Here is a 57,671-nt window from a genome sequence, read left to right on the forward strand (position 1 = left end):
CACCCGCAGTTACGTCAGTTTGGATTTAAGAAAATGGACATCGACAGAACAGGCGCCCGGTCACGGCAGGCCCCGATCCGCCATCGCAACGCGCTGCTTTTCGCCTGCACGGCACTTGTCACGCTGATACCAGGCTATTCGATTGCCCAGGACGCCACTAGCAGCGCCACGGCGCTGGAGACGCTCACTGTGCAGGCGGGGTCTGGCGCAGGCGTCCTGAACACGGATGACGACTCGCGCTCGATCGTTGCCACGGAAACGACCGGCGCCGGCAAGATGCCGACGGATATTCTGACGGAACCCGCCTCGGTCTCCGTCATCACCTCCAAGGAAATCCAGGAACGCGCCGCCGATACCGTCGAGCAGGTCGTGCAGTACACGGCTGGCGTGACCACCGATTTCTACGGCTCAGACGACCGCTATGACTATTTCGACATTCGCGGCTTCACGCCCTACACCTATCGCGACGGTCTGGCGATCGGCCGGACCTTTGCGGGGGTCCGCGAAGAACCCTACGCCTTCGAACGTATCGAGGTCCTGAAGGGCGCCAGTTCCGCAGGTTTCGGCGCAGCCGAGCCGGGCGGATCGGTGAACTACGTCACGAAAACACCTAAGAATGAGCGTTTCGGCGAAGTCTATGGCACCGGCGGCTCGTTTGCGCACAAAGAGCTGGGCTTCGATTTCGGCGACAATTTTACCGAGGACGATACCTTGTCCTACCGTTTGACCGGCAAGTTTCAGCGGTCGGACGCCGAGTACGATTATTCGCAGGATGACGAGAACTTCATCATGGGCGGCCTGACCTGGCGCCCGACCGACGCGACAAGCCTGACATTCGTCTTCGATCATCTCGACAAGGACGGGGTTCCCGGCAGCGGCGGCCACCCGCTCGGCACAGATTTCGACCGGGACAAATTCTTCGGCGAACCGGATTATTATTTCAGCGAGACGAACCGCAACACGTATAGCGTCCTGTTCGACCACGATTTCGGCAATGGCCTCAGCTTCCATTCCAATGCCCGCTACAGCAATCTGAATGACGGATTCGGCAGTGCCTATATCGGCAGCACGCCGACAGACGGCTCAACCGAAGCTGGCCGTTATTTCTTCGGCAATGATAAATCGACCGAGCAGTTCATCATTGACGCGCATCTGGTCTACGAGACGAATTTCAACGATGTGGAGAGCCGCACCCTTTTCGGAGCCGACTACAACAAATACGAGTCCGACAGCGACAACTTCTATACATCAGCACCGCCGATCAACTGGGAAAACCCGATCTATTCCGGTGGCCCTGGTTCTCTGGTGCCTTATGCCAGCACGAACAACGACCAGAAGACCAACGGGCTTTATCTGCAGCAGGATTTGACCTTCTTCGACAAGCTCACAGTCAGCGTCGGGCTGCGCAACGACTGGCTCGATCTCAGCGAAACAAATCTTATCGCGGGCTCGACGGTTGCCGGTACCCACAGCGAGTTCACGAAGCGGTTCGGTGTCAGCTACAAGCTGACCGAGGAACTGGTTCCCTATATCAGCTACGCCGAATCTGCGGCGCCGCCCGCCTCGGGCGCCGACCCGACGACCGGAAAGCAGTACGAAGCCGGGATCAAATACCGGCCGGAGGGTTTTCCAGCACTGATCACCGCTTCCATCTACGATCTGACCAAGGGCAATATTACCGTCTTTGATCAGGTGACATACCTGCCGCAAACGGTCGATAAGGTCAGGCATCGCGGTTTCGAACTCGAAGCCAAGGCGGAAGTGACCAACAATATCAATGTCATCGCAGCCTATAGCTATATCGACTCCAAAATCGATGAGCCCGGCGGCGACAATGACGGCAACCGCCTCATGCGCGTGCCCAAGCATCTGGCATCGGTCTGGGGCACCTATACATTGGAAGGCCAGGGCGCACGCGGCGACATGACATTCGGGGTCGGGGCCCGCTATACGGACTCCTATTTCACGAATATCAGCAACACGACATCGTCGCAGAGCGCCGTCGTCTTCGATGCGGCCTTCACCTACAAGATCCAGGAAAACACCACATTTCAGCTGAACGTCAACAATGCGTTCGACGAAAAGCATGTGGCCAGCAAAGACAGCGGCGCGGTTTACTACAATCCCGGCCGCTCGGTTCTGGCCACGCTTCGCCAAACCTGGTGAGAGCTCTCTCCCGCCCGCAGACAGCGCTGGCGGGAGATTTCAGCCCTGTTGCAGCTTGCGCCAAGCGGCGGGTGTTTCGCCGGCAATCTGCCGGAACACCCGTGTCAGATGCGCCTGATCGGAAAAGCCGAGCTGTGCTGCAATGGTCGCCACCGGAAGATCGCCTTCTGCAAGCAGTTGTTTTGCCTGATCGATCCGCTTGGAAAGCTGCCATTGCAGCGGCGATTTTCCGGTCGTTTGCTTGAACACGCTGGCAAACCAGCTTTCGGAGAGATCAACCGTTGCAGCCATGTCGGCGATGGTCATCCGGTAGTCGCCACGCTTCTCGATATGGGATTGCAGCTTGTTCATCTGCGCCTGCGTCAACCTGCCGGCGGCTTTCTCGCTGGTCTCTGCGGGAATATCCAGAAGGCCGGCAACAATGCTGCCCACGAGGCTTTCGGCATAGACGGCATGTTTCGACGGGTTTCTGATTTCGTCGGCGAGCAGTTTTGCCAGCGCTTCGATCGCCGAAACATCCTGCAGTTCCACAGGGCGGCGTATCGCTGTCTGCGCTGCCGAACTGCCGACCGAGGGCATAAGATAACGGAGCGCCCGGTCCTTGTGCAAATGCAGATTAAGGTGGCTGAAGCGATGCGCACTCTTGCTGCTGGTCCACATCGGAACCCCGGCCGGCACATAGACGGCCCGCGCCATTGAGCGTGAATTGCGGGCGAAATCGTCGTTCCGGTTGGAAATCCGGACATTCGACGACACGTCATTGAAGAAAAACATGATCCGCGGGTCGTCGGCCAGATAATAGCCGCTGGCACCCGCCTGACTTTCCGCTTCCCACAGGACGCTGACCAGGCCATCCAACTGGCGCCACTGAACCGGAGCTGCGACCTGAATTCCTTCAGTCTTCCAGGACATGGAATGCCAGAAGCTCATTGGTAGATTGCCCGCCCTTCGAAGCTGCCGGTCCTTCATCAGGCCGGCAGTTCAACGCATCGTGACGATCGCTTGCGCGCCGCATTAAGTTGACACGATTTGTCATATTATTAGCAAGCTGGCAAGTGAATACGCAGTGGGACCGAATTCAGGAGGAGCGCCATACCCGTTGGATCGATAGATTTTTACCGGTCGCAAGCGTGCCGAAGATCGTCGGCACGCTGTAAAGTGGTTGTTTTCTTCGCTCAGATGACACCCGGCACCACGAAGACCAGCCAGGCGACGATGGGTCCGATGATGGCGATCAGGGCGCTGTAGATCAGCAGCTGCCGTAGCACCTGCTCGCGCCTGTCATCCGGCGCATTGGCAACGACAAGGGCGCCATTGGTGGAGAAGGGGCTGGTATCGACGATCGTTGTCGAGATGGCGATTGCGGCCACCACGCCGATGGCGCTGACCTGTCCCTGGAGCAGAAACGGTACGGCAAGCGGAATAATGGCACCCAGCAGCGCTGTCGAGGATGCAAAGGCGGAGACGATCGCACCGGTGAAGCAAAGCAGAAGCGCCACAAGCAGCGGCATGCCCAGGCTGGAAATGGCGTTCGCCACATAGTCGACAGTGCCCGCTTTCTCCATGACGCCGACATAGGTGATGATACCGGCGATCAGCAACACGGTGGACCAGCTGACCTTGTCGATCGCGGCCTTCTGCGTCGATGGTGACAGCAATGCGAGCACCACAGCCACGGTCATGGCGACGAGACCGACATTGAACTTGAACACCAGGGCGCCGACGCCGAGCGCCGTCAGGCCGATCAGGGTGACGATCCGCTCGTTGTTCAGGCGCAATGTCGAAGCGGTATCGGCAGCTGTGCCATAAGCATGCTCCCTGATCGGCTTGGCCGGCGTGCCGCCATGGCCTCTGATCGTCTCCGACACGCCCTGCGGATGCAGGTCAGGGAGCGGGCCAGCGGCTGCGGCACCCTGCTTCATCACCTTTGCGCCGCCGAACACGAAAAAGACCAGCACGGCAATCGCCAGATTGAAGAAGAAGCTGGAGAGGAAGAGCGAGGTCGGCGCGAAGGGCAGCCCGGCTTTTTCCACGATCTGGTTGGTGATCCCGCCATAGACGCTGATCGGCGAAAATCCGCCCGCCTGCGCGCCATGGATTACCATCAGACCCATCATGACGGGGTGAATGCGGTACTGCACGGCAAAACTCAATGCGACGGGCGCAAGGATGGCGACCGCCGCCGGCCCAAGCGCGCCGAAACCGGTGATGATGGCGGCGACGAGAAACATCACCCAGGGTATCAAGCCGATGCGTCCGCGCACCATCCGGACAGCGCATTCGACGAGCCAATCGATCGTGCCGTTGATCTGCGCGATGGCAAAAAGATAGGTGACGGCAACAAGCGTCAGGAACAGATCGCTTGGAAAGCCCGCGAAAATATCGCTGGTTTTCATCCCTATGATCAGGGAGCCGAGCACGAAGGCGCCGGCAAATGCCAAGGCCCCCATATTGATCGGCTGGATCGTCGCGACGACGAACATCGCAACGAGCAGCCCTATGGACAGAAGTTCAATACTCATGAGTCCCCTCCCTCCGGCGCCTCCAGCGCCGTAGTTGTTGCAGTCGAGCTAATTTATGGATAGCGCGCACCCTCCTCCCAGAAGGTGCGGTTGTCTTACGTTCGTCTGTAGAGATCGGCGTATTGCTGCCGCAGGATGTTCTTTTGCACCTTGCCCATCGTGTTGCGCGGCAGGTCCTCGGCAAAGATGATGCATTTGGGTTGTTTGTAGCGGGCCAGACGGTCCTGCAGTGCGCCAACAATGGCCTTTTCATCGACATCAGCGCCGGGTTTGCGCACGACGACGGCGGTCACGCCTTCGCCGAAATCAGGATGCGGAACACCAATCACCGCACTCTCGAACACGCCCTCGATCAGATCGATCTCGCCTTCGACCTCTTTCGGATAGATGTTGTAACCACCGGAAATCACCAGGTCTTTTCCGCGGCCGACAATGTGCACGTAACCATCGCCGTCGATTTTGCCGAGATCGCCGCTGATGAAAAACCCGTCGGCGGTGAATTCGGCTGCGGTCTTTTCCGGCATGCGCCAATAACCCTTGAAGACGTTCGGCCCCTTGATCTCGATCATCCCGGTTTCATCCGGACCGAGTTGATCGCCGGTCGCAGGATCGGTCACGCGCACCGTCACGCCCGGCAGCGGAAAACCAACCGTTCCGGCAACCCGTTTGCCGTCATAGGGGTTCGAGGTGTTCATGTTGGTTTCGGTCATGCCGTAGCGCTCAAGGATTGCGTGACCGGTGCGGGCCTCAAATCCGGCATGGGTTTCGGCAAGCAGCGGAGCCGAACCCGAGATGAACAGGCGGATATTGGAGACAGCGTCGCGATCGAGACGCGCGCTTTGCAAGAGGCGAACGTAAAATGTGGGAACACCCATCAGCATCGTTGCCTGCGGCATCAATGAGATCACCTCGTCGGCGTCGAATTTCGACAGGAGGAACATCGAGGCGCCGGCAAGCAATGTGACATTGGTGGCAACGAAGAGGCCATGCGTGTGGAAAATCGGCAAGGCATGGATCAGCCGGTCGGCAGCGGTGACGCGCCAGTAGTCGCGTAGGGTCATGGCGTTTGAAAGCAGATTTCCATGCGTGAGCATCGCTCCCTTGGAGCGTCCGGTGGTGCCCGATGTATAAAGGATGGCAGCCAGATCATCGGCGGAGCGCGAGGCATCGACGAAGTCTGCCGGTTCATCGCGGGCCAGATCCAGCAACGAACCGCTGCCATCGGCGTCGAGCGTTTCGACAATGGCGCCATGCGGCCTGGCGATCGTCTCGATCCCCGCCCGTGCGGATGATGCAACGACCACCAGGCGCGGCTCGGCATCGCCGATAAAATAATCGAGTTCCGCCAGCGTATAAGCGGTGTTCAGCGGCAGGTAGACCGCGCCGCTTCGAAGACAGGCGAGATAGAGGATCAATGCCTCGGCACTTTTTTCCACCTGCACCGCAACCCGGTCGCCGGGACGAATCCCAAGCGTGTCCATGGCACTGGCCATGCGGCCGGACAGAGCGAGCGCCTCATCATAGCTCCATGCGCGCGCGCCACCGGTCCGGATGAACGGCGCATCTGCGGGCGCGGCCGCCCTGATGGCGTCGAATAGATAGTTGCTCACTTTCGCCCTCCTCCAAGCGTCGAATTCATGATCTGCGCGAACGGACCCGTGCCTTGCTGGCCATGACCGCTGCGGCGGCTTTCATCGTTTTGATTGAGACTGGCTTTGACAGCCGCCGAGGCGATCACTTCGCCGCGCTGCGCCATCGCCTCGTGATTGTCAACGATGTCGTCGAGCTTGTAGAGATAGTTGACCATCAATCCGTGCGCCTGCTGCATCGCCTTGGCCGAACGGTCGCCCAAAAAATTCAATCTTTCCAGCCGCGCGCCATTGCCGAGATGGAAGCGGGCGACCGGATCGATCGGGCGGCCCTCCGGCGTCCGCTCGATCAGGAAATAGCGCGCCGCGAGAGGCAAAAGCACCCGCTCCACATCAGCGACGGTACCCGCATCGTCGGCCCAATTGGGGTCGTCGAGCACGGCAAGTGTTTCACGGGCCGTGTCCGTCATAAGCCCGTCGGAGGCAGACGTGCGCGCTTTGGCAAGCCAGCGGGAAAAGCCTGGAACGGGCGACAGGGTGACGAAATTCTTCAGGCCCGGCAGATCCTTGCGAAGATCGTCCACGACCTGCTTGATCAGGAAATTGCCGAACGAAATGCCCCGCAACCCATCCTGACAATTGGAGATCGAATAAAAGACGGCGGTGGTCGCCTCATCGGGATTGATCTGCTCCCTGCCTTCGTCGAGCACATCGGCGATGGCGCTGGGCACCGACCGCGTCAATGCCACTTCGACAAAGACAAGCGGCTCGTCGGCAAGGCGCGGATGGAAAAACGCAAAACACCGCCGGTCTGCCGGCGCCAGGCGGCGGCGAAGCTCGTCCCAGCCGGCGATCTCGTGCACGGCTTCGTATTTGATGATCTTTTCCAGAATATAGGCCGGTGTCGACCAGTCGATGGGGCGCAACGTCAGGAAGCCGCGATTGAACCAGGAGCCGAACAGATGCGTGAAATCGGCGTCGAGCGCATGATATCCTTCCGACCGGCCGCTGGACGCAAGCAGATGCTGACGCATCTGGACCAGCTTGGCGGTGCCATTCGGCGCGTGGTTCAGCCGGCGCAGCAACTCCTGGCGCCGCGGCTCGGCTGCCTGATGGAGAGCGATAACGGCAGCGGAGCGATTGTCGCTGCGGTAATGTTCAATCGCCTGATCAAGCCTTTCTGTATCCGGTCCGAATTTTTCATGAAGCATATTCAGGAAGTCTTGCGCGCCATCACCCTTGAGCGCATCCCAGCGATCGAATATTTCCGCCGCTAGCGCCATGCCCGAGGCCTCGCCGCGGCTCGACAGGAGCATTTCGCAGAGCGTCCGGAGATCCGCCTCCGTGGCGATCTGCTGGGTGCGGGAGCCGGAAAACAGAAGCTGGCGGCCACGATCCGTGATGCTCTGCAGCATGTCGGTAAAGAAAGACGTCTCGGACATACCATTTCCTCCCTTCCGCCTCTTGTCAGCGGTCGCGCCACTTTCCATCGCGCGCCTTCACCGGTAGTATTAAGAATGTCACGCTTCGTACACGAGGTCAACTATCGTGTATACAAGATTTGAATTTGTGTATGTGGAAAGCAAAAATGTCGGAAAATGCCGGCCGATGGCTGCGGGACGAGATTGAAAATTCCATTCTTTCCAACGAGTTCCTGCCGGGGGAAAGGCTCGACGAAACGGTGCTTGCCACCCGTTTCGGTGTCTCCCGCACTCCTGTGCGCGAAGCGCTGATGCAGCTCGACGCTATCGGCCTCATCGAAATCCGGCCACGCCGGGGCGCCGTCGTGATCGATCCGGGGCCGCACCGCGTCTACGAGATGTTCGAGGTCATGGCCGAGTTGGAGGGCCTTGCCGGTTCGCTTGCCGCGCGGCGGCTGGACGAGGGATCGCGCGCAACGATCACGGCCACCCATGGCCGCTGCGAACAGTCGGCCAGCGCCGGTGACAGCGATACCTACTATTACGACAACGAGGAATTCCATAAGGCGATCTACGCCGCAAGCCGAAGCGACTTTCTTCAGGAGCAATGCGCCCAATTGCACCGCCGCCTGCGCCCGTACCGCCGCCTGCAACTGCGCGTCCGCAACCGTCTCTCGACATCCTTCCTGGAACATTGCGCCATCGTCGAAGCAATCTTTGCCGGAGACGGAGACGAAGCCCGCCGTCTCCTGCGCGCACATGTCGGCATCCAGGGCGAACGGTTCAGCGATCTCGTGGCAAACATGGCTGCGCGCTGAAACGGCCGCTCTGCCCGGCGTAACGGCTGTTTGTTTCTGCAAAAGGCTGCGCTTTTAGATGGTGGTACACGTCTGGGCCGGTATTGCGAAAAAGGTGCGCTGGACTTTCGCTAGGCGTAACGCATGATGCATCAGGTCTATACAGTGAAGGTGGAACCCTTGAATTTCATTTTCTTTTCGCCGCATTTTCCCGCCTATGGCCAAGAGTTTTGCCACCATCTGAACCGGAACGGCGTGCGCGTGCTTGGGATCGGCGATGCCCCCTTTGATGAGCTATCGGGCAAGCTCCAAGCATCGCTGACGGAATATTATCGCATTGCCGACATGGAGAATGACGACGAGGTCATACGGGCTGTCGGCTATTTCATTCACCGCTACGGCAAGATCGACCGCTTCGAATCCCTCAATGAGCACTGGCTGGAGCTTGAGGCCCGCATCCGCACCGATTTCAATATCTATGGCACCAAGCTGGATTTTATCGACAATCTGAAGCAGAAATCGAAGATGAAGGATTACTTCGTCCGCAGCGGCGTCAGCACCGTTGCCCACCTGAAAAGTTCCGACAAGACCAGCGCTCTTCAATTTATTGACCAGGTGGGGTTCCCCATCGTGGTCAAGCCGGATCTCGGCTCCGGCGCCAGCATGACCTACAAGATCTCGACACCGCGCGAATTCGACAGTTTCTTCAGCAACAAACCGGCCGATATCCCGTTCATCCTGGAAGAATATATCGACGGCATCATCCTGACCTATGATGGGCTGATTGATCGTTACGGCCATGTGGTCTTTGCCACCAGCCACCGTTTCGAGCAAAGCATCATGGAGGTCGTGAATACCGATTCCCATCTCTACTATTTCTGCCTGCCAGCGATTGATCCGGAGATCGAGGAGGCCGGGCGCAATATTCTCAAGGCAATGGATATTCGCGAGCGCTTCTTCCACATCGAATTGTTTCAACGCCGCCGGGACAACAAGATCATCGCGCTCGAAGTCAACATGCGCCCGCCTGGTGCCTGGATGACCGATGCGATCAATTTTACGCATGACATGGATATCTACGAGGAATGGGCGAACATGGTCGCCCATAATCGCACCGGCGGGCCGTTTCCCGGCAAATATTTCACCGGTTATGCCAGCCGCAAACACCGTCTCGACTACCGGTACAGCCATCAGGACATTGTCGGGACATGGCATGCCGACCTCGTCAAATACCAGGAGGTGGAAACCGTATTCCGGCGTGCTATGGGTGACTTCGCCTATCAGTTCCGCGCCGGTAGCCTCGATCGGGTACGCGAAATCGTGGCCTTCATTCACGAATTGAGAGTCTGACGCATGCACGTTTCCTATCACGCCTGGGAGAGCCGGCACCTTGGCCGCGCCATGGAATACAAGGTCTATGGCGATCGTGGCCGCCCCGTCGTGGTTTTCCCGACATCGAACGGCCGGTTTTACCAGTACGAAGATTCGGGCATGATCGAGGAACTGCAGGGCTTCATCGAAAGCGGACAGGTGCAGATCTTCACCGTTGACGGGATCGACTGGGAGACATTCTTCAGCAAGGACGGTGATTTCAACCACCGCATTGCACGCCACGAGGCCTATTTCCGCTATATAGGCGAGGAGTTCCTGCCGGAGGTTTTCCGGGCAAGCCGCGCGGCAAATGCGGGAACGGAAATCCGCCCGCTGCTGACGGGATGTTCGATGGGCGCGTTTCACGCCGCCAATTTCCTGTTCCGCTTTCCCTGGATGGGCGACGGCCTGATCGCGCTCAGCGGCGTCTATTCGACCAGGCACTTCTTCGGCCCTGCGCTTGACGGCGCCATCTACTTCAACTCACCGATCGATTATCTCCCTGGCATCGAGGATGAACACCTGCTGCGCGACATCCGCCGGCTGCGCCTGATCGTCAGTTGCGGGCAAGGGGCCTGGGAAGACGAAATGCTGGGGGAAACCCGGGCGCTGGAGGGCGTGCTCCGCCACAAATCCATCCCCGCCCTCATCGATTATTGGGGCGATGATGTCAGCCATGACTGGCCGTGGTGGCGCAAGCAGATGTCCTATTTCCTCGGCAAATGGCTGGCCGCCTGACGGTTCGTTCGTACATCCCTAGCCCCGTCCACGGCTCGCCGGATTAGCCAACACGCTCGATATCGGCCGCAGCACCCGTATCATGCAGCCATTGGCGCGCCGCAGCGGTGGCGGCATAGGCCTGCAGCACGATCTCGGGCACCTGGTCTATATCGGGAAGACTGCCGAGCCCGAGCGGCCCCATCACGAACAGCCCCTCGAACGTCTCCGGCCCTGTGACGGCCCGGCCGCACCGATCGACGAGAATGCCGAGTTCCAGTTCATCGCGTTTTGCAAGACCCGCAGAAATCACCGACCGGAACAGCGGCGCGTCGATATCGATCGGCCGGATGCGGCAATCGACCGTCCGGTCTGCCGCAAGCACCTGCAGCCCCGCGGATGTCGAGAGCAATATTCCATTGGTGGCGATCCGCTCCACCTTGCCCTTCGTCATGGTGATGGCGCCGCTGGCGATGGCCTGATGCAGGCGCTGGTAATGCGCCGGTGGCAGGCGGTTGCGATGGCTGTCATAGATCGGCTTCACATGGCGCTTGAACCGGCGGCGCTCCTCGGCGGTCAGCCCCTTCCAAAGCTCGCCCGCGCGCAGGCGAAACCCGTTCATGATGCCCTGCCAACCGGAGCCTTCCAGATCGGCCGTGTTTGCCGCCTCGCGCAGGGAGCGGAATGCGCCGCGCAGCGTGCTGGGCAACGGCTGGTTGGATGCGACCGGGCCGACGGCCGCGTTGGTGTGCGATTGCGGCAGGAAACCCGAGGCGGAGATCAAGGTGATATGCGATGCGGCGTTCGAGGACAGCAGCTTCAGCGCCCGATCGACCGCATAGACACCGCCGCCGATGACGATCACGTTTTGTGGCTGCCCGACGGCCGGTGCCTCCTCGGCGCTTTCACTGACGCCATAACCGCTGGCTAAAAATACCGCGTCGAAATGCGTTTGCTGACCCTCGTCGGAAACGACCAGAAGCCCGCCATGCGAGGCGCGGTGCACGGTACTGACCGCCTCCGGCTGGATACGGACGACGACATCGGTGCGGTCCCGAAGCGCTTCGGAAAACCGCTGATAGACATAGGCGCTGAACGTCTCGCCCGACACGAAGGAATGATCGACGCCCTCGCGGCTCGCCTCCTGCCGCCATTCTTCATCGGCTTCAAGCCAATGCCTGAAATCCATGCGGATGGTGGGATCGACCGAAAGATCGCGGACGCGGCTGTTGAGCACCGTCTTGGCCGAACGGCTGACGCCCTCCCCGCCGTTGATCCTGGGATTTGGGTCAAACATCACCAGATGGAACGGCCGGTTAAAGCCCTTGAGCAACGCAATGGCGTTCATGATTCCGGTAAATCCACGGCCAATGATGGCGATACGGGCAAGAGAGCCGGTAGCATTCGAAGACTTGGGGAACGGCGCAGTCTGCAATGTCATGGGTCGCTTCCTTCCTGCATGTCATCCGGCCTTATCCAGCCACTGAGCGCCCGCCCGCCACCATCGGATCGGCGACCGCTTCATACTCTACAAAAAGAATAGAAAATAGATTCCCGAATGCAAGCGCTTGTTTGCCGGATGCCCATAATTCATCAACTGTCTCAACCTTCCCCCCAAAAAACGGTAGGGTAGGAAGCCTGCACCTCGGCCAATCAGGAGGCCGGTGCCTTTTCCCGGAAGGAGTGGATCGCTTCGATATGTTCCGGGCCGATGCCACAGCAACCACCGACAACGGAGGCGCCATCCGCAAGCCAGCGTTCGATCCATTTCAGGTAGTTTTCGGGACCGAGATCGGCGCGGATTTCCGATATGCCGGCATAGGGCGTGTCTGAAGGTGGTTCCGGCGCGAAAGCATTCGCATAGACCCCGATGGTCACCGGTGCTGAGGTTTCGTCAACAACCCTGCGCGCAGCCCGGACGGCCTGGCTCATCACTTCCGGTTGGCTGCAGTTGAAGAACACGCCGCTTGCCCCGGCCGCAAGTGTCCGGCGCACCGCATCTTCGGCCTGTTCGCCCGAACGCAATTCAGGCGGCCCTTCCCGGCCATTTTCGTCCTTTAGCGTATAGGAAACGTGGACCGGCTTCCCGTCGCCAATAACGGCAGCCAGCGATGTCAGCGCCTCTACGGTCGAACTCTGGGTTTCGATCAGCCACAGATCGACATGGGGCCGCAGGCCTTCGACGAGGTTTTTTAGGATGCGTGGCGCTTCCCCAGCCTGGAACCGCTCGGGCCGGTAGCTTTCGAACAGAGGTGGTAGCGAGCCGGCGACCAGCACACGGCGGCCGGCACGATCGGCAACCGCACGTGCGAGGCGTCCCGCCCGGTCCGCCAGCGCCTGGCCATCCGCCTTGAAACGATCGTCGCCCAACATATGCGGCACAAGCCCGTAGGAGTTGGTGGTGATGATGTCGGTTCCACTTTCCACATAGGCCTGATGGGCGCGCGTGACATAGTCGGGCGCTTCAATCAGGGACAGGGCCGACCATTCCGGCAGGCGGAAGGGTGCGCCGAGCCTTTCGAGCAGGCGTCCCATACCGCCGTCGAGAATGGTGAATGCTGGTTCGCTCGTCATGATAATCCTCCCTGCCGGTCTGCGGCGAAGCCGCGGCCGAAACGCCTTTCTAGGCGGTTTTGTATAAGTTCGAGCCCGATCGACAAGAGCCAATAGATTGCTGCCGCCGTCAGCAGCATTTCCATATAATGATAGGTGGAGCGTCCATAGGACTGGGCGAGAAAATTCAATTCCCATAATCCCATGACCGAAACCAGGGACGAATCCTTCAACATCGAAATGAAATTGCTGCCAGCCGGCGGAATGATGATGCGCATGGCTTGAGGTGCGATGATCTTGAAGGCGATGACGCCACGCCCGAGCCCCAGCGCCTTTGCGGCCTCCGCCTGTCCGCGCGGCACAGACAATATCCCCGCCCGGATCGTCTCGGCAAGATAGGCGCCGTAATTCAGCGACAGTGCCAGAATGCCCGACGCGAAGCCTGAGAGCACGATCCCGAATTGCGGTAACGCGAGATAGATGATCAGCACCTGGACCAAAAGCGGCGTACCGCGAAAAAAGGATGCATAAAATGTCGTCAGTCCGAAGGACAACGCATTGGAGGATAACCGCCCCAGCGCCGTCAGCACCGCAACCACAAGAGACACGACCATGGAAATCATGGTGATTAGCAGTGTCAGTGCGACACCCTGGACAAAGCCATCCGGCGATAGGCGCAATCCCAGCATGAACGGAAGCTTCTGCCCGATCAGGCCGAAATCAAGACCGAGATTGTAAAAAAGACCCAGAAGCAGCGTCAGCAGCGCCAGCCAGACCAGCTGAACGCGCAGCCGGAAGCCCGCGGGCCCGGCCACGGAAAACCGCGACCGGACCGCAATCGGATGTTCAATTTTCGGCAGAGCGATATCAGAATGCATATTTGGTGATATCGACCTTGAACCACTTTTCAGAGATCTTGGCGAGTGTGCCGTCATCCTTCAATTCCGAGATGACCCGCTTGATCTCGGCATCCCATTCCGGATCACCCTTGTCGGTGACCACGGCATTGGGCTCTGCAAACAGCGTCTCGCCTGCGAGCTTCAGCTTGCCTGTGGCATTGATCTGACCTTGCGCCGTGCCCAAGGATGCGACGATGGCGTCGAGACGCACGCCGGCACCCAGAGCAAGGTTCTGGAAATTCACGGTTTCGTCGTTGGGCACGACCTGCACCTCGCCAAACGGAAACGGGATCGCGGCCTGACCGGGGATCGTAAACTTGCGGCTGATATAGGCCTCGTAGGACGAACCCGTGCCGACGCCGACCCGTTTGCCGGTGATATCCGCCACCGACTTGATCGCCTGCTCATCCTTGGCGACCACCAGAACGGCCGGAACACTGTAGTAATTCACGGGGAAATTGACGACCTTGGCCCGTTCCTCGGTCGGTGTCGAGGAGGTAATCGCCACATCCCAACGGCCAGCCCAGCGTCCGCCGATGATCGTTTCCCAACCGGGTGTTTCAAGCTTCAGCTTCACGCCGAGCTTATCGGCAAAAGCCTTGGCGACATCGACATCGAAGCCATCGAGTTCGTTCTTGTCGTTGATATAGGCAAAAGGCGGATAGTCGTTGACGAGAGCGTTCACGACTTCGCCCTTCTGCTTGACGCGGTCAAGCACCTCGCCCGCCAGTGCCGTCGTAGCAAATGCGGACAGTGCTGCAATAGCAGCGAAAGCGATCTTGATTGGTTTCGACATGAAGGCCTCCAGCGATGTCAGGATGAACGCACATTAGCGCAGCAGCAGCGGCCAAAGTAGATTATTAATTCTATAATTTTCATATATTTTAACATTGCGTGCGATTTGCGGGATGTTTCCGGATAAACTCATCTTGCCGCAGCTGCAATGCGCGGTCGACTGGGCAATCTTTGAAAGCTCAAACCATCGGGCCATTCACCGAGACACCAGCCGCTAGCCACAAGATATCTATCTGCAACCTGCAGCTCTTAGGCGCCGGGATTATCTTTCCGCATATATTCCATAAATTAAATAGGCATTTCTCGCTCCCAATTGGGAACTGGTTATTTTTGAGGGTAATTATCCCTCTCGGTTCGTTGAAATGTCCTTACGCAAAATCGTTCTCGGCACCATTCTCTATCCCAGCGGCCACCATGTCGCGGCGTGGCGGCATCCGGCTACGCAGGTGGATGCCAATATCGATGTCAACCATTACATTCGGGCAGCGCGCGATGCCGAAGCGGCGGGGTTCGAGATTGCCTTCATTTCCGATCGTCTCGGCGTGCCGAAAAGCCGGCCGGAGGCTTTGCGCCGTATCGACGAGTGGTCGCATGGTTTCGAGGCGCTGACGCTGGCAGCGGCGGTCGCAACGGCGACACGCACAATCGGGATCGTGGCCACGGCATCGACGACGTTCAACGAGCCTTACAATCTTGCCCGCCAGCTTGCTTCGCTCGACCTGATCAGCAATGGCCGTATCGGCTGGAATATCGTCACCTCGTCGCTGCAGCAGGAAAGCGGCAATTTCAATCCGGGGCCGGATTTCGACCATGCCGCGCGCTATGCCCGCGCCGATGAATTCGTCGATGCCGTCCTGTCTCTCTGGCAAAGCTGGAATCCGGACGGCTTCGTGCGTGACAAGGAGAGCGGCGTCTTCTTTGATGAGGGCACCGTTGAAAGCATTGATTTTGACGGCCAGTATTTCCGCAGCAAGGGGCCGCTCAACGTCATTCCGTCCAGGCAAGGCCGTCCGCTGCTTGTGCAGGCGGGCTCCTCGGATGCCGGCAAGGCGCTGGCTGCCAAGACCGCCGACGTCGTTTTCACGGCGCAAACGGATATCATTTCCGCGCGCGGCTTCTATCAGGACATCAAGAAGCGCCGCGCAGCCTCCGGGAAAAGCCCCGACGACGTGCTGATCCTGCCTGGTATTTTCCCTGTCATCGGCAGCACGCAATCCGAGGCCGAGGACAAGTATGCGCAGCTGCAAGATCTGATCCAGCCAGACGTCGCGCTATCCCTGCTCGAAACCTATCTCGGCGATGTCGATCTTTCAGGGATCGATATCGACGGCCCGCTGCCGGAGCTGCCGGTATCGAACTCCATTCGCAGCCGCCAGGCGCTGTTGCTGGATCTCGCCCGCAAGGAGGGGCTCTCCGTGGGCGCGCTGGCGCGGCGCATCGCCGGTGCCCGCGGCCACTGGCAGATCATCGGAACGGCTGAAGAGGTCGCCGGGCAGATCGAGGACTGGACCGCAAATGGTGCAGCGGATGGCTTCATGCTGCTGCCGCCGACCTTCCCGCAGGGGCAGGACGATTTCATCGCTGATGTCGTGCCGTTGCTGCGCCAGCGCGGCCTGCTCGGCGACGGTGATGAAACCGGCACGTTGCGCCAGCGGCTCGGCCTTCCCGATCTCCCCAGCCGCCATACTTCCCGCGCCAGAAACCGCGCCTGAAAATTCAAGCTTTCACTCCAACCCACACGGACATAACCATGAAATCCCCGATCAAAATACTTCTTTCGGCCTCGGCCGCTCTCGCCTTCCTCTGGCCAGCCCTTGCCCAGGCAAACCCGATCACCATCGCCGATCCCGGCTATGCGACGGCGCAGGGCACGGCCTATGTGGTGAAAGCCCTTCTCGAAGACCAGCTCGGCAAGGAAGTCGAGGCCGTCAAGGCCGCGTCCGTTCCGGTCATCTGGGAAGCGCTGAACCGCAATGCCGGCGAGATCGACATCTGGACGGATGTCTGGCTGCCCAACCAGAAGGCACTGGTCGAGCAATATGCCGGGGATACTGGCAAGGTGAAGCTCGCCGCCAAGTCCTATGCCGGCACGCAAGGCTATTGCACCACCAAGGTGACGGCGGAAAAGCACGATATCCGCTCCGTCTTCGATCTCTCGGACCCGGCCAAGGCCGCCGTCTTTTCCGCCGATGGCAAAGGCAAGGGCAAGATCTGGATCGGTGCAGCCGGCTGGCTATCGACGAATATCGAGACCGTTCGCGCCCGCGACTATGGCTTTGCGGATTTCTTCGAGCTGCAGACAACGGACGAAGCTGTTGCGACCGCAGACCTCGACGCTGCCGTGAAGGCAGGAACCGGCTGGGTGGGCTATTGCTACGGCCCGCATCAGAATTTTGCCCGCTACGAACTCCAGGTGCTCGAAGAGCCGGCCAATGACGCGGCAAACTGGACGTTTGTCGAGCCATCCGACCCGAACTGGTTGCAAAAATCTTCGATCAAGTCGGCCTACAAGGATGCCGAGATCCACATCGCCTATTCCAAATCGCTGGCAGACAGCGCGCCGGAAGTGGCGGCGATCCTTGAAAAGGTTACCTTCTCCACCGATGCCGTCAGCAAACTCGCCTACGCTATCGCTGTCGAAGGCAAGACACCGGATGCAGCCGCCAAGGAATGGCTCGCCGCCAATCCGGATGTCGTCGCCGGCTGGCTTGGGAACTGATCCATGATCGAGCTTGAGGATGTCTGGAAAGTGTTCGGAACGGATGAGCGGGCGGTTCTCAATGAGGCCCGCCGCCCCGCCCCGGACGAGGCCGTCCTCAAGCGCCTTCGCGCCGTCACCGGTGTCGGCGGCGCGAGCTTCAAGGTCGAAAAAGGCGAGCTCGTCTGTCTCATGGGCCTATCTGGCAGCGGAAAATCGACGCTGCTCCGGCTGATCAACCGGTTGCTGGAGCCGAGCGCCGGCCAGGTCCGTATCGACGGCGGCGATATCCTGTCGCTGGGGCGCAAGGCGCTTCGCGAATTGCGCTCCCAACGGATCGGCATGGTCTTTCAGTCCCACGCCCTTGTCGCGCATCTCTCCATCCGCGACAATGTCGCCCTGCCGCTGGAAATTCGCGGGCTTGCGCGCACCCAGCGCGAGGACCGCGCCGATGAGCTTCTGGCGCGGGTCGGGCTGGAAGGCTTGGGCGACCGGCGCGTCAGCGCCCTGTCCGGCGGCATGCAGCAGCGCGTCGGCCTGGCCCGCGCACTCGCGGCAGACCCGGATATTCTTCTGATGGACGAACCGTTCAGCGCGCTCGATCCGCTGATACGCTATGACCTGCAAACCCAGTTCATGGCGCTGTCGCGCGAACTCGGCAAGACCACGGTCTTCGTAACCCATGATGTCGACGAAGCCTTCCGCATCGCCGATCGCGTGGTGCTGATGCGGGGCGGACGCATCATTCAGGTGGGAACGGCGGACACACTGGTGAACGAACCGGCCGATGATTATGTCCGCCGCTTTGTCCGCAATGCCCGCCTGCCTGAAAGGCTCGACCAGCAGCCGTCCAAAACCAGGGCCTTCGCATGAGCGACCATACAGCCCGCGACGAGGCCATCGCACGCTTTGCCGGCGTCAACACCCCCTATTACCAGCGCGCCTTCCGCCAGATCGGCGAACGGCGTGGCTATGTGCCATCCTTCAATATCGCAGCGGCGCTGCTCGGTCCCATCTGGCTCGGCGGGCGGCGTCTGTGGTCGACATTCTGGCCTTTTCTGATCGCGGACCTGCTCGCGGTGGTGCTCATTGCCTTTGCGCTGGCGGGTGGCACCGGCACGGAGCAAAGCGCGCGGGCCGACCGGCTCGAAGCTCTTGCCGTGACGCGGCTGTCGGAGGCGCAGGTTGCAAACGATAAGGATCCCAACTCGTCCATCGCCAGGTCGTTGACGCGTTCGTCTGAGGCCCTGGAACAGGCCGCCAAAGATGTGCGTGCGGTGGCCGAAGACGCCAAGAACGGCGCCTCTCTGATCGCGATCCTCGGCTTTGGCCTCCTGGCTTTGGGGCGCATCATCACCGGTGGATTGGCCAATCATCTGGCCGAACGGCGGTTTCGCCGATGGCGGCTGGAGGGCGGCGCCGCCAAGGGTGGGTTCAGCCTGCTTCATGCTGGCGCCGCCGCCATCCTGCTTGCGATCTTCATTCCAATCGTCATCCTGCACTTCAAAGACGCCACGCTTTTTAGCGCCTTTCCCAGCGATCCCAGCTGGAATTCCGGTGTGGCGGCCTGGCTGGATGCCGTGATTGGCTCAATCAGCAGCGCGGTGGCGCCCGCTGCCGGCGTCTTGACGGCAACAATCAACGGCATGCTCAGCCTGCTGGAAGGCGTTCTGACCAAGACGCCCTGGCCGGTGGTGATGATCCTGATCGTTGCGATTGCCTGGCAGCTCGCCGGTTTTCGGGTCTTCCTGTTAACGTCGGTCGCAGTCAGCTATCTCGCGATCCTCGGCTACTGGGAAAAAAGCATGCAGACCGTCGCGCTGCTGGGCACGGCGGCGTTGATTTCCATTGCCATCGGCATCCCGCTCGGCATCCTCTGCGGCTATAACCGGAAGGTCGCCGCCATCGTTCGCCCGCTGCTCGATTTCATGCAGACCATGCCGGCTTTCGTGTACCTGATCCCGGTCATCGCCCTTTTCGGCATCGGCAAACCGTCCGGTATTATCGCGACCGTGATCTTCGGCATCCCGCCCGTGGTCCGCCTGACGGCGCTCGGCATTGCCTCCGTGCCGCCGTCGGTGCGTGAGGCTGCCATTGCCTTTGGCGCGTCGCGCACCTTCATCCTCTTCAGGGTGGATTTGCCGACGGCGGCCCCGTCGATCATGGCCGGTGTCAGCCAGACCATCCTCATGTGCCTCTCCATGGTGGTGATCGCTGCGCTTATCGGCGCCAAGGGGCTTGGCGAGGACGTGCTGCACGCCTTGCAATATGCGGCCCAGGGCCAAGGCCTGCTCGCCGGCGTCGCCATCCTTCTCTGCGCAATCGTTCTCGACCGCGTCGTGCAGGGACGGCGGGCCGATGCCGGGCGTTGAGCCGGCCATCCATTCCACAGGATCTGTGGGTTAGGGACTTTCCCAGCAGGTCTGCATCGATCTGCGGCTTGAAGCCTGCCTGAAAAGATCGCAGTACAGAGAGATATCGGACCAGAAGCCGGGAAGCCTATGAGTACCCAAGAGACGCGGCCTGTTCAGGCCAATCCGCTGATCTTTGCGATTGCGCTGGGGACCGGTGGCCTTTTGAGCCTGATGGTGCATTTGAACGGCGAGCTTGCCCGCGCCGGAACGCCGCTTTTTGCCTCCTGGGCCGCGCATGGGACCGGAACCGTTGCGGCCCTTGTTCTTCTTGCCCTGTTTTACCGGTTTGCAGGCAAAACCGGGAGGAAAGCCCCGGCGCCCTTCTGGGCTTATCTGGGTGGCATATCCGGAGCTGCGACGGTTATTCTGTCCTCGTTTGCCGTCAACTCCCCGGTCGGTCTTCCCGGCACCATGGCGCTCGGTCTTGCCGGGCAGCTGGCCTTCAGCGCCTCTGCGGATACATGGGGGTTGTTCGGCTTGCAAAAACGCAGCCTGACCGCGCGGGATTTCGCGGCGCTCGCGCTTGTGCTCACGGGCAGCACCCTCATCATTCTTTCGGGTTCACAATGACAATATTCGTGCTTTGCGCCTGTCTGGCCGGAATTCTGGTGTCCCTCAGCCGTCAGCTCAACGGCCGCCTGAGCTTTGCAACGTCGCCGCTGATTGCGTCCTTCTGGAACCACCTGGTCGGCTTCGGGCTGCTGACGGCCGTCGGGCTTGCCATCGGCGGGCTTATCCCCGCCGGTGCATTGGACGCCGCCTGGTACGCCTATCTCGGCGGCCCTGTGGGCGTTGTCTTCGTTGCCGCCGGCAGCTGGGTGATCACCCGGATCGGCGCCATGAATACCGCGCTCATGATCATCGGTGGGCAGATGACCGGCAGCGTGGCGATCAACCTCCTGAAATCGGCGGAATCGACGTTCTGGATGGCAAGCCTCGGCGTCGTGCTGATCATCGCTGGCATGATCGTCTCGCAACGCCGGACCCGGGATTGACGAGCGGCAACGCATCCTCAGTCCACTGCATCGAACTGTCTAGCCTTCGCGCTGCTCCGGCGGCAGCAGATCCGCATGATGGGCGCGGGCGACGTCGGGATGGGAGCGCAGGCGGCTTTTCAGGTGGTTTTGCCCGACTTCGCGGAAGATCGGGTTGAGGGGATCGACGGTGATGCCACGCTCCGATCCACGCAGGTCTTCCGGCAAATCGATGACCGGGATGGTGGCATCGTAACGGGCGCCGAGGAAGAAGGCGACCGAGAAACGCTCGGTACCGGCCGGAGGGGCAACCACATCATGGACGTCGGCCCGCACGAACCCGTTTGTGGCCAGCTCAAGCAGCTCGCCGGTATTGATGATGAACGTGCCGGGGACAGGCGGCGCCTCGATCCATACGCCATCCTCGGTTCGAACCCGGAGCCCTGGCGTTACATCCTGCAGCAGGACCGTAACGAAACCACCATCCTTGTGCGCGCCAACCCCCTGATCGGTCTCCGCCACGTCGCGGCCGGGATAGCGGATGATTTTCAAAAGCTGCGATGGCTGTGGCTCGTAGATCGGCGCGAAGACATCCGCCGGCTGGCCAAGTGCGATCGCTATGGCCTTCAGAACATCGATACCGATGCGCGTGACCTCCGCCTGATAGGCAAGCAGCAACGGCTTCAATTCGGGAAGGGCTGTGGGCCACTGGTTCGGGCCTAAAAGGCGATGCCAGGCCGGTGTTTCCGGGCCGATGACCACGGCCTTGCCCTCGGTATTGACGTCGAGCTGCTCGCGCCAATCCTGTTCTCCCCGGGTCCGCTCAAGCCCGGCCCGGTTGTAACCGCGAAAATGCGGCGACTTCACCATCTCGATCTCGATCTTCTGCTCCAATGGAAGCGCAAAGAAGCGCTTTGCCACCGCGACAACATCGGCGATCAGCTTGGGATCGACCCCATGCCCCGTGAGATAGAAGAAACCGTGGTCATGCAATGTCTGGCGCAGATCGCCGGTGAAGGCATCCCGCTCGGATTGCGAGCCGTGAAAACGGGAAAAATCGAGAGTGGGAAGCTGGGCCGGGTGGGCGGATAAGGACATCTGTCAGTCTCATCAGTTCGAGGAACGGATTTGAATGTCTATGATTTTTATAGAATATTCAATACCGCCCGATGGCGCGATCAAAACCTTCTTTTTTAAACACTGATTGCAGGCGATTGCGACGTACACGATCCCGCACTTTGCGTCTCTCACCCTTCCACACGGGTATAATTGTTTCCCGAATACGGCATCTATGAAACGAAATTACTCTACAAAGTTTGTGGACACCATCAAACTGGCGGCACGCAATCGATACTTGGACGGATCAAAGATGTGAAGGCAGCTACCCCCGCCGCGCTTGTATTGCCCCTGTCCCGGCGACGCGAACGGTCTGTGTTCCCAAGCTCACCGCTGGATCGTAAGCCGGGCCGGAACTCCCATGAAAGCTTCGCCTCCTCAGCCTTGTGCTCCAAGCACAGACTTTCATTCGAAAGATAAGGTCCATGCCAACCCGCCAGCTTCATCTCGGTGCTTTCATGCGGCCGGTCAGTCTTCATACAGCGGCCTGGCGCTATCCCGGCGCCTATCCGGACGCAAACTTCAATTTCCGGCATCTGAAGACCTTTGCCGAAACGGTTGAACGGGCCAAGTTCGACGCCTTTTTCATGGCCGATCACCTGGCCGTGCTCAATATGCCCATCGAGGCGCTGTGGCGCAGCCATACGGTTACGTCTTTCGAACCCTTCACCCTGCTATCGGCCTTGGCGACCGCAACCAGCCGCCTCGGGCTCGTGGCGACGGCCTCCACCACGTTCGACGAGCCCTATCATATCGCGCGCCGCTTTGCTTCGCTCGACCATATCAGCGAGGGCCGCGCCGGCTGGAACATCGTCACGACGTCAAACCCGGATGCCGCCTTGAATTTCGGGCTGGAAGACCATGTCGATCATGCGGAACGCTACCGCCGCGCCCGCGAATTCTACGATGTCGTCACCGGCCTGTGGGACAGTTTTGCCGATGACGCCTTCATCCGCGATGCGGCTTCCGGTCTTTATTTCGACCCCGCAAAACTGCATGTCCTCGATCACAAGGGCGATTATCTGTCAGTGCGGGGTCCGCTCAACATCGCGCGGCCGCCGCAGGGGTGGCCCGTCATCGTCCAGGCCGGAGCATCCGAGCCGGGGCGCCAGCTGGCGGCCGAGACGGCGGAGGTGATCTTCGGCTCATCTCCGGATCTCGAATCCGGCAAGAGTTTCTATGCCGATGTCAAAAGCCGCATGGAAAAGATCGGGCGCAACCGCGATCATCTGAAAGTGCTGCCGGGCGCCTTCGTTGTCGTCGGCGATACCGTTGACGAGGCCAAGGCGAAACGCGCCCATCTCGACAGTCTGGTCTATTACGAGAGCGCCATCGCTTCGCTGTCCATAGCGCTCGGGCATGATGCATCCGGGTTCGATCCCGACGCCCCTCTGCCGCGCGATATTCCCGATACCAATGCCAGCAAGACCGGACGCGCGCAGGTTCTGCGGCTGGCGGAGCAAGAAGGCCTGACGGTGCGGCAGCTCGCGCAGCGCTACGGCGGCTATTCGGGCCTGTCCTTCGTCGGCACGCCCGCCACGATCGCTGACGAAATGGAGACCTGGCTTTTCGAATATGGCTCGGATGGCTTCAACATCGCGTTCCCGTTCCTTCCACAGGGACTGACCGACGTCGCCGAAAAGCTGGTGCCGGAACTGCAGCGGCGTGGCCTGTTCAGACGCGACTATGAGGGCACGACGTTGCGCGACCATCTCGGACTGCCCCGGCCGGCAAACCGTTTTTTCGATGAGAGCAATGCCGCGCAGCGCAGGACTTAAGTTTCCGCCAACCAACCGATCGGATAGGCGCACGCGCCCTCAGGGAAGGACCTTTTACAGATGGCCAAGCAGCCAACCAATCTGACGGTGCTGAAGACCGATACTGCGCCCTGGCCGGCCGTCCACCGGTTGTGGGAGGCCCTCTGCGAGGAAGCAACGGCAGCGGCAAAGAAGGATCCGGCGCTGGTGCGGCCGATGAACTCGGCCATTCTTTATCATTCCAGCTTTGCCTATGCATTGGCCCACCGCCTGGCGCTCAAGCTTGCCAATCACGACCTCGACCAGGAAGAGCTGCTGGCGTTGATCAATCAGTCTTTCCTGTCCGATCCGGAACTGCTGAACGCGGCTGCCGCTGATCTCGAGGCCGTGAAGGATCGCGATCCCAGCAATACCGAGATCCTGACGCCGTTTCTCTATTTCAAGGGATTTCTGGCTTTGCAGGCGCATCGCGTCGCCCACGGGCTTTGGCTGGGAGACCGGCCGCATCTCGCCCGCCATATGCAAAGCCGCATCTCGGAAGTTTTTGGCATCGATATTCATCCCGCCGCCAGGATGGGCAAGGGCATCATGCTCGACCACGGGAACGGCCTGGTGATTGGCGAAACGGCGGTGGTCGAGGACGATGTTTCCATCCTCCAGAACGTGACGCTGGGCGGAACAGGCAAGGAAACCGGAGACCGCCACCCGAAGATCCGGCGCGGCGCGCTGATCGGGGCTGGTGCCAATATCCTTGGCAATATCGAGATCGGCATCGGCGCCAAGGTCGGAGCCGGCAGCGTCGTCGTCTCCCCGGTCCTGCCCTATACGTCCGTCGTCGGCGTGCCCGCCCGCCCGATCGGGCACCGTCACTCGGTACTCCCCGGCGTTACGATGGATCAGGCCCTGCCGGAACCGGAATACATCATCTGAGCGGGCGAACGCGGCGAGATGCGGACACGGCTCAGGGGTAATCAGCCCTTTAGATGCGCCGAGATCAACGACGCCACGTCGCGTGCCTGCACACGGATATCTGGAACCGCCGTGATCTCCCAGAACCGTCCGGCCGTCAGCGCTCCCACTGCATAAAGCCCAACCTGTACATTGCCGTTGCAATCGACGACCTGCGATTTTCCGTCAACGTTGATACCAAGTCCCAATTCGTCTGCGGCGATAAGACCGTCCCTGCGCATCTGCCGAAGCAGCGGCGAATGGGCGATCCCTGCCCGTTCCATGCCGGTGCAGTTGACCACCCAGTCGGCTTCGATCCGACTTATTCCTTTTCCGCCGCGCGGCTGAAAGGAGAGATGCAGACGGTTTTCGGTCTCCGTGACAGTCCGCAGACAGCCTTTGTGGACGGTCACGGTGCCATCGCCAATGAGCGCCTCAAGCTGGCTGGCGACATCCGGCGCCAGGCGATGGCGATGGATGTTCCACCAGGCAAGAGCGTGGCGCAGAAAGCGGCTTCGCTGTGCCTTCGACAGGTCCTGCCAGAGGCCCTGCGTCATAGGGCGCAATCCATCCATGACGCCGCGCCATGGCGCGCCCGCCCGGACCTGTCTGCGCAGCGCACGCAGAAGGAGGCTGATATCGCGCGCGTCAGGAAGTTCAGGCACTACCGGCGAAACCTTCCCGGCCGCATGGGCGTGCGAAACACGCCCGCGGCGCGACAGGACATGGATCGGGCCGCGATGCCCGTGCGCCCGAAGCGCCAGCACCTGATCGACCATGGTGAGGCCCGACCCTAAAATGCACACCGTCTGGGAGGGCTCGACATGCGACAGCCAGCCGAGCCGCCAGGGGTTGGCAACGATACGCTCCCGCGCCGACCCTTTCACGCCGGACAGATCGGCCGGCACGTCGGCATTGCCAACGCCAAGGCACAGCACGACATTGCTGGCCTGAAGGATCGACCCATTGTCCAGCTGGAAGACAACCCTGCCCGGACTGCACTGGTCGCAGGCCGTGGCCTTTGCCTTGATGAAATGCAAAGCCGGCCGGTTGTCGCGATTGCGCAGAAGCGATGCGAGCCGGTCGCGGAGATAGCGGCCGAAATCATCGCGGGATGCAAAGCCGTCCTGCGGCACGCCGCGCTTCTGGTCGCGCAGCCAGTCGACGAAATTATCGGGCGCGTCGGCGAATATGCTCATGCGGCCGGCCGGAACATTGAGACGATGGACGTGGAGTTCAGTCCGGTAGGCCGTGCCCCGTCCAAATCCCGGATCATCGCCAACGACGGCGATCGATGCCGAAGGCGGCAGGAGCCGCAACAGATTGGCGGTTTCGGCAATCGCCGAAAACCCGGACCCAACGACTGCGACGTCATACACCATATCATGTCCTCGCCTGCCCGCCACAGGAGTTTTGCTCCAACGCGGCAGTCTCTGCAACCGTAGCATATAGTGGGCGGTGGCGGATTCGTGAGGGGATTCCTGGGAAACTCGCGCAATTTTCAGCGCTGCGCGGTGCACAGGCGGGCTATGGGCTAGCCTTGTCCCACCAGTCCAGCACGCGAAGCGCCTGCAGGGTAATCCAGCGCGACGGCTGGCCATCGCCGTCACCGATCTCGAACCAGACCCGTCCGCGCGGGGACCAATCCTGCACCCAGCGGCCGTCGGGCAATTGCCGGCTTCGCACATAGCCGATGGCTTCGGCAAGACGTGGGTCCGGGCTTGTCCCGTCAAATGCCGAGGCATCCCGGAAATAATTAAGCGCACGCAGGACGTCGTAGCGCCAGCGATTGGGATAGGACAGCTTCAAAAACGCTTCGTCCGCCACCTCGCCCGTGCTCAGGCGGCGAAACAGGTTGCGGCGCAGCAGATAATCCTCGCCGCTGCGGCGTGCGTCTTGTGTTTGCGGGGTTGCGCCACCATGCCGCTCATATTCCAATAGTCCTTCGAGAACGTTGATCGTCGTATGGAAGGAGGAAACCTCGGACCCATTGGCCCGCTCGCAGTTCCAGCCGCCGTCTTCCTGACGTTCGCCAAGGAGCCGCTCGACGATGGGGGATACATCGACCCCGAAGTAGGCACCATCGGCGACCGTGCGGCCATTGATGCATTCTTCGACCTCGCCGTCCCAGTAGCGTTGGCCGGCATGATCCCAGCGCGAATTGTCCCCGATCAACCGGACGGTGCGCCGCGCGCAGGCGCATTCCGGGGGAAGGCCGAACTGGCGCAATTGGGCAAGCGTCCAGCAGGTGGATGTCCAGGCCTGCCCCTCCTCGCGCCATTTCTGCTCGGTAAAATCCGCAGGCACGAATGCACCACCTGCCCATTGCCCGTCCTCATCCTGGACGGAAAACAGCTTTGCGCCCCAACCTTCAGCCTCGATCTTCGCCCGTTCCTTTTGCCACTCGGCTTCAGGAGCGTTCAGAAGATCCCGCATCACCTGCCAGCGAATGGCGGGGTCGGAATCCAGCAGCCATTCGGTCACGCCGTTGCGCACGTCAGTCTCCAGCAACCATGATCAGTTCACTGCCTAAATTAGTCGATTACGTGCGCCTGTGAAGCGTCAAGTGCATCTGCCCGCCTCGGCAAGGCCCTTTTCCGCGCCAGAATTACGCCGCAACGAAGACATGCGCACTGGCGGGATCGAAGCCGAGCGTGACCGCATCGCCTCGGCTGATGCGGGAAGCGGCCTCGTGGCCGAACGGCAGGCGCACGGAGAGCGCTTCGCCGGTCTCTGCAGCAGCGGCTATATGGATGTTGCTGCCAAGGAAGGTGATATCGGTGACGGTGGCGGCGAGATTGGCGCCACCCAAACCACCTTGTCCGCGCGTCAGGGAAAGGCGTTCCGGCCGCAGCATCAGCGCCGCAGCTCCCCCAGCCTTGCCCGGCCCATGCATCGGCACGCCTTGGATGGCGCTGGAGCCGATGGCAATATCGGCGCGCCCACCCGCTGCCTCAAGAATCCGGCATTTGACGAAATCGCTGTCGCCGACAAATTCGGCAACGAACCGTGTGGCCGGATTTGCATAGAGTTCCGGCCCCGTTCCAATCTGATCAATGACGCCCTTGGAGAAAACCGCGATCCGGTCGGAGAGCCTGAGTGCCTCCTCCTGGTCGTGCGTGACATAGAGGATGGTGACTTCGGTTTCCTGGTGAATGCGGCGGATCTCGTGCTGGATCTCCTCGCGCAGCTTCTTGTCCAGCGCCGACAAAGGCTCGTCCATCAAAAGCACCGGCGGATCGTAGGCCAGCGCCCTGGCAAGCGCCACGCGTTGCTGCTGACCACCCGACATTTGTGCGGGCTTGCGATCCTCGAACCCTTCCAGCCGCACGAGCTTCAGCATTCTTGCGACCTTCGCATCGATTTCCGCCTTGCCGAGCCGGCGGACCTTCAGCGGAAAGGCGATATTTTCACCGACCGACAGATGCGGAAACAGCGTGTAGCGCTGGAAGACCATGCCGATATTGCGCTTGTGCGAGGGGGTCGAGATCAGGCTTTGACCGTCGAGCAGGATATCCCCGGCCGTCGGGTTTTCGAAGCCTGCAAGAATGTAGAGCGTCGTGCTCTTGCCGGACCCGGACGGTCCAAGGAATGTCATGAACTCGCCGCGCTCGACAGTCAGATTGACCTCCTGAACGGCGGTGACGATGCCATAGTCCTTTCGCAAGGCCTGGATCTGCAGGAAGGGTTGGCTCATGATTTCAGTCCTTTGCGCAGCAATGCGACCAGCAGCATCAGGGCGATGGTGACGACGATGAGAAGGGTGGAGGCAGCGGCGATAACAGGCGTCAGGTCCTGGCGCAGCGTCGCCCAGATCTTGACCGGCAGCGTCTGCAGCGTCGGGCTGGCCATGAAGATGGCCAGGACAACCTCGTCCCAGGAAGTCAGAAACGAAAAGACCGCCGCCGAAAAAAGTCCGTGGCTGATCGACGGCAAGGTGACGCGGATTTTGGCTTCGAGCGGCGAGGCGCCACACAGCACCGCCGCATCCTCGATCGATTTGTCGAACCCTTCCAGCGCATTGGTGACCGACAGGATCGAAAATGGCAGCGCCACGACCAGATGGGCGATGACGAAGCCGGTCATCGTGCCGTTCAGCCCGACGCGCAAAAAGAAGGCGTAGAGCGCCACGGCCAGCACCACCACCGGCAGGATCATCGGCGTCAAAAACAGCGCGCGAAGACCCTCCTTGCCGATGAAGCGGCCGCGCACCAGTCCGAAGGAGGCGACAAGGCCGATCAGGACCGACAGTATGGTGACGATAACCGCGATGTAAAAGCTGGTGCCGGCGGCCTCCAGCCAGCGCGGATCGGCAAAGAACATCGCGTACCATTTCAGCGTCCAGCCGGGCGGCGGGAAGATCAGCCATTGCGACGAGCCGAACGACAGGGCCGCGATGAAGAAGATCGGCAGGATGAGAAAGGCTGATGTCAGCGCCGTGATGCCAAGAAGCACCCATTTCCAGCCGCCGAGACGATCGAAATTCAACAGCATCTCAGCGTCCCTCCATCCGGGCCGTGCCGAACAGCCGGAGTTGCACGGCATAGAGCGTCAGCGTGACGACCAGGAGAACCAGTGCCGCCGCGCCGCCCATGCCCCAGTTCACCAGCGACTGCACGAACTGCGCGATCAGCTCGGCGAGCATCATGTTGGCGGTGCCACCAAGCAGCGACGGCGTGACGAAATAGCCGAGCGACATCACGAACACCATCAAGGCGCCGGACACCATGCCGGGCGTGGCAAGCGGAATGAGAACGCGGGTCAGGGCCTGCCAGCGCGTCGCGCCGCACAGGGCTGCGGCCTGGAGGATGGCGGGGTCGATCTTGCGGATGACGCCGTAGAGCGGCAGGATGATGAAGGGCAGCATGATATAGGTCATACCGATCGTCACGCCGGTCAGGTTGTTGACAAGCGGCAACGGTTCGCTGATCAATCCCATTCCCATCAAAGCCTTGTTGATCACGCCGGTGCGCTGCAACAGCACCATCCACGCATAGGTCCGCGTCAGCAGATTGGTCCACATCGACAAAAGCAGGATTGCAAAGACGATCGACGACAGGCGCGACGGCATGATGGCCAGCGCCCAGGCGACGGGAAAACCGATCGCCAGCGTCACCGCCGTGACCAGCGCCGACACGACGAACGTGTTGAGGAAGATCTTCAGATAGGTCGTGGAACCGAGCAGAGCCGCGTAGTTGCCAAGCCCCGGCTCCGGTTCCAGCACGCTGCGCAGCAACAGCGACAGCACCGGCAGAATGAAAAAGACCACCAGCAACAACAGCGCCGGCAGGGTCAGGGCAAAGTTCATAGGCCGCAGACCCCGTGGCTTTGCCGCCAATGGTGGATTGTCTTGCGCAGTCAGCAAGGCCATGCCGAAAACCCTTCCGCCGTTCCGTTGAGACATGCGGGCACGGCGATGCCGTACCCGCGACGATGTTATTTTGCCTGCCAGGCGTACCAGCGCTCGCCGATCGCATCGCGATTTTCGGCCCAGTAGTTCATGTCGGCATTGACCTGTCCTGCCGTCTGCTGGTCGGGCAGGGTCTTGGCGACTTCCGGATCCATCAGCTTGGGCGAATCCAGATTGACGGGCGCGTAACCGGTGCCTTTTGCCATGTCAGCCTGTGCTTGCGCAGAGGTCGCCAGCGCGATGAATTTCATCGCCGCATCCTTGTTCTTGGCGCCTTTGGGAACCACGAGGGCGTCGGCCGCCGTGATGTTCTGGTCCCAGGACGTTTCAACGGTCACACCGGTCGCAGCCAGCGCCGTCAGACGGCCGTTCCAGAACGAGCCGAAAGGTGCCTCGGCAGATGCGAGAAGCTGTTGCGACTGCGCGCCACCCGTCCACCAGATGATATCGGCCTTGATCGTATCGAGCTTCTTGAAGGCGCGGTCGAGGTCGAGCGGATAGAGCTTATCCGGCGCCACGCCATCGGCAAGCAGTGCCGCCTCGACGACACCCGGAGCCGACCATTTGTAGAAGGCGCGCTTACCGGGGAATTTTGCGGTGTCGAACACATCGGCCCAGCTTTTCGGGCAAGCCGGGACAGCGTCCTTGTTGCAGCCGATCACGAAGGAATAATAGAAGCTGCCGACCGAGTAATCGGTGACGAAGCGCGGATCGAGCTTGCTTTTGTCGATGACGGAAAAATCGAGCTTTTCCAACAGCCCGGCCTTGCCAGCCTGGACGGCATAGTCACCTTCGACATCGACAACGTCCCAGGTCACGCCGGCCGCCTCGACCATGGCTTTGATCTTGCCGTAATCGGTGGGGCCGTCCTGCAGGACGGTGACGCCGGATGTTTCCGTGAACTTGTCGGCCCAGGCGGCCTTCTGCACGTCCTGCGTGGTGCCGCCCCAGCTGGTGAAGACCATGTCTTCGGCCCGCACCTGCGTGGAAAGGCTCAGTGTTGCAGCGATCGCCGCGATGATCAGTCTGTTTTTCATGTTCCCTTGCTCCGTTTGTTTGGACTGTTTTTCTTGGCTTTTGGACAGCCGGCAGCTGCCCGTCCGGGGTTTTCCTGGAAGGTGGCAAATCCCGAAATTCGTGTCTATCGAGCCCGTGGCTCTCCGCCGGAGGTCAGACCGGCCGTGTTCCTCCCACCGGTGAAAAGGCTGCAGGTTTCAAAATCTTGTTTTCAGCGACTTCGATCAGGTCGCGGATTTTCGGCAAGAATGCCTGCCAGGCCGGATCCGCCATCAGCGAAGTGCGTCGGGTTTCCCGGTCATCAAGGCTGGAGAAACCCCAGATGTGAACGATCTCGTTGATGACGCCGATTTCCGAGAAGAAATAGCCGACGAGGTCGCCCAGGTGCCGCTTCTGGATGGCGATACCCTCGTCCTCCACCACCTTGAGATAGGCGGGGATGGCTCCATTCTTCAACCGGTAGGTTCGCATCTCATAGACCATGGCCATCACCGCATCACAAAGGGGTCGGGGATCGGATCATCGGACGTGCGCAACCATATGGTCTTGGTGCGGGTATAGCCGAGTGCCGCCGCCATTCCGCCTTCGCGTCCGTCACCGGAAAGACCGGAACCGCCGAACGGGGCGATCGGCGATACCGCGCGATAGGTGTTGACCCAGACGATGCCGGCACGGATTGACTTCATCAGCCGATGCGCCCGCGTCAGATTTTGCGTAAAAATGCCGGACGCCAATCCGTAGGGCGTGCTGTTGGCCAACGCGACCGCCTCGGCTTCCGTCTCGAAGGACATGACCGAGAGGACCGGACCAAAGAATTCTTGTTCCAGCGATGGCGAGCGCGTTCCGTCGCAATCGAGAATGGTCGGCAGGTAGAAATAGCCCTCCCCTTCAGGGGCCGATCCGCCGGTGACAAGCCTTGCTCCGCTGTCCAGCGAAGCTGCGACCAGCGTTTCGATGTGGCGGCGCTGCCGCCCGGTGGCAAGCGGGCCGACCTCGGTCTCCATCGACAGCGGCGAGCCGATGCGGATGGCATCCGCTTTCGTCTTCAAGATGTCGAGAAACCTGTCCTTGACACTGCGCTCGACAATCAGCCGGGAAGCTGCAACGCAGCTTTGACCGGTTGCCGCGAAAATACCTGCGACTTGCGCATTCGCAGCACTGTGCAGATCGGCGTCAGCGAAAACCAGCAGCGGGGACTTGCCGCCCAATTCCAGGGATGTCGATGCAAGGTTCTCCGCCGAACTGCGCACGATATGGCGCGCGGTCTCGGCGCCGCCGGTAAAGGCGATATGGGCGACTTTCGGATGCGCTGTCAGCGCCGCGCCGCAGGTGGCGCCAAAACCGGTGATCACGTTGACGACACCCGGCGGGAACCCTGCTTCGTCCACGAGGCGGGCAAATTCCAGCAGCGGCGCCGGGCCATCTTCGGATGCCTTGACAACGATCGTGCATCCTGCCGCAAGGGCCGGACCGATCTTGACCGCAGCCAGAAACAGCTGGCTGTTCCACGGGACGATGGCAGCCACGACCCCAACCGGCTCTCGCCGCAGCCAGACATCCATGTCCGCCTTGTCGATCGGCAGCGAGGAACCTTCGATCTTGTCGGCAAGCCCGGCATAATAGCGATAATAGTCTGCGACATAAGCAATCTGCGAGGAGGTTTCGCGGATAATCTTGCCGGTATCGCGGGTTTCGAGCTCCGCCAGTCTCGGCACGCTCGCGGCAATCAGATCGGCAAGCCGGTAGAGGAGCTTGCCGCGCTGTGTCGCCGTCATGCGCGCCCAGCGTCCGCCGCCATAGAGAGCCTGATGCGCCGCCTCGACGGCCTGATCGACATCGGCCTGCCTGCTTTCGGGCATTTCCGCCCAGGCAGCGCCCGTTGCCGGATCGATGCTTTCAAAGCGCGCCTCGCCATTGCCGAACCGACCATCAATGTAGCATTGGAACTGCTGCATCATCTTACTCCGCAAATGCCGGCATGACATCGGCGATGAAACGCTCGAGCGATGCCTTCTTGCGCTCGAAGCTCATGCCCGTGTCGATCCAGAAGGAATATTCATCATAGCCCATGGCCTCATAGGCCTTCAGCCTTGCAATGACATGTTCGGCATTGCCGATCACATTGTTGCGCCGCATGACGTCGCCCGAAAGCATGGCATTTGCGGCGATGTCCTCGGCCGAAATACGCTCGATCAGGCCCTGATGGATCGGCCTCTCATTCTTGAACCAGGCAAAGAAATAATTGTAATAAACGCTCATTTCATGAGCGGCCTGCGCGATATCGGGCTCATCCGACCCCACATAGGTGTGCCGCAGCAGCATGATTTTCGGCCGTTCGACTGAAGCGTTCTTGCCGCACGCTTCGTTGAAGCGCGCCATCAAAGTCTCGACCTCATCATCTCCCTGCCAGAGCGGCGTCACCTGCACGTTGCAGCCGTTGGCAACCGCGAATTCGTGCGAGTTCGGATCACGCGCCGCGACCCAGATCGGCGGGTGTTGCTGAACCGGTTTCGGCGCCGATGTGGTGGATGGAAACTGATAGAACTCGCCATCATGGGCATAGTCCGCCTCCCACAGTTTCTTGACGGCAGGAATGAGTTCGCGCATCCTCTGGCCGGCACCCCAGGCGTCGAGCCCCGGCAGCAGGCGCTCGTATTCGAAGGAGTAGGCGCCGCGCGCGATGCCGATATCCAGCCGCCCATCGCAGATGAGATCGGTCATCGCCGCTTCGCCTGCGAGCTTGATCGGGTGCCAGAACGGCGCGATCACCGTGCCCGTGCCGAGCCTGACATTGGTGGTGCGGCGCGCCAGATCGGCGATCGTGATGAACGGGTTGGGCGCGATGGTGAAATCCATCCCATGATGCTCGCCCGTCCAAATCGCATGCATGCCGCCCTTGTCGGCAATCTCGCAAAGCGCCACGAATTCCTCATAGAGGGTTTTGTGGTCCTGCTCAGCGTCAAGCCGTTCCATATGAACGAAGAGGGAGAATTTCATCGCGCTCAGGCCTTCCTTGAAACCGGGTGAACTTTGCCGGCTATCTCATTGCCGAAATAAACGCCGAAATTCCCGATCGAGTTTTCGAGATCAAACCGCCGGACGATATCCGCTGTCGCGGTGCTGTCGAATTTTTCCTGCAGCGCAGCGGCGGGCGCCATGAATTGGCCGGCAGCAGGTTCGCCGGCGCTTGCCGTTGCACGGTAGACAATGTGCTGGCGGTTGTCGGTGCGGCTCTCGTAGACGGAGTAGAGAAATCCGATCGAAATGTTCAGCCCCGTCAGCCGTTCAAGATGAGCGCGCAAGGTCTGGACGGGCTCGCCGCTTTCCATCGCGCAGGCCGGGAGGCTGAGTGTGCCGTTGCTCAGGAAAAGAAGATCACCGTCGCGTTCAATCACCGCGCTCAGCTGTGCCTCCCCCTCCGCTGCTGCGGATACGGCCTTGCCGGCCAATGCGGGGGTGAAATAACTGCCGCGTGCATAGCCAAGACCGTTCTTACCGCTGTTGTCGAAAGCTCCGACCCGGCCGGTCATGATGACGTGATCGCCCGCGTCCAGAACCTGCTCCGTTAAACAATCGAACCAGGCCGCGACATCGGCAAAGATCGGCGATCCCTCTGGCCCGGGTTTCCATTCGACGGCAGCAAAACGATCTTCGACCGGACGTGCAAACGTGTTGGAAACGTCCTTCTGGGTTTCCGACAGGATGTTCACGGCGAATTTTCCCGCCTTCGTCATCGTCTCGAAATTCCGCGACGTTTTTGCCAGACAGACAAGCAGCAGCGGCGGATCGAGAGAAACGGAGGTAAAGGAATTGGCGGTAAAGCCGACCGGCTGGCCCGACGCATCATGCGTGGTCACCACCGTCACGCCGGTTGGAAAAGCGCCGAACGCGTCACGCAGCGCGCGTGCATCGAAACTCGTCTCGCTCATCGTGTTTCCTCCGGTTTCGCCAGCCAGTTCGCAAGGATCGTGTTGACCTCACCGGGTGCGGTCAGATTGACCATATGCCTGTGGCCCGCAATCAGCACAGCGTAACCATGAGGCGCTGCATCCGCCATTGCCTGCGCCATCGCCGGCGTCGAGTTGGGGTCGTCTGCGCCCGTCAGAAACAGCGCCGGGCAACGCACCTTTTGCCAGCCATCCGCATAGGTGGCATCTCCACCGGCGAAGGCTGCATAGGCTGTGGCATAGGCGGCGCGATCAACGGAGGACAGCCAGCGGCGGGTCAACCGGTAGACCTCGCTCCCTTGAGCGTCTGCGCCGAACCAGCGCAGCAATGGCCCATCGATATCAACCTCTCCATCGTGGATTTTCCCGGCTCTTTCCATGACTGCGGTGCGCGCCAGCGGATCCCGGCGAAAGACCGCGTTCAAAAGCGCGACACGGGAGATCCTGTTTCCGAATGTCGCCGCAGCGCCGCCGGCAATCAGCGCGCCCATCGAATGTCCTGCGACATTGGCACGATCAAGCGCGAGGTCGTCGAGGAAAAGGCCAAGCCAGTCGACAAACGTTTGGAGGCCCGACCCTTCCGGCAAGGCCCGGCTTTCGCCATGGCCCGGCATATCGACTGAAATCACCCGGTTCGATCTGCTGAGCGTAGCCATCTGCGGCGCCCAGGCTTCCAGCCGCATGCCAACCCCATGGATCAGCACCAGCGGCTCGCCGGAACCCTGCTCCACGTAAGCCGTGCGGTTTTTCGTATGGGATCGCGGGGCCGTGTCCATATCAGACAGCTGCCGGATTGGTGGCGTCGTTGCCGAGATCCTTCAGATCCTGGTAGCGGTCGCCGATACGATGATGCGGGCGGCCACCGACCGACGCGCCAAGGGCCACGAGAATTTCATTGGCTGCCGGCGCATCGCCGACCGACGTCTGGATGGTGAGATAATGCGAGCGCCGCCCTTCGTCGTTCTTGTCCATCAGCGGGATCATGACCGGCGCATTGGCAGGGCCGCGCGTGTTGCAGAAGGCGAGATAGGATTTCGCGCCGACGGCGCTGCGGTAGTGATTGCCGAAACGCAGGGTATGAATGAGGGCGGAGGCATGTTCGAGCTCGCCATCAAGCCCCACGACCGCAGCCTTGCCATAGGCTTCGACGTTATCGCCCGAGCCGACAGCATCAATGATCATCCGCGTCAGGAGTTCGCCGAGCACCGGCGCCGTTCTATGAATCTCCGGCTTCAGGTCCTCCACAAAGCCTTTGCCCGCCCAGGGGTTCTTCACCACTGCAATGGCCGTATAGAGCTTGAGCGGCGTTGCGGCGGCCTTGCCTCCCTCGATCAGCACGGTTTCAACCTGTAACAGGGTCTTGCGAATTTCGATGGTCAAGGCCGTTTTCCTTCAATGCGTCGATATATCATATGATGGTATACCATAAGACGACGTGTCAAGTCTTGTTCTGAATCATTTCAGCGGCTATGAAGGAAAGCATGAGCCAGAACCTGTTTGCCCAAGCCGCCGCCCCTGCCCCAAACTTGGAATCGTTGCGGATCGACACGCCGCCGGTCACCCTGCGGGAAATGGCGCTCGAGCGGTTGCGCAACGCCATCATCGCCGGGCTTTTCAGCCCAGGGCAGCGCCTCGTCGAGCGCACCTTGTGCGATCAGCTCGGCGTATCGCGCTCGGTCATCCGGGAGGTGCTGCGCCATCTCGAAACCGAGGGCCTCATCGAAACGGCGCCGAAACAGGGACCCATTGTCGCCCTCATCGATTGGCATCAGGCCCGGCAGATCTATGATGTCCGTATTGCACTGGAGACGACCGCCGTTGCCGACTGCGCCCGCAACGCGACATCCGCCACCAAGGAAAAGCTGAAAGCGGTGCTGAAAGATCTCGACCGCAACTCCCGCAAGAACGACCCTTTGACGATCCTCGCTGCGACCACGCAGTTCTATGAGAAGATCTTCCTGTCAGGGGGCCACGAAATCGCATGGGATATCGTCAAGCGCCTCAACAGCCGGATTTCCCGGCTGCGCGTGATGACGCTGGCCACGACAAACCGCACCGTATCGGGTCCTGCGCGCATGCGGGAAATCTTTAATGCAATCGAACGAAACGATCCCAACGCCGCCGATGCCGCCTGCCGCGCGCATATTTCCGAGGCCGCGGAGATAGCGCGAACTTTGCTGGAATCGGAAAGACGGCATGACGGCGGACGGTAATGCCGCGCAAGGGGGTACATAGTCCGGTGAAGGCCGGCGCAATCAGCGATTACAGGTCCGCCCCAATTTCACCGTCTCAGGCTCCGTGCTGCTGGATGCTCAGGCCGCCATCGATGGTCAGGCAGGTCGCATTCATGAACGGGCATTCGTCGGAAATCATGAACACGGCGGCAAGCGCAATTTCCTCCGGTGACGCGATACGGCCGCCGGGGTGCAGTTTCATCGTCTGCGCCTTCGCCGCGACCGGGTCAGGAAAGCTGTTCCAGTAATCGATGACCTTCTGCGTGGAAACATAACCCGGTGCCAGCGCGTTCACGCGCACGCCCTTACCGGCATATTCGAGACCGAGCGACCGGGTCATGCCGAGCAGCGCGTGCTTGGCAAGCGGATAGGGGAACGTGTGCGGGATGATGGTGAAGGCATGGGTGGACGCGATGTTGAGCACCACACCGCCGCCGGCCGCAATGATACCGGGCAGCACCGCCTTGGTACAATTCCAGGCGCCCTTGAGGTTGACGTCGAAACAGCGCTGCCATTCCGCGTCGCTGGTTTCCAGCGGTTCATGAAACACGTTGACGCCGGCATTGTTGATCAGCGCGTTGACCGGGCCGATCTCTGCGGCTGCACGCTCGACGGCATCGCCGATCGCGGCAGCATCGGTAATGCTTGCGCCGGCAAAGCCAAGAACAGCACCCGTGGAATTCAGCGCGGACGCTTCCTTCCCGAGGAGGTCTTCATCCATATCGATCAGGAACAGGCGCGCCCCTTCGGCCGCGCACGCCTTGGCGATGGCAAGGCCGATGCCCTGCGCAGCACCGGTGATCATGATCCGCTTGCCCTTGAGACGGTCCGTCATGGTCAAGTCTCCTGTTTCACCATTCTGCAAAACTGCCGTCTTCATGACGCCAGATCGGGTTGCGCCAGCGGTGGCCTTCCTTGGCGCGTTCGATCACGTAGGCCTCGTCGACCTCGATACCAAGCCCTGGCCCCTGCGGAATGCTGACGAAACCGTCGGCGTACTGGAAGACGTCCTTGTTGGAGATGTAATCGAGGATATCGTTGCTCTTGTTGTAGTGGATGCCGAGGCTCTGCTCCTGAATGAAGGCGTTGTAGCTGACGGCGTCGATCTGCAGGCAGGCGGCAAGGGCGATTGGGCCCAGGGGGCAATGAGGGGCGAGTGCCACGTCATAGGCTTCCGCCATGGCCGCGATCTTGCGGCATTCGGTAATGCCGCCGGCATGGGAAAGATCGGGCTGGATGATATCGACAAAGCCGTCGGAAAGGACCTGCTTGAAATCCCAGCGCGAATAGAGCCGCTCACCGAGCGCGATCGGTGTTCCCGTATGATTGACGATGTCGCGAAGCGCTTCCTTGTTTTCCGACAGAACCGGCTCTTCGATGAACATCAGCTTGTAGGGATCGAGTTCCTTGGCGAGCACCTTGGCCATCGGCTTGTGCACACGGCCGTGAAAATCGACACCTATGCCAATGTAGGGACCGACCGCCTCGCGGATGGTGGCGATGGTCTGGACTGCCTTATCGACCTTCTCCCAGCTATCGACGATCTGCATTTCCTCGCAGCCGTTGAGCTTGATCGCCTTGAAACCGCGAGCGACGACATCGCGGGCATTGTTGGCGACGTCGGCGGGACGATCGCCGCCGATCCAGGAATAGACCTTGATCCTGTCGCGCACCTGCCCGCCCAGCAACGAATGGATGGGTGCCCCGAGCGCCTTGCCCTTGATGTCCCAGAGCGCCTGGTCGATGCCGGAAATGGCGCTCATATGGATGGCGCCGCCGCGATAGAACCCACCGCGATACAGGACGTTCCAGTGATCCTCGATCAGGAACGGATCTTTCCCGATCAGGTAGTCTTCCAGTTCGTGGACGGCTGCCTGCACTGTCAGCGCCCTGCCCTCGACCACCGGTTCGCCCCAGCCGGAAACACCTTCATCCGTCTCGATCTTCAGGAACAACCAGCGTGGCGGAACGATGTAGGTGGTGAGCTTGGTGATTTTCATCGGGTCATGCCTTCTTGCTGAACGCAAACGGGATTGAGATGAAGCGGGGACCGGACATTCAGGAGGCCTACGCAAGAATGAGATCGGCGGCCTTTGCGGCAGCGCCGAGAACGGCGGCATTGGTGTTGCCGCTGACGATGGTGGGCATGATCGAGGCATCGATGACGCGCAGCCGATCAACGCCACGGACTTTCAGGTCCGGTGTCAAAACGGCTTGCGGATCCCGGTCGTGTCCCATTCTGCAGGTGCCGACGGGATGGTAACCGGTCTTGACCGTGCGGCGGCAATGATCGGCGATCGCCTCGTCACTCGTCACGTCGATGCCGGGGAAGATTTCCTTGTCGATCAGTTCCCGCATCGGCGAAGCCGCAAGAACCGTGCGGGCAAACCGGAAGCTGGCGATCGTCAGACGCAGATCGTCCGGATGCGTGAAGATTTGCGTATCGACGATGGGATTGGCAAACGGGTCAGTGGAGGCAAGCGTGACGCTGCCGCGCGCCTTGGGTCTCAAGAGCAGCGAATTGATGGTAACGCCATCCCCGGGATCGGTGCCCATCACATCCCGGTCGAGATAGACGGTCGGCACGCAGAACATCTGGATCGTCGGTTCCGCATTGTTGCCGTCGGGATCGTAAAAGGCGCATGTTTCCACGCCGGTCGTGGTCGCAGGGCCGGATTTGAACAGCAGATATTGAAGCCCGGCCTTGATCATCGGCCAGCCACGATCCGCCCCATAGTAGCCGAACGAACCCTTGGTCGTCGCGACCACCGGGCACTCGTAGTGATCCTGCAGGTTGCGGCCGACGCCGGAGAGCGAAACTGCCGTCTGAATGCCGTGACGGGAAAGCTCATCTTCCGGGCCGATGCCGGCGAGCATGAGGATTTTCGGCGTCTGATAGGCTCCTGCCGCCAGAATGACTTCGACGCCGGCGGTAGCGGTCTTCTTCGAGCCGTTCTGCATGTAATCGACGCCGGCAGCTCTGCCATTTTCCAGAACAAGGCGCGTGACGGTCGCCCCGGTTTCGATCGTCAGCAGCGGATCGTTCATCACGGGAGCGAGAAACGCATCGACCGCGCTGCAGCGGCGGCGGGTATGCCAGTCGATCGTATGCTGCATGAAGCCGACGCCGAACTGTCCGGCGCCGTTGAAATCCGGATTATACGGAATGCCCATGCCCTGCAGGGTTTTGACATAGGTGCGCGTCATCGGGCTGGTATGGCCAAGATCGGAAATCTTCAGCGGTCCGCCAACCCCATGGAATTCGCCGCCGAGATGATCGTTGTCTTCCTGCGCCTTGAAATAGGGCAGGATATCCCGGTACGACCAGGCGCCATCATTGTTTGTCCCCGGCTCGGTCACCGCCTCGTTCCAGCGATCATAATCGGCCGCCTGCCCACGCATGTAGACCATGGCGTTGACCGTGCTGCCCCCACCCAGGACCTTGCCCTGCGGCACGATCGGACCCCGGCCGTTCAGCTGTTCCTGCGGCTTGGTCTGATGCATCGACAGATAGGTGTCCTTGGCGAGAAACTTCATGTAGCCCGCCGGAAAATGCATGATCGGATTGGCCTTGCGGGGGCCCCGCTCCAGCATCAGAACGCGCGCCTTGCCATCGCGCACGAGACGCGCGGCAACGACGCAGGCCGAACTGCCACCGCCCACGATGATATAGTCGTATGCCGTCCCCTGGGACATGTCCTGTTCTCCAACCGCGCTGGCGGTAAATGCTACTGTTCTGCCCAGGCAGACGGCTTCATGTGGATGCTGCCCGTAAGTGTTTCTCCGGGTTCAAGCACTCTCAGATCGCCGAGACCCGTCATGTTGTGGCCGTCTGCCAGATGCGACATCGGTTCGAAACAGAAATAGTCCCGCTGAAAAGCCGGATCGAAGCTGGTGTCGGACACGAAGACGAAAGCGTGGCGAAACAACGGATCCGCCGTCAGGGAAAGCCGCGCCTGCCGCTCCGGCCAGACAATCTGCGCCTCGCCGCACCAATCCTCAAAGCCATTGTTGACCCAGCGATGGGGCAGACTGCGCGGATCGCTGAAATCGACATCTAACGGAATGTCCGTCGCCTCGCCCGGCAGCCAGCCGTCTACTTCCGTCCAGTATTTTCGCGCCGGCGCAAGCAGCGTCGTCTTTGGCGTCATTGGAAAATAAGGGTGCCAGCCGAGCCCGAAAGGAAGCGCGTCTTCCCCCGTATTGGTGACCGATAGGGTCAGCCTGAAGCCGCCCTCCTGCAGCACGAAACGCTGGGATGCCGCATAGCTATACGGTGTTATCTCGTCGGCCGCATGATGAAACAAAAGATCGAGCGAACCGGCCGTCTCTTGCGCGACAGTCCACTCCGCCTGCCAGCCTTCGCCATGCAGATAATGCCTGTCCCAATCGGTATTGGCCTGGAAACGATAGTCGCGGCCGCGAAAGCTGAACCGGTTGTCCCGGACACGATTGCCAAACGGCACCAGCGGATAGCAGCCGGACGCTAAGGCATCGGCGTCGTCACCGGGCGCTTCGCGCAAAAGCGGCAACCGGACCCTATCGCGCTCCCACCAGAAGCCGAGCACGATGCCACCCTTGGTGGATATGCGGGCCGAAAGATTTCCATTGCTGAGATGAACGGCAGTCACGGCCTACCCCTTGCTGCGGGCCGCGCCGCGCTTGATCGCCTGGATATTGGCAAGAACCGCGATAACGATGATCAGGCCGCGCACCACCTGCTGGAAGAACGGATTGATCCCGAGAAGCACGAGGCCGTTGCCGATGAGGGTGATGACCAGCACGCCGAGCAAGGTGCCGAGCATGGAACCGCGCCCACCCGAAAGAGCCGTACCACCAACAACGACCGCGGCAATGACGTCAAATTCCAGGCCGCTTGCAGCCGTCGCATTGCCGGAGCCCAGCCGCGAGAGAAGAAGGATGCCGGACACGGCCGCCATGGCACCGGCGATGGCAAAGAGGGCGACGCGAATGCGCGAAACATTGATGCCAGAGAGAAAGGCCGCGTGCGGGTTGCCGCCAATGGCAAAGACGGAGCGTCCGAAAGCCGTCTTGCGGCTGACGAAGGCAAAGACGGCAAACAGCACCAGCATGATGATGGCAGCGGGAGGAACCCCCAGCACCGGACGGTCGAGCATATCGACGATATCGTTGCGTCCGATCGAGACCGGCAGCGCATCGGTGACGAACAGTGCCGTGCCGCGCAGCGCGCTCCACAGGCCAAGCGTGCCGACAAAGGACGGCACATCGAAATAGGCACGCAAGATGCCGGCGATGGATGCAAGTGCAGCGCCTATGGCGATCGCGAACACGAAGGCGACCGGTGTGGGAACGCCCCATTGCAGGAGATAGGCCAGCGCCACGGAAATGAAGGCCACCATCGGGCCGACGCTGACGTCGATTTCACCGGAAATGATGATCAGCGTCGCCGCCCAGGCGGCAATGCCGATCGTTGCCGCATCGCGCAGGATGTTGATCTGGTTGTTGAACGTCATGAAGCCGCCGGCGGTGGCGGTAAAGACGATGTAAAGCACGGCGATCGCAACGAAGAGGCTGATTTCGTTCATGTGCTGCGAGAACCCACCGCGCCGGCGCTCAGCGGATGCGGGCGTCTTGGCTGCCTGTTCCAGGGACATTTGCGTATTCTCCGTCAGTGACCGGCGATGCAGGCTGCCATGACGGCATCCTGATCGATATCGGGGGATGTGAATTCTTCCTTCAGCGTGCCTTCGCGCAGGACCACGACGCGGTCGCAGACAAGCGGCAGCTCCTCGATCTCGCTGGAGACGAAGATGATGCTGCGGCCTTCGGCGGCAAGCTGGCGGATGATGGCATAGATCTGGGCCTTCGCCTCGACATCGACGCCGCGCGTCGGCTCGTCAAGCAGAAGGATGCGGCTGTCGGCATGCACCCAGCGGCCGATGACGACCTTTTGCTGGTTGCCGCCCGATAAGGTTCCGATCGGCGTATCGGTCTCAGCAGTTTTGACATGAAGCCGCTCGATGACCCTGCGCGTCGCCTGCGCCATCCGGCGCGCCGACAGGACACCGTAGGAACTGACACTCGCAAAATCGGTCGAGACCGTATTTTCATCGACACCGAGAAGCGGCACGATGCCCTCTTCCTTGCGGCTTTCCGGCGTGTAGCCAAAACCGGCATCCAGCATGCGCCGGTATTTTGGCCGGCCGGCGGTTTTTCCATCAACCGAGACCGTGCCGCGATCAAAGGCACGAACACCCATGATCGACTGCAGCAACTCCGTGCGGCCGGAGCCCAGAAGGCCGGCAATGCCAAGCACCTCGCCCTGGCGCAGCTTGAAGGAGATCGAGGAGAGTTTCGGCTCCAGCGCCAGACCGGTCACTTCCAAAACGACTTTTTCGCGCGATTTCGTTTCGAGCACGGCGGCCTGCGCCGCCTCCGAGCCGAGCATCAACCGGACGATGTCGCGCGTATCGGCGCCGGCCACGTCAACCGTGTCAATGATCCTGCCATCGCGCATGACGGTTGCCGATTGCGAAATCCGGCGGATCTCGTTCATCCGGTGGCTGACATAGATGACGGCAATACCTTCGCTGGCGATGCGCTTGACGGCGGTCATCACCTTTTCGGCTTCTGCTGCGGCAAGCGAGCTGGTCGGCTCGTCGAGGATCACCAGTTTCGGCTTGCCGAGCAGCACCCGGGCGATTTCAAGCAGCTGGCGCTCGGCGGGGCTGAGACCGGCCACCAGCCGGGACGGCGGCAGGTCGAGGCCAAGGCGTGCCATCGCCTCCTGCGCCTGCGCTTCCATATCGGAATAGCTGAGAATGCCGGCCTTGCGCGGCCAGCGGCCGAGAAAGAGATTTTCCGCCAGCGTCATGCCGGGTACGAGCGAGAGTTCCTGATAAACGACGCGCACGCCCTTGGCGAAGGCTTCCTGCGCCCGGGCCGAGCCGGATTGGGTCAATTCCTCGCCATCGATACGCACCGTTCCGGTGTCGGGCACTTCAGCGCCAGTAAGCATGCGGATCAGCGTGGATTTTCCAGCACCATTCTTGCCAAGCAGCGCGCGCACTTCGCCCACAGCCACATCGAATGTGGCGTTGTCGAGTGCCAAAACGCCGGGATAGCGTTTGGTACAACCTTCGATCGATGCGATGACAGTCCGGTCAGGGCTCGGGCTAGGGGCAGAATGGATCATGACGAAGCCTGTTTCGGAGTTGATGCGCCATCAAGGCGTGGTCCGGCAGGGCAAACTGAGAATGTTCGCCCTGCCGGTCGGGTCAAGTGCGCCGCCCAAGGGCTGGCGGCAGCCTGGGAGATCACGGAATGCCGTCGGAATGGGCTTCGAGCCAGGCCTTGGCCGATTCCGTCGAGTTATACAGGTCGATATCGTAGGGCACCTTGATGTCTGCAGGTGCCTGACCATCGATCGACTTGATCGCCTGCGCCAGGGCCAGCTTGCCCAGGCCCTGACCGGAAATATCGACAACGGCCTTGATGACAGTGAAATCGACCAGTTCCTGGGCGATTTCCGTGGTCATGTCGCCGCCGAACACCACGGTCTTGCCGACACGGCCCTGGCTTTTGACGGCACGGGCAGCCCCGAGCGTCGCACCACCCGCCTCACCGAAGAAGGCGTCGAGATCCGGATTGGAGGACAGCATGGTCGCAGCGACGGAAACAGCCTTGTCGAGCGTGGCACCTTCCTGGTTGGCAACGATCTGGGCACCCGGCACCTTGGCCAGAAGCGCTTCTTCAAAACCCTTGCGGCGCGTGACGCAGACTTCGACGAATTCACAATTGAGAACGGCGATCTTCGGCGCATCCTTCTTTTCGGCGATGAAATAGTCGGCCGCAGCATCCCCCAGCTTAAAACCGAAATCATGGGGATCGCCGATGGCATAGGCCGACACGAATTCCTTCATGTCCTTGTCGCCGAGGCAGGTGTTGTAGCAGACGACCGGGATACCGGCGTCATGGGCACGCTGAATGGCGCGGTAGGACCCATCGGCAGACACGGGCGAAACGATGATCGCCTGGACGCCGGCGGAGATCAGCGAATCGATGAAGGACGATTCCTTGCTGACATCGCCCTGCGCGTTGGTTTCAATGATGTCGAGTTTGCGGCCGGCATCGGCGGCTCCGGTCTGGATACCCTTGCGGACACCGGCATAAAAACCCTGCGCATCCATATAGATCGCGCCGACCTTCAAATCCTTGTCCTGCGCCGAAGATGGACCGGCGGCAGCGCCAACGGCCAGCATCGTCATCGCCGTCAAAGCGGCTGTTTTCATGAGCTTCATGTTGCTCCTCCCAAATGAAATCGAATTTCGTGATGCGCGACCGACCGGCTGCGATCCCGCACCTCCGGCGGAACGGTTCCAAAATAATGTTCATCATATCATTGTCAATATAAATAGGATTTATTTTTTGAGAACCGTTGTCTCTCTCAGGCTACGATCATTGCCTCAACGCGTCGTCATTTTCACAATCCTATATATATCAGAGGCTTGACCACAAAATAGCACATAGATTTTATCAGCGGTGGCTATACCAGCCTCCTTGATATAAATAGTATTTATTCTATGCTGGTTGGCAATCGAGATGAATCGCGATGCGTATCCGACCGTTCGAAGCGGGCGGATCACCATCTTCGTGACCGTAAGGACAATGCAGGGAGGATAGACATTGACTGTTGGCAGGACGAGGGGAATGACGACCGCCGAAGGTCTCCCGATCGCCGAAAGCGGCAAGCGCAGCGTTCGCGAAGCGCTTCTCCAGCAGCTGATCGATAAAATCATCTCCGGCGAAATGGCCGAGGGATCGACGCTTCCCAATGAGGCCGAGCTGACGGACCGGTTCGGCGTCAGCCGCACGACACTGCGCGAAGCCATGCAACATCTGTCGGCACTGGGGATGATCCGCTCGCGCACGCGGGCCGGCACGACCATCCTGCCGCGGGAGAACTGGAACTATCTCGACCCGCTGGTGCTCGATGCCACCTTGAAATTCGGCACGGATGATCGTTTCTATACATCGCTGATCGATGCCCGCCTGCTCCTGGAGCCGGCCGCCGCCGCACAGGCAGCCTCCAATGCAACCGCACGGCAGCTGTTTCAGATTTCCAAGTCCTTTGAGGACATGGTCGAGGCCAATGCGCGCGACACCGAAGCCTGGAGCCGTGCGGATCTCGAATTTCACACTGCCATCATCAATGCCAGCGGCAATTGGGTCTACCGCCAGTTCGCCACCGCAATCCGGGCCGCATTGCTTGCCAGTTTCCGGCTGACCAACCGCGCCAGCCAGTCGCACGAGCAGGCAATCCTGAAACATCAGGAAGTTCTGGAAGCCATCCGGATGCGTCAGCCGGACGTGGCGCGCCACGCAATGGAAAAGCTCATCGGCGTTGCGCGCAGCGAGATTGCGGAGGCCCTGCGCAACCGTTCCTGATCACGTGGAGCGAAAGCCAGCAGCCGCCTTCATATAACCCCGCATCACGGATGCGCCGATCACTTCGGGTGATAGGCCGATCATCACGATTGTGAGCCGGGCCTGAATATGCGACCATCCGTCCGGGAGGATGGCTTGATGGTATCGACGCTGTCGCACATACGAGAGATCGAGCGCGTCGGCATGGGCGCCGTCAGCCCACGCGATACGCCGGTCATCCAGTCCTGGCTGCGCTGCCTCAACGATTACAAGCTGGATCCGACGATCGCGCAGGAAGCCTATATCGTGCCGGAGTTCAAGCTGCGCGAACATCGCGAGCAGGCAGAAGAGCTGATCCGCATCGGCCGTTCCGGCCTTGAAGCCCTGTTCACGCAGATCGCCGGGCAGAATTACGTGTTGCTCCTGTCGGATGCGCGCGGCGTCACCGTCGATTTCATGGGCGATCCGACCTTTGACAATCAGTTGCGCAAGGCAGGCCTCTATCTCGGCTCGGAATGGTCGGAGAACCGCGCCGGTACATGTGCGGTTGGCGCCTGTATCGTCTCCGGAGAACCCGTCATCATTCATCAGGACGACCATTTCGATACCAGCCATATCGGGCTCACCTGCACGGCCGCCCCCGTCTACGATACGCTGGGGGACCTGACCGCCGTGCTCGATATTTCGCAATTGCGCTCGCCGACGGCAAAGGCCAGCCAGCAATTGGCGCTGCATCTGGTCGCCTCGACTGCACGGCGTATCGAGCTTGCCAACCTGATGACCCGCACGCGCAATGACTGGGTTCTGCGTCTGGCCCGCTCGCCGGAATTCCTCGATGTCGATCCCGATGCGGCGATTGCGCTCGATGGTAGCGGCCGCATTACCGGCCTGACGCATGGAGGCTTCGGGGCGCTCGCCCGCTCCATGAACATGCGCGGCCTTGCAACACGTGATTTCCTTGGCCAGCCAATCTCGGAGGTCTTCGATATCGATATCGACGATCTGCCGAGGTTCATGCGCGGCCGGCCGAATGGCGAACGGCTGCTGCGGGCGCGCAGCGGGCTCGTCCTGTTTGCCAGCGCGATTGCCCCTGCCGTCAACATCCGCGCGCCGAAAGTGCCCGAGCCGCGCCTGCCGCGGGCGTTGCGGGATCTCAGCAATGGTGACGCCGCCATGGAACGGCTGCAGATCCGCGCCGCCAAGCTGGCAGCGCGCGACATCCCCATTCACATCCAGGGCGAGACTGGCAGCGGCAAGGAATATCTGGCGCGGGCCATCCACGACAGCTGTGGCGGCAACGGCAATTTCGTCGCCGTCAACTGCGCGGCAATTCCCGAACACCTGATTGAGTCGGAACTGTTCGGATATGCATCCGGCGCGTTTACCGGGGCCAGCCAGAAAGGCAAGCGTGGCCTCATCGAAGAGGCGAGCGGCGGCACGCTGTTTCTCGACGAGATCGGCGACATGCCGCTTGGCCTGCAGAGCCGGCTGTTGCGCGTCTTGTCGGAAAACGAAATACAGCCGGTTGGCGCCTTGAAGTCAAAGCCGGTCCGCCTTCGGGTCCTGTCGGCCTCCCACCGCGACCTCACCGATCTGGTCAAGGAGGGCCGGTTCCGCCAAGACCTCTATTACCGCCTGAACGCAGCCACCGTATCCCTGCCGGCATTGCGCGAACGCGAAGACCTCGGCTGGCTGATCGACCAAATGCTTAGGCGCATCGAGAAGGAAAACGGCGCGTCCTACCGGATCGACACGGCAGCGCAGGCGGCCTTGCTTGCGCATGACTGGCCGGGAAACCTGCGCGAGCTCTCCAACGTGCTGCGCGTGGCAGCCGCGCTCTCGGAGGATGGCGTTCTCGATCTCGCTTGCCTGCCCGATCACCTCTTTGCAGGGGATGCGACGGCGGCGTCCGGCGTAGACGACGACCTGCGCCAGGCGCTGCGCGAGTGCGGCGACAACGTCTCGGCGCTGGCACGAAAACTCGGCGTCAACCGCTCCACCATCCACCGGCGCCTCAACCGGCTCAACTGACGCAACGGCTGCAACACCTGTTGCGTCCGGCGCAACGCCCGTTGCGCTGCCCTGTTGCGTCCGCTTGGATTTAGTCAGGGTGGAGTTATCATAACCATCTGAAATACCTGAAAAAATTCCTTGTAATCCGATCTGGCACGCCGCTTGCTGACCTTCCTGTTCAAGAACAATAGGAGGACATGAAATGAAGGCACTGCGCTTTCACGCCGCCAAGGATCTGCGTATCGAAGACGTGAACAATCCCCCCGAGCCCGGCCCGGGCGAGGTGCTCGTCGACAACAGATTCTGCGGCATCTGCGGCACGGATCTGCACGAATATGCCTATGGTCCCATCTTCGTGCCGAAGGAACCGCACCCGTTTACCGGGGCGCATGGGCCGCAAATTCTCGGCCATGAATTCGGCGGCATCGTCAAGGCTGTCGGCGAGGGCGTCGATCATGTGAAGCCCGGCGACCGGGTGTCCATCCAGCCGCTGATCATGCCCCGCCAGGGCGATTATTATGCCGACCGCGGCCTCTTTCATTTGAGTGCCAATCTGGCACTCGCGGGTCTCTCCTGGCATTCCGGAGGGATGGCGCAGGCGGCCCTTCTCAACGGCTACAATGTCCAGCCCATTCCCGATGCGCTCTCGGACCAGGAAGCCGCCCTCATCGAACCGACCGCCGTTGCGGTCTATGCCTGCGACCGTGGCGGGGTGACGGCTGGCAACAGCGTGCTTGTCACCGGTGCCGGACCGATCGGCATTCTGGTTGCCATGGCCGCACGGGCCGCCGGTGCGTCGCAGATCTTCTTGTCCGATCTCAACGACACGCGATTGTCGCTGGCGCGGGAAGCACTTGGCGAGATTCGCACGATCAATCCGAAGAGCGAGACCGTGGGAGATGTCATCCGCGCCGAGACCGAAGGCAATGCCGGTTGCGATGTCGCCATCGAATGTGTCGGCAACGAACACGCGCTGAAAAACTGCGCGGATGCCGTGCGCAAGCAAGGCGTCGTCGTCCAGACCGGGCTTCATCCTGGCGAAAACCCGCTGAACTGGTTCGATGTCACCTTCAAGGACATCGATATCCGTGGCTCCTGGGCGTACCCCACCCACTATTGGCCGCGCGTCGCGCGGCTGATCGCTAGCGGCCAGATCCCGGCAAGCCGGATCGTCACCAAATATGTCTCGCTGAGCGAGGCGGTCACGGAAGGTTTCGACCAGTTGCTCGATCCCGCCGGCAAACACCTGAAAATCCTGATCGACCTGTCGCGATAGGCCGATCCGTCTTGCGGGGCGGTTGAGGAGCCGTCCCGTTTTTAAACTCAGCAGGAGGAGATACAAGAATGCTCGACAAGACACCCACCACCCGCCTTCAGGCGCTTCTCGACACCTTCGGGGCAGCGCTGGAATCCGGGCGGATCGACGACGCCATCAGCCTGTTTGCCGAAGACTGCTACTGGCGCGATCTCGTCGCCTTCACCTGGAATTTGAAAACTGTCGAAGGCCGCGACCAGGTGCGCGACATGCTGCAGGCGCAGCTTGCGACCGCCAAACCCTCGAACTGGCGCGTCGCCACTGGCGAGCAGGCCACGGAAGCCGACGGCGTGCTCGAAAGCTGGATCACGTTTGAAACGGCAACCGGACGCGGCTACGGCTTGGTGCGTTTCAAGAACGGCCAGATCTGGACGCTGCTGACGGCGCTGTCCGAGCTGAAGGGCCATGAGGAAAAATCCGGCTTTACCCGGCCGCTTGGGGCCAAGCACGGCAAGGAGCTCGGCGCCAAGACCTGGAAGGAGGAGCGCGAGGAGGAAGCCAGCACGCTCGGCTACGAAAAGCAGCCCTATACCGTCATCATCGGCGGCGGCCAGGGCGGCATTGCGCTCGGTGCACGGCTGCGCCAGCTCGGCGTGCCGACGATCATTCTGGAAAAGAACGATCGGGCTGGAGACAGCTGGCGCAAGCGCTACAAGTCACTCTGCCTGCACGACCCCGTCTGGTATGATCACCTGCCCTATATCGATTTCCCAAAGAATTGGCCGGTCTTTGCGCCGAAAGACAAGATCGGCGACTGGCTCGAATTCTACACCAAGGTCATGGAGCTGAACTACTGGACCCGCTCGACCGCCAAATCGGCAAAATGGGATGAAGCGGCGAAGGAATGGACGATCATCGTCGATCGCGATGGCGAGGAGGTCGTGCTCCGGCCCAAGCAGCTGGTATTTGCGACGGGCATGTCCGGCAAGGCGAATATTCCCGACTTTAACGGCCGGGACCGTTTTCTGGGCGAGCAGCATCATTCCTCGCAACATCCGGGACCAGATGGCTACACGGGCAAAAAAGTCGTTGTCATCGGCTCGAACAATTCGGCCCATGACATCTGCGCCGCCCTCTACGAGGCGGGCGTCGACGTCACCATGATCCAGCGTTCGACGACCCATATCGTCAAGTCCGACACGCTGATGGATATCGGGCTGGGATCGCTCTATTCCGAACAGGCGCTGGCAAACGGCGTGACGACAGCGAAGGCCGATCTGATCTTTGCTTCGCTGCCTTACCGGATCATGCACGAGTTCCAGATCCCGCTCTACGACAAGATGCGCGAGCGCGATGCGGACTTCTATGCGGCTTTGGAAAAAGCGGGCTTCCAGCTGGACTGGGGTACGGACGGCTCCGGTCTATTCATGAAATATCTGCGCCGCGGCTCCGGCTATTATATCGACATCGGCGCCTCGCAGCTCATCATCGACGGCAAGGTCAAGCTTGCGGCCGGCCAGGTAGAGGAGATCACGGAGAATTCCATCAAGCTTTCGGATGGCACGGAAATTCCTGCCGACGTCATCGTCTATGCCACCGGCTACGGGTCGATGAACGGCTGGGTGGCCGATCTCATCGATCAGGAGACCGCAGACAAAGTGGGCAAGGTCTGGGGCCTCGGTTCGGACACGCCAAAAGATCCGGGACCCTGGGAGGGCGAGCAGCGCAACATGTGGAAACCGACGCAACAGGAGGCATTGTGGTTCCATGGTGGAAACCTGCACCAGTCGCGCCACTATTCGCAATATCTGGCACTGCAGCTGAAAGCACGAATGGAAGGGCTGCCTGTGCCTGTCTACGCGCTTCAGCCCGTCCACCACAGGCGCTGAGCGTAAAAGGTTCAAGCCGCCTTGTTGGCCCGAAATACAAGGCGGAGGCAGTGGGGAGCGGCGCAGTTCGCTCCTCACTGCTGCCTTTTGTGCACGCTGTGACACAGGCGGCCTTGGGCTCTCCGGTTCTCCAAGCGGCCGCTGATGTGAAGACAACCGGAACTCTGTCGTGACAAGGCAATTGCCGCCGGCGCTGCATTGCACCATATAGGGGCGAGCAATTCACAGCGCCCTGAGGCGCCGGAGCACTTTATGACAGCGCCCATCGCCGCCGAGACTTCCCAGAAGCCCGATACCCGTAAGTTTCTCGTCCTGCTTCTGGGCTCGATCGGCGTCGTCTACGGCGATATTGGCACGAGCCCTCTCTACGCGTTTCGCGAGGCGCTTCGTCCTTTTTCCCACGATGGCGTGAGCGAACAGGAAGTCGTCGGCCTGATCTCGCTGATGGTCTGGACACTGACGATCATCGTCACCTTCAAATATGTCCTGTTCCTGCTTCGAGCGGACAATGACGGCGAAGGCGGCACGCTGTCGCTATTGGCTCTGCTGATGAAGAAGACCGGCAGCTACATGCCTGTGCTGTTCTTTGCCGGCATCATCGGCGCCGCACTCTTCATCGGTGACGCCATGATCACGCCCGCCCTTTCGGTCATGTCGGCGCTTGAGGGACTGAAATTAGTGACACCAGCCCTTTCCGGCTACGTCCTGCCGATGTCGGCGGCGATCATGGCCGGGCTGTTCCTGGTCCAGTCGAAGGGAACGGCTGCCGTATCGAATTTTTTCGGCCCGATCACCGTGGTCTGGTTTCTCGTCATGGCCTGGGGCGGCCTGCTCCATATCGGCGATGATGCGACGATCCTGCAGGCGCTCAATCCGGTCAACGCGGTCTGGTTCATCACCCATGCGGGTTTTGTCGGCCTCATCGTGCTGGGCGCCGTGTTTTTGACCGTTACGGGGGCCGAGGCGCTCTATGCCGATCTCGGCCATTTCGGCCGTAAGCCGATCCAGACCGCATGGTTCATCCTGGTCTTTCCAGCACTCGCGCTCAACTATCTTGGACAGGGCGCATTCGTCCTTGCCAACCCGGCGGCCGCCGATAATCCGTTCTATCTGATGTATCCCGAATGGGCGCTGCTGCCCGTCGTCATCCTGGCAACCATGGCCACCATCATTGCCAGCCAGGCCGTCATCACCGGAGCCTTTTCCCTTGCCCGCCAGGCGGTTCACCTCGGCTTCCTGCCGCGCCTGCAGATCACCTTCACCTCCGAGACGAATACGGGCCAGATCTACGTTCCGGCCGTGAACATGCTGCTGTTTGTCGGCGTCATCGTCCTGATCTTCGCCTTCGGCGATTCCGAATCGCTCGCCACCGCCTACGGTATCTCCGTCACCGGCGCGATGGTGGTGACGACCCTGATGTCCTTCCAGTTCCTGCGCTCCGTCTGGGGTTGGTCTGCCCTCTCCGCCGCAGCCATCCTCGTGCCGCTTCTCCTGCTTGAAACGATCTTCCTTGGCGCGAACCTTCTGAAGATTCACGATGGCGGCTGGGTTCCCGTGGCGCTTGCGCTCGGGATCATGGTTGTCATGTGGACCTGGACCAAGGGCTCGCGCCTGCTGCGTGAAAAAACCGCCCATCACGATATCCCGCTGGAAAAATTCATCCAGTCGATAACGACGTCGAAACATGCTCCGGCTACGGTTCCAGGAACCGCCGTTTTCCTCACCAGCGTTGGCGACAAGACACCGGCAGTCCTTCTGCACAACATCAAGCACAACCACGTCCTGCATGAAAAGAACGTTATCCTGACCGTCCGGACCTCCGAAAAGCCCTATGTCTCAGACGACGAACGCGCGGTCATAACTCCCATCAACGACAGGTTTGCACGGCTGGAACTCTGTTTCGGGTTCATGGACGAGCCGAATGTGTCCAAGGCGCTCGCCGTTTGCAAGAAGAAGGCGGGCTTCAAGTTCGAGATCATGCAGACCTCGTTCTATCTCGGCCGGCGCACGCTGATCGGCGATCCGAATTCCGGACTGCCCCGCTGGCAGGACAGTCTCTACATCTCGCTCGCCGGGCTCGGGATCGATCCGTCAGCCTATTTCAAGCTTCCGGCAAACCGCGTTGTCGAGATCGGCGAGCAGGTGACGATTTAGAGGATATCACCTCTGGTCGATACAGCGACTCAGCAATTGTGTTCCGAGCTCAATCTCCTCCTCGTTTGACGCGGCAAAACCGATGAGAAGCGCCTTTCGGGGCGATGACCGGTTGGCATAGTAATAAGACAGTTGCTCAACACCGAGATTATGCTCGCGGCATCGGATCAGCACCGCGTCCTCGTCGATCGACTGATCCCTGTAATAGCAAAGAATATAGAACCCAGCCGTGAAATCGGGCGGTTCGAAAATATCGGCGAAATCGGTACGGATGATCTGCAAGAGCCGGGTCTGACGTTTCGCGTAAATGCGGCGCATGCGATGAAGATGACGGCTATAGTGCCCATCCTCGATGAGGCGGGCAACGATCTGCTCGGTAAACTGCGGCAATGCCCGGTAACGGACCTGGATCAAACGGCGGCATTTGGCGGCAAGCGCCCTTGGCATGATCATGTAGCCGACGCGCAAGGATTGCAGCAAGGACATGCTGAAGGCGCCGACATAAATGACCTGGCCGGCCTGATCCAGAGACTTCAACGGCGGGATGGGCCCACCTTGATAGCGGAATTCGCTGCCCAGATCGTCCTCGATGATCAACGTGCCACGGTCGGCAGCCCAATGCAGCATTTCCAGCTTCCGTTTCATCGGCATGGCAATCGTCATCGGCTGCTGCTTTGCGGCCGTCACGAAGGCCAGCTTGACGTCGCGGCGATCGATCGTCTGCGGATTGGGACCGGAGGCGTCGACATGCATCGGCTCGATCCGGCAGCCATAGGACTGGAAAATCGATCGGATTGCCGCCATGCCCGGCTCCTCGAAGGCGATCGTATCTCCGGGATCAAGGAGCAGCTCGGCGAGAAGATTGACGGCGTGATGGGCGCCGAGCGTGGTCACCACGTCCTCGGGATCGCACCGGATGCCGCGGCTGATGGCAATATGCTGGGCAATCTGCTGTTCCAGCAGCGACGGCGTGAGGATTTCGCGATAATTGACGATACGAAAATCGCACTCGGTAAAAACCTCTTTTGTCAGCTTTGACCATATTTGCACGGGAAACAGCCGGTGATCGGGCGTCGCCATGTGCAGATATTGCGATCCGTCATTGAGGGTGAGCGAGCTGCGCCATGACAGCGTCTTTGCGCGGCGCGAAATCAACGCGTCGAACTGGTCAGTGACCGGCTCGTCCCGCTGCATGGCCACACTGGACGTGATGGGGCTGCGCTTGGGGACGGTTTCGACATAGGTGCCGCTGCCCCGCGCGGAATTCAGATATCCTTCTGCGATCAGCTGATCGAGCGCCGTCACGGCGGTGAAACGGGAAATTCCCAGGCTCTCTGATAAAACGCGGGACGAGGGTATGCGGGTGCCACCCGGAATGGCCCCGGACAGGATCATCTGCCGCAGCCCATCATAAAGTTGCAGGTAAAGCGGCAGCGCACTCTTTGCATCGAGTATCAGCCCGTCCAAACTGGACCCGTCGATCACGCGCGCGATAAGTCATCTCCATCGGGTGTTTCAAGGCCATGACAAGTGGACTGGCCGTTTTTCCGTTTTCTGGATATGTATCCAGCATTCTTTCCGGTCAATATCCACACACGATTTTCAAAAGGGCATCGCTGAACGGGCCGTGGCCCGGCAGATTTTGTCCGTAACGGGGGACTATCGATGGATGAATTGACCTACCTTTCAAACCTCGTTGCAAAGAGCCGGCTGTCGCGCCGGGATTTTCTCGGGCGCAGTGCTGCCCTGGGTGTGAGTGTCGCGATGGCCGGATCGCTCTTGTCCACGGCTGTGCGCGCCGAAGGACCTGTACGCGGAGGTACGTTCAAGGTCGGCATGCAGGGCGGCGCATCGACCGACAGTCTCGATCCGGGTCTCGCCACCAACCAGGTCTCCGCGATGGTCAACCATCTCTGGGGCGAAACGCTTGTCTGGCTGGCGCCGGACGGTTCACCCATTCCAGTGCTGGCCGAAGAATGGGTTGCCGCCCCCGACGCCAAGACCTGGACCTTCAAGATTCGCAAGGGCGTGCAGTTCCACGACGGCAGGACATTGACCCCGCAAGACGTCGCCGCGACGATCGAACGGCATACGGATGCAAAGTCGAAATCCGGCGCGCTCGGCATCCTCAAGGACATCGACACCATCAAGGTGGATGGCGATACGGTTGTCTTTACGCTCAAGGAAAGCAATGCCGACATGCCGTTCCTGATGACCGATTATCATCTGGTCATTCAGCCAGATGGCGGAGCCGGCGCACCGGAAGCGGCGATTGGCACAGGGCCCTACAAGCTTGCCAGCAGCGAAGCCGGAGTGCGCTACAACGCGACCCGTTTCGAAAATTACTGGGAAACCGGCAAGGTCGGCTTTGCAGAACAGGTGGAAATCGTCGTTATCAACGACGCTACGGCACGCATCGCGGCCCTTCAGAGCGGCCAGGTACACATGATCAACCGCATCGAGCCAAAGACCGTCCCCCTGCTCAAGAACATGCGCAAGGTCACCATCAAGAACGTCGCAGGCCGCGGCTTCTATCCCTTCAACATGTTCTGCGATACCGCTCCTTTCGACAACAAGGACCTGCGTCTCGCCCTGAAATTCGCGATGGATCGCGAAACGATGCTCAAGCGCATTCTCTTCGGCTATGGCTCGGTCGGCAACGATACGCCGATCAACAAGGCCTATCCGCTTTTCGAAGACATCGAACAGCGCAATTATGACCCTGACAAAGCCGCCTTCCACTTCAAGAAATCCGGCCACACAGGCAGCATCCTTCTGCGCACGTCCGAGGTTGCCTTCCCCGGTGCCGTGGATGCAGCCGTCCTCTACCAGGAAAGCGCCAAGAAAGGCGGCATCGACATTGAGGTCAAACGCGAGCCGGGTGACGGATATTGGTCGAACGTCTGGAATACCCAGCCCTTTGCGACCTCCTATTGGGGCGGGCGGCCGACCCAGGATCAGATGTATTCGACAGGCTACCTCTCGACAGCCGACTGGAACGATACCCGGTTCAAGAATGTGAGCTTCGACACGATGTTGATCACAGCGCGCGGAGAACTGGACGAGGCCAAGCGGCGGGGAATGTATCAGGACATGGCGGTGATGATGCGGGACGAAGGCGGATTGATCGTGCCGATGTTCAACGACTTCATCGACGGCATCAGCGAAAACGTCGCGGGCTGGGTGGACAATCCGGCCGGGGAACTGATGAATGGAGACGCGCCGCTGCGCTGCTGGCTCAACGCCTGAAACATTGTCAGCAACACGACCCGCCGCGCCACCTTTGAGAAAGGGCGGCGTATCCGGCCAGCACAGGTAATCGAACAGCACCATGCCTCTTCGCAACAAACTTCTTCTTATCATTCTCGACGGCCAGCCGTGGCGCACCGCGCGGCGGCTCATGGGCAATCTCGAGGGTTGGGTCCAGGCCGGCGAGGCGCAGGTGTGGAAGATGCGCTCCGTGCTGCCATCCACCTCGGCATCCTGCTATGCCTCGATCCATACCGGCGTGCCGCCCCAGATCCACGGCGTCCTGTCCAACGAGACGCTGTTTCGCGTCGAGCAGCCCGACATCTTCTCCGAAGTTTCAAAGGCCGGCGGCAAGACG

The 57,671-nt window shown here is 60.6% G+C and carries 49 protein-coding genes (1 of these 49 only partly in view); 20 read left to right on the plus strand and 29 right to left on the minus strand.

What is annotated here, in order from left to right; genetic code table 11:
- The first annotated feature begins 33 nt into the window (after window positions 1–33).
- Window positions 34–2,166, plus strand: a complete 2,133-nt coding sequence (locus ASD32_RS06920) for a TonB-dependent siderophore receptor (RefSeq protein WP_060637289.1) — start codon at window positions 34–36, stop codon at window positions 2,164–2,166.
- 39 nt (window positions 2,167–2,205) lie between these two features.
- On the opposite strand, the gene ASD32_RS06925 is transcribed toward ASD32_RS06920, so the two are convergent.
- The 4 genes from ASD32_RS06925 to ASD32_RS06940 form a co-directional block, all read right to left on the minus strand.
- Entirely contained in the window at window positions 2,206–3,096 is an 891-nt protein-coding gene (locus ASD32_RS06925) for an AraC family transcriptional regulator (RefSeq protein WP_082546670.1), read from the minus strand.
- A gap of 245 nt (window positions 3,097–3,341) precedes the next feature.
- Window positions 3,342–4,688, minus strand: coding sequence for an SLC13 family permease (locus tag ASD32_RS06930; RefSeq protein ID WP_060637290.1), 1,347 nt, complete (start codon window positions 4,686–4,688; stop codon window positions 3,342–3,344).
- 95 nt (window positions 4,689–4,783) lie between these two features.
- Window positions 4,784–6,298, minus strand: coding sequence for a malonyl-CoA synthase (locus tag ASD32_RS06935; RefSeq protein WP_060637291.1), 1,515 nt, complete (start codon window positions 6,296–6,298; stop codon window positions 4,784–4,786).
- Window positions 6,295–7,719: a malonyl-CoA decarboxylase gene (locus tag ASD32_RS06940; RefSeq protein WP_060637292.1), complete on the minus strand. Its 1,425-nt coding sequence runs from the start codon at window positions 7,717–7,719 to the stop codon at window positions 6,295–6,297. The genes ASD32_RS06935 and ASD32_RS06940 overlap by 4 nt, the downstream gene beginning before the upstream one ends.
- A gap of 146 nt (window positions 7,720–7,865) precedes the next feature.
- Here ASD32_RS06940 and ASD32_RS06945 point away from each other — a divergent pair, with 146 nt between their 5' ends.
- The 3 genes from ASD32_RS06945 to ASD32_RS06955 all read left to right on the plus strand — a co-directional run bounded on the left by ASD32_RS06945 (window position 7,866) and on the right by ASD32_RS06955 (window position 10,604).
- Entirely contained in the window at window positions 7,866–8,516 is a 651-nt protein-coding gene (locus ASD32_RS06945) for a GntR family transcriptional regulator (RefSeq protein ID WP_060637293.1), read from the plus strand.
- Between the two features lie 123 nt (window positions 8,517–8,639).
- On the plus strand, window positions 8,640–9,845 hold the full coding sequence (locus ASD32_RS06950) for an ATP-grasp domain-containing protein (protein WP_244490117.1): 1,206 nt from the start codon (window positions 8,640–8,642) through the stop codon (window positions 9,843–9,845).
- 3 nt (window positions 9,846–9,848) lie between these two features.
- Window positions 9,849–10,604 (plus strand): esterase family protein, encoded by a 756-nt coding sequence (locus tag ASD32_RS06955; RefSeq protein WP_060637294.1) that lies wholly within the window; start codon window positions 9,849–9,851, stop codon window positions 10,602–10,604.
- A gap of 43 nt (window positions 10,605–10,647) precedes the next feature.
- Here ASD32_RS06955 and ASD32_RS06960 read toward each other — a convergent pair whose 3' ends face one another.
- From ASD32_RS06960 to ASD32_RS06975, 4 genes are all read right to left on the minus strand, one after another.
- Window positions 10,648–12,024: an FAD/NAD(P)-binding protein gene (locus ASD32_RS06960; RefSeq protein WP_060637295.1), complete on the minus strand. Its 1,377-nt coding sequence runs from the start codon at window positions 12,022–12,024 to the stop codon at window positions 10,648–10,650.
- 212 nt (window positions 12,025–12,236) lie between these two features.
- On the minus strand, window positions 12,237–13,157 hold the full coding sequence (locus tag ASD32_RS06965) for a homocysteine S-methyltransferase family protein (protein ID WP_060637296.1): 921 nt from the start codon (window positions 13,155–13,157) through the stop codon (window positions 12,237–12,239).
- Window positions 13,154–13,951, minus strand: coding sequence for an amino acid ABC transporter permease (locus ASD32_RS06970; RefSeq protein ID WP_200953579.1), 798 nt, complete (start codon window positions 13,949–13,951; stop codon window positions 13,154–13,156). Before ASD32_RS06970 ends, ASD32_RS06965 begins: the two co-directional genes overlap by 4 nt.
- Before the next feature lie 52 nt (window positions 13,952–14,003).
- Window positions 14,004–14,831: a transporter substrate-binding domain-containing protein gene (locus ASD32_RS06975; protein ID WP_082546672.1), complete on the minus strand. Its 828-nt coding sequence runs from the start codon at window positions 14,829–14,831 to the stop codon at window positions 14,004–14,006.
- 361 nt (window positions 14,832–15,192) lie between these two features.
- Here ASD32_RS06975 and ASD32_RS06980 point away from each other — a divergent pair, with 361 nt between their 5' ends.
- The 6 genes from ASD32_RS06980 (at window position 15,193) to ASD32_RS07005 (ending at window position 20,937) form a co-directional block, all read left to right on the plus strand.
- Window positions 15,193–16,542 (plus strand): LLM class flavin-dependent oxidoreductase, encoded by a 1,350-nt coding sequence (locus ASD32_RS06980; protein ID WP_060637297.1) that lies wholly within the window; start codon window positions 15,193–15,195, stop codon window positions 16,540–16,542.
- 38 nt (window positions 16,543–16,580) lie between these two features.
- Complete coding sequence (locus ASD32_RS06985; protein WP_060637298.1) at window positions 16,581–17,549, plus strand: glycine betaine ABC transporter substrate-binding protein; 969 nt, start codon at window positions 16,581–16,583, stop codon at window positions 17,547–17,549.
- A gap of 3 nt (window positions 17,550–17,552) precedes the next feature.
- Window positions 17,553–18,401, plus strand: coding sequence for an ATP-binding cassette domain-containing protein (locus ASD32_RS06990; RefSeq protein WP_060637299.1), 849 nt, complete (start codon window positions 17,553–17,555; stop codon window positions 18,399–18,401).
- On the plus strand, window positions 18,398–19,900 hold the full coding sequence (locus tag ASD32_RS06995) for an ABC transporter permease subunit (RefSeq protein WP_060637300.1): 1,503 nt from the start codon (window positions 18,398–18,400) through the stop codon (window positions 19,898–19,900). The genes ASD32_RS06990 and ASD32_RS06995 overlap by 4 nt, the downstream gene beginning before the upstream one ends.
- Window positions 19,901–20,029: 129 nt before the next feature.
- Entirely contained in the window at window positions 20,030–20,512 is a 483-nt protein-coding gene (locus ASD32_RS07000) for a DMT family transporter (protein WP_060637301.1), read from the plus strand.
- Entirely contained in the window at window positions 20,509–20,937 is a 429-nt protein-coding gene (locus ASD32_RS07005; RefSeq protein ID WP_060637302.1) for a DMT family transporter, read from the plus strand. The genes ASD32_RS07000 and ASD32_RS07005 overlap by 4 nt, the downstream gene beginning before the upstream one ends.
- 39 nt (window positions 20,938–20,976) lie before the next feature.
- Here ASD32_RS07005 and ASD32_RS07010 read toward each other — a convergent pair whose 3' ends face one another.
- Entirely contained in the window at window positions 20,977–22,014 is a 1,038-nt protein-coding gene (locus ASD32_RS07010; protein WP_060637303.1) for a 2-oxoglutarate and iron-dependent oxygenase domain-containing protein, read from the minus strand.
- A 443-nt stretch (window positions 22,015–22,457) separates the two neighbouring features.
- Between ASD32_RS07010 and ASD32_RS07015 the strand changes: the two genes are divergently transcribed.
- Both ASD32_RS07015 and cysE read left to right on the plus strand, forming a co-directional pair.
- Entirely contained in the window at window positions 22,458–23,810 is a 1,353-nt protein-coding gene (locus tag ASD32_RS07015; protein WP_060637304.1) for an LLM class flavin-dependent oxidoreductase, read from the plus strand.
- A gap of 60 nt (window positions 23,811–23,870) precedes the next feature.
- Window positions 23,871–24,719, plus strand: a complete 849-nt coding sequence (cysE, locus tag ASD32_RS07020) for a serine O-acetyltransferase (RefSeq protein ID WP_060637305.1) — start codon at window positions 23,871–23,873, stop codon at window positions 24,717–24,719.
- A 41-nt stretch (window positions 24,720–24,760) separates the two neighbouring features.
- On the opposite strand, the gene ASD32_RS07025 is transcribed toward cysE, so the two are convergent.
- The 12 genes from ASD32_RS07025 to ASD32_RS07080 all read right to left on the minus strand — a co-directional run bounded on the left by ASD32_RS07025 (window position 24,761) and on the right by ASD32_RS07080 (window position 36,491).
- On the minus strand, window positions 24,761–26,119 hold the full coding sequence (locus ASD32_RS07025; protein ID WP_060637306.1) for an FAD/NAD(P)-binding protein: 1,359 nt from the start codon (window positions 26,117–26,119) through the stop codon (window positions 24,761–24,763).
- A 145-nt stretch (window positions 26,120–26,264) separates the two neighbouring features.
- Window positions 26,265–27,248, minus strand: coding sequence for a hypothetical protein (locus tag ASD32_RS07030; protein WP_060637307.1), 984 nt, complete (start codon window positions 27,246–27,248; stop codon window positions 26,265–26,267).
- Window positions 27,249–27,345: 97 nt separating this feature from the next.
- Window positions 27,346–28,434 (minus strand): ABC transporter ATP-binding protein, encoded by a 1,089-nt coding sequence (locus ASD32_RS07035; RefSeq protein WP_060637308.1) that lies wholly within the window; start codon window positions 28,432–28,434, stop codon window positions 27,346–27,348.
- The gene (locus ASD32_RS07040) at window positions 28,431–29,231 is read right to left on the minus strand and encodes an ABC transporter permease (RefSeq protein ID WP_060637309.1); all 801 of its coding nucleotides are present in this window, start codon (window positions 29,229–29,231) and stop codon (window positions 28,431–28,433) included. Before ASD32_RS07040 ends, ASD32_RS07035 begins: the two co-directional genes overlap by 4 nt.
- Window position 29,232: 1 nt before the next feature.
- Window positions 29,233–30,045 (minus strand): ABC transporter permease, encoded by an 813-nt coding sequence (locus ASD32_RS07045; protein ID WP_244490136.1) that lies wholly within the window; start codon window positions 30,043–30,045, stop codon window positions 29,233–29,235.
- Between the two features lie 128 nt (window positions 30,046–30,173).
- Window positions 30,174–31,184 (minus strand): ABC transporter substrate-binding protein, encoded by a 1,011-nt coding sequence (locus tag ASD32_RS07050; RefSeq protein ID WP_060637311.1) that lies wholly within the window; start codon window positions 31,182–31,184, stop codon window positions 30,174–30,176.
- A 133-nt stretch (window positions 31,185–31,317) separates the two neighbouring features.
- Entirely contained in the window at window positions 31,318–31,647 is a 330-nt protein-coding gene (locus tag ASD32_RS07055) for an NIPSNAP family protein (RefSeq protein WP_060637620.1), read from the minus strand.
- Between the two features lie 5 nt (window positions 31,648–31,652).
- A complete protein-coding gene (locus ASD32_RS07060) occupies window positions 31,653–33,119 on the minus strand; it encodes an aldehyde dehydrogenase (protein WP_060637619.1) in 1,467 nt (488 codons plus the stop codon).
- Between the two features lie 4 nt (window positions 33,120–33,123).
- Window positions 33,124–34,161, minus strand: coding sequence for an LLM class flavin-dependent oxidoreductase (locus ASD32_RS07065; protein ID WP_060637312.1), 1,038 nt, complete (start codon window positions 34,159–34,161; stop codon window positions 33,124–33,126).
- Between the two features lie 5 nt (window positions 34,162–34,166).
- Complete coding sequence (locus ASD32_RS07070; protein ID WP_060637313.1) at window positions 34,167–35,093, minus strand: flavin reductase family protein; 927 nt, start codon at window positions 35,091–35,093, stop codon at window positions 34,167–34,169.
- Window positions 35,090–35,887, minus strand: coding sequence for an alpha/beta hydrolase (locus ASD32_RS07075; protein WP_060637314.1), 798 nt, complete (start codon window positions 35,885–35,887; stop codon window positions 35,090–35,092). The genes ASD32_RS07070 and ASD32_RS07075 overlap by 4 nt, the downstream gene beginning before the upstream one ends.
- Before the next feature lies 1 nt (window position 35,888).
- Window positions 35,889–36,491 carry an amino acid synthesis family protein gene (locus ASD32_RS07080; protein ID WP_060637315.1) on the minus strand — a complete coding sequence of 201 codons (603 nt, stop codon included), beginning with the start codon at window positions 36,489–36,491 and terminating at the stop codon, window positions 35,889–35,891.
- 101 nt (window positions 36,492–36,592) lie between these two features.
- Here ASD32_RS07080 and ASD32_RS07085 point away from each other — a divergent pair, with 101 nt between their 5' ends.
- Window positions 36,593–37,324 (plus strand): GntR family transcriptional regulator, encoded by a 732-nt coding sequence (locus ASD32_RS07085; RefSeq protein ID WP_060637621.1) that lies wholly within the window; start codon window positions 36,593–36,595, stop codon window positions 37,322–37,324.
- Between the two features lie 76 nt (window positions 37,325–37,400).
- Here the strand turns inward: ASD32_RS07085 and ASD32_RS07090 are convergent, their stop codons facing one another.
- The 7 genes from ASD32_RS07090 to ASD32_RS07120 form a co-directional block, all read right to left on the minus strand.
- The gene (locus ASD32_RS07090) at window positions 37,401–38,180 is read right to left on the minus strand and encodes an SDR family oxidoreductase (RefSeq protein ID WP_060637316.1); all 780 of its coding nucleotides are present in this window, start codon (window positions 38,178–38,180) and stop codon (window positions 37,401–37,403) included.
- A gap of 16 nt (window positions 38,181–38,196) precedes the next feature.
- Window positions 38,197–39,345, minus strand: coding sequence for a galactonate dehydratase (dgoD, locus tag ASD32_RS07095; protein WP_060637317.1), 1,149 nt, complete (start codon window positions 39,343–39,345; stop codon window positions 38,197–38,199).
- 67 nt (window positions 39,346–39,412) lie between these two features.
- Window positions 39,413–41,041: a GMC family oxidoreductase N-terminal domain-containing protein gene (locus ASD32_RS07100; protein ID WP_060637318.1), complete on the minus strand. Its 1,629-nt coding sequence runs from the start codon at window positions 41,039–41,041 to the stop codon at window positions 39,413–39,415.
- A gap of 32 nt (window positions 41,042–41,073) precedes the next feature.
- Entirely contained in the window at window positions 41,074–41,976 is a 903-nt protein-coding gene (locus ASD32_RS07105) for an aldose 1-epimerase (RefSeq protein ID WP_060637319.1), read from the minus strand.
- 3 nt (window positions 41,977–41,979) lie between these two features.
- Entirely contained in the window at window positions 41,980–42,981 is a 1,002-nt protein-coding gene (locus ASD32_RS07110; protein WP_060637320.1) for an ABC transporter permease, read from the minus strand.
- A gap of 14 nt (window positions 42,982–42,995) precedes the next feature.
- Window positions 42,996–44,522 (minus strand): sugar ABC transporter ATP-binding protein, encoded by a 1,527-nt coding sequence (locus ASD32_RS07115; RefSeq protein WP_060637321.1) that lies wholly within the window; start codon window positions 44,520–44,522, stop codon window positions 42,996–42,998.
- Window positions 44,523–44,643: 121 nt separating this feature from the next.
- Window positions 44,644–45,627, minus strand: coding sequence for a substrate-binding domain-containing protein (locus ASD32_RS07120; protein WP_060637322.1), 984 nt, complete (start codon window positions 45,625–45,627; stop codon window positions 44,644–44,646).
- A gap of 409 nt (window positions 45,628–46,036) precedes the next feature.
- On the opposite strand from ASD32_RS07120, the gene ASD32_RS07125 reads away from it, so the two are divergent.
- From ASD32_RS07125 to ASD32_RS07145, 5 genes are all read left to right on the plus strand, one after another.
- On the plus strand, window positions 46,037–46,774 hold the full coding sequence (locus tag ASD32_RS07125) for a FadR/GntR family transcriptional regulator (protein WP_060637323.1): 738 nt from the start codon (window positions 46,037–46,039) through the stop codon (window positions 46,772–46,774).
- Window positions 46,775–46,912: 138 nt separating this feature from the next.
- Window positions 46,913–48,784 (plus strand): sigma-54-dependent Fis family transcriptional regulator, encoded by a 1,872-nt coding sequence (locus tag ASD32_RS07130; protein ID WP_060637324.1) that lies wholly within the window; start codon window positions 46,913–46,915, stop codon window positions 48,782–48,784.
- 184 nt (window positions 48,785–48,968) lie between these two features.
- Window positions 48,969–50,042: a 2,3-butanediol dehydrogenase gene (locus tag ASD32_RS07135; RefSeq protein ID WP_060637325.1), complete on the plus strand. Its 1,074-nt coding sequence runs from the start codon at window positions 48,969–48,971 to the stop codon at window positions 50,040–50,042.
- 68 nt (window positions 50,043–50,110) lie between these two features.
- Entirely contained in the window at window positions 50,111–51,910 is a 1,800-nt protein-coding gene (locus tag ASD32_RS07140) for an NAD(P)/FAD-dependent oxidoreductase (protein ID WP_060637326.1), read from the plus strand.
- 252 nt (window positions 51,911–52,162) lie between these two features.
- On the plus strand, window positions 52,163–54,064 hold the full coding sequence (locus ASD32_RS07145) for a potassium transporter Kup (RefSeq protein ID WP_060637327.1): 1,902 nt from the start codon (window positions 52,163–52,165) through the stop codon (window positions 54,062–54,064).
- Window positions 54,065–54,070: 6 nt separating this feature from the next.
- On the opposite strand, the gene ASD32_RS07150 is transcribed toward ASD32_RS07145, so the two are convergent.
- Window positions 54,071–55,549, minus strand: a complete 1,479-nt coding sequence (locus tag ASD32_RS07150) for a PLP-dependent aminotransferase family protein (RefSeq protein WP_210171102.1) — start codon at window positions 55,547–55,549, stop codon at window positions 54,071–54,073.
- A 180-nt stretch (window positions 55,550–55,729) separates the two neighbouring features.
- Between ASD32_RS07150 and ASD32_RS07155 the strand changes: the two genes are divergently transcribed.
- Together ASD32_RS07155 and ASD32_RS07160 are read left to right on the plus strand one after the other, a co-directional pair.
- Entirely contained in the window at window positions 55,730–57,313 is a 1,584-nt protein-coding gene (locus tag ASD32_RS07155) for an ABC transporter substrate-binding protein (protein WP_060637329.1), read from the plus strand.
- Window positions 57,314–57,395: 82 nt separating this feature from the next.
- A protein-coding gene (locus ASD32_RS07160; RefSeq protein ID WP_060637330.1) for an alkaline phosphatase family protein crosses the window boundary here: on the plus strand, window positions 57,396–57,671 show its start. It continues 564 nt past the right edge of the window; only the first 276 of its 840 coding nucleotides appear in the window; the start codon lies at window positions 57,396–57,398; the stop codon falls past the right edge of the window.

The sequence above is a fragment of the Rhizobium sp. Root483D2 genome, from assembly GCF_001426685.1.
Classification (GTDB): domain Bacteria; phylum Pseudomonadota; class Alphaproteobacteria; order Rhizobiales; family Rhizobiaceae; genus Pararhizobium; species Pararhizobium qamdonense.

Bases quoted from the DNA above. Each gene is read 5' to 3' on its own strand.
- ASD32_RS07125 (WP_060637323.1), top strand. From the start codon at position 46,037: ATGACGACCGCCGAAGGTCTCCCGATCGCCGAAAGCGGCAAGCGCAGC.
- ASD32_RS07100 (WP_060637318.1), bottom strand. From the start codon at position 41,041: ATGTCCCAGGGGACGGCATACGACTATATCATCGTGGGCGGTGGCAGT.
- ASD32_RS07140 (WP_060637326.1), top strand. From the start codon at position 50,111: ATGCTCGACAAGACACCCACCACCCGCCTTCAGGCGCTTCTCGACACC.
- ASD32_RS06975 (WP_082546672.1), bottom strand. From the start codon at position 14,831: ATGTCGAAACCAATCAAGATCGCTTTCGCTGCTATTGCAGCACTGTCC.
- ASD32_RS07045 (WP_244490136.1), bottom strand. From the start codon at position 30,045: ATGAACTTTGCCCTGACCCTGCCGGCGCTGTTGTTGCTGGTGGTCTTT.
- ASD32_RS06945 (WP_060637293.1), top strand. From the start codon at position 7,866: ATGTCGGAAAATGCCGGCCGATGGCTGCGGGACGAGATTGAAAATTCC.
- ASD32_RS07130 (WP_060637324.1), top strand. From the start codon at position 46,913: ATGGTATCGACGCTGTCGCACATACGAGAGATCGAGCGCGTCGGCATG.
- ASD32_RS07110 (WP_060637320.1), bottom strand. From the start codon at position 42,981: ATGTCCCTGGAACAGGCAGCCAAGACGCCCGCATCCGCTGAGCGCCGG.
- ASD32_RS07055 (WP_060637620.1), bottom strand. From the start codon at position 31,647: ATGGTCTATGAGATGCGAACCTACCGGTTGAAGAATGGAGCCATCCCC.
- ASD32_RS07025 (WP_060637306.1), bottom strand. From the start codon at position 26,119: ATGGTGTATGACGTCGCAGTCGTTGGGTCCGGGTTTTCGGCGATTGCC.
- ASD32_RS07120 (WP_060637322.1), bottom strand. From the start codon at position 45,627: ATGAAGCTCATGAAAACAGCCGCTTTGACGGCGATGACGATGCTGGCC.
- ASD32_RS06985 (WP_060637298.1), top strand. From the start codon at position 16,581: ATGAAATCCCCGATCAAAATACTTCTTTCGGCCTCGGCCGCTCTCGCC.
- ASD32_RS06980 (WP_060637297.1), top strand. From the start codon at position 15,193: ATGTCCTTACGCAAAATCGTTCTCGGCACCATTCTCTATCCCAGCGGC.
- ASD32_RS06940 (WP_060637292.1), bottom strand. From the start codon at position 7,719: ATGTCCGAGACGTCTTTCTTTACCGACATGCTGCAGAGCATCACGGAT.
- cysE (WP_060637305.1), top strand. From the start codon at position 23,871: ATGGCCAAGCAGCCAACCAATCTGACGGTGCTGAAGACCGATACTGCG.
- ASD32_RS06950 (WP_244490117.1), top strand. From the start codon at position 8,640: ATGATGCATCAGGTCTATACAGTGAAGGTGGAACCCTTGAATTTCATT.
- ASD32_RS07075 (WP_060637314.1), bottom strand. From the start codon at position 35,887: ATGGACACGGCCCCGCGATCCCATACGAAAAACCGCACGGCTTACGTG.
- ASD32_RS07115 (WP_060637321.1), bottom strand. From the start codon at position 44,522: ATGATCCATTCTGCCCCTAGCCCGAGCCCTGACCGGACTGTCATCGCA.
- ASD32_RS07065 (WP_060637312.1), bottom strand. From the start codon at position 34,161: ATGAAATTCTCCCTCTTCGTTCATATGGAACGGCTTGACGCTGAGCAG.
- ASD32_RS06955 (WP_060637294.1), top strand. From the start codon at position 9,849: ATGCACGTTTCCTATCACGCCTGGGAGAGCCGGCACCTTGGCCGCGCC.
- ASD32_RS07085 (WP_060637621.1), top strand. From the start codon at position 36,593: ATGAGCCAGAACCTGTTTGCCCAAGCCGCCGCCCCTGCCCCAAACTTG.
- ASD32_RS06965 (WP_060637296.1), bottom strand. From the start codon at position 13,157: ATGACGAGCGAACCAGCATTCACCATTCTCGACGGCGGTATGGGACGC.
- ASD32_RS07145 (WP_060637327.1), top strand. From the start codon at position 52,163: ATGACAGCGCCCATCGCCGCCGAGACTTCCCAGAAGCCCGATACCCGT.
- ASD32_RS07040 (WP_060637309.1), bottom strand. From the start codon at position 29,231: ATGCTGTTGAATTTCGATCGTCTCGGCGGCTGGAAATGGGTGCTTCTT.
- ASD32_RS07135 (WP_060637325.1), top strand. From the start codon at position 48,969: ATGAAGGCACTGCGCTTTCACGCCGCCAAGGATCTGCGTATCGAAGAC.
- ASD32_RS06995 (WP_060637300.1), top strand. From the start codon at position 18,398: ATGAGCGACCATACAGCCCGCGACGAGGCCATCGCACGCTTTGCCGGC.
- ASD32_RS07060 (WP_060637619.1), bottom strand. From the start codon at position 33,119: ATGCAGCAGTTCCAATGCTACATTGATGGTCGGTTCGGCAATGGCGAG.
- ASD32_RS06930 (WP_060637290.1), bottom strand. From the start codon at position 4,688: ATGAGTATTGAACTTCTGTCCATAGGGCTGCTCGTTGCGATGTTCGTC.
- ASD32_RS07010 (WP_060637303.1), bottom strand. From the start codon at position 22,014: ATGTCCTTATCCGCCCACCCGGCCCAGCTTCCCACTCTCGATTTTTCC.
- ASD32_RS07035 (WP_060637308.1), bottom strand. From the start codon at position 28,434: ATGAGCCAACCCTTCCTGCAGATCCAGGCCTTGCGAAAGGACTATGGC.
- ASD32_RS06925 (WP_082546670.1), bottom strand. From the start codon at position 3,096: ATGAGCTTCTGGCATTCCATGTCCTGGAAGACTGAAGGAATTCAGGTC.
- ASD32_RS07050 (WP_060637311.1), bottom strand. From the start codon at position 31,184: ATGAAAAACAGACTGATCATCGCGGCGATCGCTGCAACACTGAGCCTT.
- ASD32_RS07155 (WP_060637329.1), top strand. From the start codon at position 55,730: ATGGATGAATTGACCTACCTTTCAAACCTCGTTGCAAAGAGCCGGCTG.
- ASD32_RS06920 (WP_060637289.1), top strand. From the start codon at position 34: ATGGACATCGACAGAACAGGCGCCCGGTCACGGCAGGCCCCGATCCGC.
- ASD32_RS06990 (WP_060637299.1), top strand. From the start codon at position 17,553: ATGATCGAGCTTGAGGATGTCTGGAAAGTGTTCGGAACGGATGAGCGG.
- dgoD (WP_060637317.1), bottom strand. From the start codon at position 39,345: ATGAAAATCACCAAGCTCACCACCTACATCGTTCCGCCACGCTGGTTG.
- ASD32_RS07005 (WP_060637302.1), top strand. From the start codon at position 20,509: ATGACAATATTCGTGCTTTGCGCCTGTCTGGCCGGAATTCTGGTGTCC.
- ASD32_RS07000 (WP_060637301.1), top strand. From the start codon at position 20,030: ATGAGTACCCAAGAGACGCGGCCTGTTCAGGCCAATCCGCTGATCTTT.
- ASD32_RS06960 (WP_060637295.1), bottom strand. From the start codon at position 12,024: ATGACATTGCAGACTGCGCCGTTCCCCAAGTCTTCGAATGCTACCGGC.
- ASD32_RS07015 (WP_060637304.1), top strand. From the start codon at position 22,458: ATGCCAACCCGCCAGCTTCATCTCGGTGCTTTCATGCGGCCGGTCAGT.
- ASD32_RS07090 (WP_060637316.1), bottom strand. From the start codon at position 38,180: ATGACGGACCGTCTCAAGGGCAAGCGGATCATGATCACCGGTGCTGCG.
- ASD32_RS07070 (WP_060637313.1), bottom strand. From the start codon at position 35,093: ATGAGCGAGACGAGTTTCGATGCACGCGCGCTGCGTGACGCGTTCGGC.